The organism is Pedobacter suwonensis, assembly GCF_007833675.1.
Classification (GTDB): domain Bacteria; phylum Bacteroidota; class Bacteroidia; order Sphingobacteriales; family Sphingobacteriaceae; genus Pedobacter; species Pedobacter suwonensis.
On the sequence record NZ_CP031708.1, the window covers coordinates 3,114,026 to 3,171,237 of the forward strand.

General features: G+C 39.3%; 64 protein-coding genes (2 of these 64 running past the window's edge). 36 read left to right on the plus strand and 28 right to left on the minus strand.

The window, feature by feature from the left end:
• A protein-coding gene (locus DV942_RS12690) for a LemA family protein (protein ID WP_145857983.1) crosses the window boundary here: on the plus strand, positions 1-47 show its 3' end. It extends 511 nt beyond the left edge of the window; only the last 47 of its 558 coding nucleotides appear in the window; its start codon lies off the left edge, out of view; its stop codon occupies positions 45-47.
• Positions 47-1,003 (plus strand): DUF3137 domain-containing protein, encoded by a 957-nt coding sequence (locus DV942_RS12695; RefSeq protein ID WP_145857985.1) that lies wholly within the window; start codon positions 47-49, stop codon positions 1,001-1,003. Before DV942_RS12690 ends, DV942_RS12695 begins: the two co-directional genes overlap by 1 nt.
• Before the next feature lie 117 nt (positions 1,004-1,120).
• Here DV942_RS12695 and DV942_RS12700 read toward each other — a convergent pair whose 3' ends face one another.
• From DV942_RS12700 to gltX, 8 genes are all read right to left on the minus strand, one after another.
• Positions 1,121-1,486 (minus strand): response regulator, encoded by a 366-nt coding sequence (locus DV942_RS12700; RefSeq protein WP_186462305.1) that lies wholly within the window; start codon positions 1,484-1,486, stop codon positions 1,121-1,123.
• A gap of 18 nt (positions 1,487-1,504) precedes the next feature.
• Entirely contained in the window at positions 1,505-2,089 is a 585-nt protein-coding gene (locus DV942_RS12705; protein WP_145857987.1) for a chemotaxis protein CheB, read from the minus strand.
• Positions 2,074-2,889 (minus strand): CheR family methyltransferase, encoded by an 816-nt coding sequence (locus tag DV942_RS12710; protein ID WP_244278802.1) that lies wholly within the window; start codon positions 2,887-2,889, stop codon positions 2,074-2,076. Before DV942_RS12710 ends, DV942_RS12705 begins: the two co-directional genes overlap by 16 nt.
• A 6-nt stretch (positions 2,890-2,895) precedes the next feature.
• The gene (locus DV942_RS12715; RefSeq protein ID WP_090983492.1) at positions 2,896-3,267 is read right to left on the minus strand and encodes a response regulator; all 372 of its coding nucleotides are present in this window, start codon (positions 3,265-3,267) and stop codon (positions 2,896-2,898) included.
• A 12-nt stretch (positions 3,268-3,279) separates the two neighbouring features.
• Entirely contained in the window at positions 3,280-6,864 is a 3,585-nt protein-coding gene (locus DV942_RS12720; protein ID WP_145857989.1) for a response regulator, read from the minus strand.
• A gap of 19 nt (positions 6,865-6,883) precedes the next feature.
• A complete protein-coding gene (locus DV942_RS12725; protein WP_145857990.1) occupies positions 6,884-8,017 on the minus strand; it encodes a sensor histidine kinase in 1,134 nt (377 codons plus the stop codon).
• 103 nt (positions 8,018-8,120) lie between these two features.
• Positions 8,121-8,963 (minus strand): KPN_02809 family neutral zinc metallopeptidase, encoded by an 843-nt coding sequence (ypfJ, locus tag DV942_RS12730; RefSeq protein WP_145857992.1) that lies wholly within the window; start codon positions 8,961-8,963, stop codon positions 8,121-8,123.
• A 241-nt stretch (positions 8,964-9,204) separates the two neighbouring features.
• Entirely contained in the window at positions 9,205-10,713 is a 1,509-nt protein-coding gene (gltX, locus tag DV942_RS12735) for a glutamate--tRNA ligase (protein WP_145857995.1), read from the minus strand.
• 138 nt (positions 10,714-10,851) lie between these two features.
• On the opposite strand from gltX, the gene DV942_RS12740 reads away from it, so the two are divergent.
• Genes DV942_RS12740 through DV942_RS12750 form a run of 3 tightly spaced genes read left to right on the plus strand, consistent with a single transcriptional unit; the run spans position 10,852 to position 12,962 of the window.
• Entirely contained in the window at positions 10,852-12,060 is a 1,209-nt protein-coding gene (locus DV942_RS12740; RefSeq protein ID WP_090983482.1) for a sensor histidine kinase, read from the plus strand.
• A complete protein-coding gene (locus DV942_RS12745; RefSeq protein ID WP_145857997.1) occupies positions 12,041-12,550 on the plus strand; it encodes a DinB family protein in 510 nt (169 codons plus the stop codon). Before DV942_RS12740 ends, DV942_RS12745 begins: the two co-directional genes overlap by 20 nt.
• Positions 12,540-12,962 carry a hotdog fold thioesterase gene (locus tag DV942_RS12750; protein ID WP_145857999.1) on the plus strand — a complete coding sequence of 141 codons (423 nt, stop codon included), beginning with the start codon at positions 12,540-12,542 and terminating at the stop codon, positions 12,960-12,962. Before DV942_RS12745 ends, DV942_RS12750 begins: the two co-directional genes overlap by 11 nt.
• A 44-nt stretch (positions 12,963-13,006) precedes the next feature.
• Here the strand turns inward: DV942_RS12750 and DV942_RS12755 are convergent, their stop codons facing one another.
• Both DV942_RS12755 and DV942_RS12760 read right to left on the minus strand, forming a co-directional pair.
• On the minus strand, positions 13,007-14,104 hold the full coding sequence (locus DV942_RS12755) for a serine hydrolase domain-containing protein (protein ID WP_244950684.1): 1,098 nt from the start codon (positions 14,102-14,104) through the stop codon (positions 13,007-13,009).
• Positions 14,105-14,116: 12 nt separating this feature from the next.
• Positions 14,117-14,431, minus strand: coding sequence for a DUF6249 domain-containing protein (locus DV942_RS12760; protein ID WP_145858001.1), 315 nt, complete (start codon positions 14,429-14,431; stop codon positions 14,117-14,119).
• Between the two features lie 235 nt (positions 14,432-14,666).
• Between DV942_RS12760 and DV942_RS12765 the strand changes: the two genes are divergently transcribed.
• The 5 genes from DV942_RS12765 (at position 14,667) to DV942_RS12785 (ending at position 17,112) form a co-directional block, all read left to right on the plus strand.
• Positions 14,667-15,233, plus strand: coding sequence for a Crp/Fnr family transcriptional regulator (locus DV942_RS12765; RefSeq protein ID WP_145858003.1), 567 nt, complete (start codon positions 14,667-14,669; stop codon positions 15,231-15,233).
• Positions 15,234-15,297: 64 nt separating this feature from the next.
• On the plus strand, positions 15,298-15,618 hold the full coding sequence (locus tag DV942_RS12770; RefSeq protein ID WP_145858005.1) for a DMT family transporter: 321 nt from the start codon (positions 15,298-15,300) through the stop codon (positions 15,616-15,618).
• Between the two features lie 64 nt (positions 15,619-15,682).
• Complete coding sequence (locus DV942_RS12775) at positions 15,683-15,886, plus strand: hypothetical protein (protein WP_145858007.1); 204 nt, start codon at positions 15,683-15,685, stop codon at positions 15,884-15,886.
• Positions 15,887-16,051: 165 nt separating this feature from the next.
• The gene (locus tag DV942_RS12780) at positions 16,052-16,633 is read left to right on the plus strand and encodes an RNA polymerase sigma factor (RefSeq protein WP_145858009.1); all 582 of its coding nucleotides are present in this window, start codon (positions 16,052-16,054) and stop codon (positions 16,631-16,633) included.
• A complete protein-coding gene (locus DV942_RS12785; protein WP_145858011.1) occupies positions 16,630-17,112 on the plus strand; it encodes an anti-sigma factor family protein in 483 nt (160 codons plus the stop codon). The genes DV942_RS12780 and DV942_RS12785 overlap by 4 nt, the downstream gene beginning before the upstream one ends.
• Positions 17,113-17,210: 98 nt before the next feature.
• On the opposite strand, the gene DV942_RS12790 is transcribed toward DV942_RS12785, so the two are convergent.
• The 6 genes from DV942_RS12790 to DV942_RS12815 form a co-directional block, all read right to left on the minus strand.
• Positions 17,211-17,738 (minus strand): RBBP9/YdeN family alpha/beta hydrolase, encoded by a 528-nt coding sequence (locus DV942_RS12790; protein ID WP_145858013.1) that lies wholly within the window; start codon positions 17,736-17,738, stop codon positions 17,211-17,213.
• 87 nt (positions 17,739-17,825) lie between these two features.
• Entirely contained in the window at positions 17,826-18,017 is a 192-nt protein-coding gene (locus tag DV942_RS12795) for a cold-shock protein (protein WP_010599196.1), read from the minus strand.
• A gap of 115 nt (positions 18,018-18,132) precedes the next feature.
• Complete coding sequence (locus DV942_RS12800; RefSeq protein WP_145858015.1) at positions 18,133-19,050, minus strand: hypothetical protein; 918 nt, start codon at positions 19,048-19,050, stop codon at positions 18,133-18,135.
• Between the two features lie 70 nt (positions 19,051-19,120).
• Complete coding sequence (locus tag DV942_RS12805; protein WP_244950685.1) at positions 19,121-19,873, minus strand: phosphodiester glycosidase family protein; 753 nt, start codon at positions 19,871-19,873, stop codon at positions 19,121-19,123.
• A gap of 247 nt (positions 19,874-20,120) precedes the next feature.
• Positions 20,121-22,637 carry a zinc-dependent metalloprotease gene (locus DV942_RS12810; RefSeq protein WP_145858019.1) on the minus strand — a complete coding sequence of 839 codons (2,517 nt, stop codon included), beginning with the start codon at positions 22,635-22,637 and terminating at the stop codon, positions 20,121-20,123.
• A 91-nt stretch (positions 22,638-22,728) separates the two neighbouring features.
• Entirely contained in the window at positions 22,729-23,976 is a 1,248-nt protein-coding gene (locus DV942_RS12815; RefSeq protein WP_145858021.1) for an aspartyl protease family protein, read from the minus strand.
• 51 nt (positions 23,977-24,027) lie between these two features.
• Here DV942_RS12815 and DV942_RS12820 point away from each other — a divergent pair, with 51 nt between their 5' ends.
• From DV942_RS12820 to DV942_RS12835, 4 genes are read left to right on the plus strand one after another with little or no spacing between them, the layout of a single operon-like run.
• A complete protein-coding gene (locus DV942_RS12820; protein WP_145858023.1) occupies positions 24,028-25,356 on the plus strand; it encodes a D-alanyl-D-alanine carboxypeptidase in 1,329 nt (442 codons plus the stop codon).
• Positions 25,357-25,384: 28 nt separating this feature from the next.
• Complete coding sequence (locus DV942_RS12825; protein ID WP_145858025.1) at positions 25,385-26,410, plus strand: glycosyl hydrolase family 18 protein; 1,026 nt, start codon at positions 25,385-25,387, stop codon at positions 26,408-26,410.
• Entirely contained in the window at positions 26,382-27,458 is a 1,077-nt protein-coding gene (locus DV942_RS12830) for an aminotransferase class I/II-fold pyridoxal phosphate-dependent enzyme (RefSeq protein WP_244950686.1), read from the plus strand. The genes DV942_RS12825 and DV942_RS12830 overlap by 29 nt, the downstream gene beginning before the upstream one ends.
• 37 nt (positions 27,459-27,495) lie before the next feature.
• The gene (locus tag DV942_RS12835; protein WP_145858027.1) at positions 27,496-27,996 is read left to right on the plus strand and encodes a phosphoglycerate mutase family protein; all 501 of its coding nucleotides are present in this window, start codon (positions 27,496-27,498) and stop codon (positions 27,994-27,996) included.
• A gap of 223 nt (positions 27,997-28,219) precedes the next feature.
• Here the strand turns inward: DV942_RS12835 and DV942_RS12840 are convergent, their stop codons facing one another.
• From DV942_RS12840 to porX, 4 genes are all read right to left on the minus strand, one after another.
• The gene (locus DV942_RS12840; protein WP_145858028.1) at positions 28,220-28,903 is read right to left on the minus strand and encodes a M15 family metallopeptidase; all 684 of its coding nucleotides are present in this window, start codon (positions 28,901-28,903) and stop codon (positions 28,220-28,222) included.
• Positions 28,904-28,977: 74 nt separating this feature from the next.
• Positions 28,978-30,204: an alanine dehydrogenase gene (locus DV942_RS12845; RefSeq protein ID WP_090983443.1), complete on the minus strand. Its 1,227-nt coding sequence runs from the start codon at positions 30,202-30,204 to the stop codon at positions 28,978-28,980.
• A gap of 73 nt (positions 30,205-30,277) precedes the next feature.
• Positions 30,278-30,694, minus strand: coding sequence for a tRNA (adenosine(37)-N6)-threonylcarbamoyltransferase complex ATPase subunit type 1 TsaE (gene tsaE, locus DV942_RS12850; RefSeq protein WP_145858030.1), 417 nt, complete (start codon positions 30,692-30,694; stop codon positions 30,278-30,280).
• A gap of 154 nt (positions 30,695-30,848) precedes the next feature.
• Complete coding sequence (gene porX / locus DV942_RS12855) at positions 30,849-32,402, minus strand: T9SS response regulator signal transducer PorX (protein ID WP_145858032.1); 1,554 nt, start codon at positions 32,400-32,402, stop codon at positions 30,849-30,851.
• Between the two features lie 111 nt (positions 32,403-32,513).
• Here porX and DV942_RS12860 point away from each other — a divergent pair, with 111 nt between their 5' ends.
• From DV942_RS12860 to DV942_RS23490, 10 genes are all read left to right on the plus strand, one after another.
• Positions 32,514-33,737, plus strand: coding sequence for an HD domain-containing protein (locus DV942_RS12860; RefSeq protein WP_186462306.1), 1,224 nt, complete (start codon positions 32,514-32,516; stop codon positions 33,735-33,737).
• A gap of 122 nt (positions 33,738-33,859) precedes the next feature.
• On the plus strand, positions 33,860-34,936 hold the full coding sequence (gene lpxD / locus DV942_RS12865; RefSeq protein ID WP_145858034.1) for a UDP-3-O-(3-hydroxymyristoyl)glucosamine N-acyltransferase: 1,077 nt from the start codon (positions 33,860-33,862) through the stop codon (positions 34,934-34,936).
• Positions 34,926-36,338, plus strand: a complete 1,413-nt coding sequence (locus tag DV942_RS12870; RefSeq protein WP_090983432.1) for a bifunctional UDP-3-O-[3-hydroxymyristoyl] N-acetylglucosamine deacetylase/3-hydroxyacyl-ACP dehydratase — start codon at positions 34,926-34,928, stop codon at positions 36,336-36,338. Before lpxD ends, DV942_RS12870 begins: the two co-directional genes overlap by 11 nt.
• The gene (gene lpxA / locus DV942_RS12875; protein ID WP_090983430.1) at positions 36,338-37,123 is read left to right on the plus strand and encodes an acyl-ACP--UDP-N-acetylglucosamine O-acyltransferase; all 786 of its coding nucleotides are present in this window, start codon (positions 36,338-36,340) and stop codon (positions 37,121-37,123) included. Before DV942_RS12870 ends, lpxA begins: the two co-directional genes overlap by 1 nt.
• Positions 37,124-37,245: 122 nt before the next feature.
• Positions 37,246-37,659 carry a GNAT family N-acetyltransferase gene (locus tag DV942_RS12880; protein WP_450091354.1) on the plus strand — a complete coding sequence of 138 codons (414 nt, stop codon included), beginning with the start codon at positions 37,246-37,248 and terminating at the stop codon, positions 37,657-37,659.
• Positions 37,660-37,672: 13 nt separating this feature from the next.
• Entirely contained in the window at positions 37,673-38,290 is a 618-nt protein-coding gene (locus DV942_RS12885) for an ABC transporter ATP-binding protein (protein WP_145858041.1), read from the plus strand.
• A 502-nt stretch (positions 38,291-38,792) separates the two neighbouring features.
• On the plus strand, positions 38,793-39,353 hold the full coding sequence (gene efp, locus DV942_RS12890; protein WP_145858043.1) for an elongation factor P: 561 nt from the start codon (positions 38,793-38,795) through the stop codon (positions 39,351-39,353).
• Positions 39,354-39,483: 130 nt separating this feature from the next.
• On the plus strand, positions 39,484-40,044 hold the full coding sequence (efp, locus tag DV942_RS12895; RefSeq protein WP_090983422.1) for an elongation factor P: 561 nt from the start codon (positions 39,484-39,486) through the stop codon (positions 40,042-40,044).
• Between the two features lie 116 nt (positions 40,045-40,160).
• On the plus strand, positions 40,161-40,721 hold the full coding sequence (locus DV942_RS12900) for a 5-formyltetrahydrofolate cyclo-ligase (protein WP_145858045.1): 561 nt from the start codon (positions 40,161-40,163) through the stop codon (positions 40,719-40,721).
• Between the two features lie 10 nt (positions 40,722-40,731).
• Entirely contained in the window at positions 40,732-40,890 is a 159-nt protein-coding gene (locus DV942_RS23490; protein WP_167354761.1) for a hypothetical protein, read from the plus strand.
• A gap of 205 nt (positions 40,891-41,095) precedes the next feature.
• On the opposite strand, the gene DV942_RS12905 is transcribed toward DV942_RS23490, so the two are convergent.
• The 3 genes from DV942_RS12905 to DV942_RS12915 all read right to left on the minus strand — a co-directional run bounded on the left by DV942_RS12905 (position 41,096) and on the right by DV942_RS12915 (position 44,156).
• A complete protein-coding gene (locus DV942_RS12905; RefSeq protein ID WP_145858047.1) occupies positions 41,096-42,061 on the minus strand; it encodes a formimidoylglutamase in 966 nt (321 codons plus the stop codon).
• Entirely contained in the window at positions 42,054-43,295 is a 1,242-nt protein-coding gene (gene hutI / locus DV942_RS12910) for an imidazolonepropionase (protein WP_145858049.1), read from the minus strand. Before hutI ends, DV942_RS12905 begins: the two co-directional genes overlap by 8 nt.
• A gap of 93 nt (positions 43,296-43,388) precedes the next feature.
• Positions 43,389-44,156, minus strand: coding sequence for an exodeoxyribonuclease III (locus DV942_RS12915; RefSeq protein WP_145858051.1), 768 nt, complete (start codon positions 44,154-44,156; stop codon positions 43,389-43,391).
• A gap of 90 nt (positions 44,157-44,246) precedes the next feature.
• On the opposite strand from DV942_RS12915, the gene DV942_RS12920 reads away from it, so the two are divergent.
• Both DV942_RS12920 and DV942_RS24145 read left to right on the plus strand, forming a co-directional pair.
• Positions 44,247-44,474 carry a hypothetical protein gene (locus DV942_RS12920; protein WP_145858053.1) on the plus strand — a complete coding sequence of 76 codons (228 nt, stop codon included), beginning with the start codon at positions 44,247-44,249 and terminating at the stop codon, positions 44,472-44,474.
• On the plus strand, positions 44,471-44,758 hold the full coding sequence (locus DV942_RS24145) for a type II toxin-antitoxin system RelE/ParE family toxin (RefSeq protein ID WP_145858055.1): 288 nt from the start codon (positions 44,471-44,473) through the stop codon (positions 44,756-44,758). The genes DV942_RS12920 and DV942_RS24145 overlap by 4 nt, the downstream gene beginning before the upstream one ends.
• Here DV942_RS24145 and DV942_RS12930 read toward each other — a convergent pair.
• Positions 44,751-45,473: a peptidylprolyl isomerase gene (locus DV942_RS12930; protein ID WP_145858058.1), complete on the minus strand. Its 723-nt coding sequence runs from the start codon at positions 45,471-45,473 to the stop codon at positions 44,751-44,753. The genes DV942_RS24145 and DV942_RS12930 overlap by 8 nt on opposite strands.
• Before the next feature lie 94 nt (positions 45,474-45,567).
• Here DV942_RS12930 and DV942_RS12935 point away from each other — a divergent pair, with 94 nt between their 5' ends.
• The 8 genes from DV942_RS12935 (at position 45,568) to DV942_RS12970 (ending at position 51,227) form a co-directional block, all read left to right on the plus strand.
• Entirely contained in the window at positions 45,568-45,969 is a 402-nt protein-coding gene (locus DV942_RS12935) for an HYC_CC_PP family protein (RefSeq protein ID WP_145858059.1), read from the plus strand.
• 120 nt (positions 45,970-46,089) lie between these two features.
• On the plus strand, positions 46,090-46,626 hold the full coding sequence (locus tag DV942_RS12940) for a heavy-metal-associated domain-containing protein (RefSeq protein WP_145858062.1): 537 nt from the start codon (positions 46,090-46,092) through the stop codon (positions 46,624-46,626).
• A gap of 1 nt (position 46,627) precedes the next feature.
• Complete coding sequence (locus DV942_RS12945) at positions 46,628-47,440, plus strand: hypothetical protein (RefSeq protein ID WP_145858064.1); 813 nt, start codon at positions 46,628-46,630, stop codon at positions 47,438-47,440.
• 6 nt (positions 47,441-47,446) lie between these two features.
• The gene (locus tag DV942_RS12950) at positions 47,447-47,950 is read left to right on the plus strand and encodes a DUF3347 domain-containing protein (RefSeq protein WP_145858066.1); all 504 of its coding nucleotides are present in this window, start codon (positions 47,447-47,449) and stop codon (positions 47,948-47,950) included.
• Positions 47,950-48,510 (plus strand): helix-turn-helix domain-containing protein, encoded by a 561-nt coding sequence (locus tag DV942_RS12955; protein ID WP_145858068.1) that lies wholly within the window; start codon positions 47,950-47,952, stop codon positions 48,508-48,510. Before DV942_RS12950 ends, DV942_RS12955 begins: the two co-directional genes overlap by 1 nt.
• Before the next feature lie 223 nt (positions 48,511-48,733).
• The gene (locus tag DV942_RS12960; RefSeq protein ID WP_145858070.1) at positions 48,734-49,306 is read left to right on the plus strand and encodes a YceI family protein; all 573 of its coding nucleotides are present in this window, start codon (positions 48,734-48,736) and stop codon (positions 49,304-49,306) included.
• A 94-nt stretch (positions 49,307-49,400) separates the two neighbouring features.
• Complete coding sequence (gene ygiD, locus DV942_RS12965) at positions 49,401-50,225, plus strand: 4,5-DOPA-extradiol-dioxygenase (RefSeq protein WP_145858072.1); 825 nt, start codon at positions 49,401-49,403, stop codon at positions 50,223-50,225.
• A gap of 282 nt (positions 50,226-50,507) precedes the next feature.
• Positions 50,508-51,227 carry a heavy-metal-associated domain-containing protein gene (locus DV942_RS12970; RefSeq protein WP_145858074.1) on the plus strand — a complete coding sequence of 240 codons (720 nt, stop codon included), beginning with the start codon at positions 50,508-50,510 and terminating at the stop codon, positions 51,225-51,227.
• On the opposite strand, the gene DV942_RS24150 is transcribed toward DV942_RS12970, so the two are convergent.
• The 4 genes from DV942_RS24150 to DV942_RS12985 all read right to left on the minus strand — a co-directional run bounded on the left by DV942_RS24150 (position 51,228) and on the right by DV942_RS12985 (position 54,101).
• Positions 51,228-51,398 (minus strand): hypothetical protein, encoded by a 171-nt coding sequence (locus DV942_RS24150; protein ID WP_403000365.1) that lies wholly within the window; start codon positions 51,396-51,398, stop codon positions 51,228-51,230.
• Positions 51,399-51,573: 175 nt separating this feature from the next.
• Positions 51,574-52,050, minus strand: coding sequence for a DUF6265 family protein (locus tag DV942_RS12975; protein WP_145858077.1), 477 nt, complete (start codon positions 52,048-52,050; stop codon positions 51,574-51,576).
• Positions 52,047-52,571, minus strand: coding sequence for a YfiT family bacillithiol transferase (locus DV942_RS12980; protein ID WP_145858079.1), 525 nt, complete (start codon positions 52,569-52,571; stop codon positions 52,047-52,049). Before DV942_RS12980 ends, DV942_RS12975 begins: the two co-directional genes overlap by 4 nt.
• A gap of 132 nt (positions 52,572-52,703) precedes the next feature.
• A complete protein-coding gene (locus tag DV942_RS12985) occupies positions 52,704-54,101 on the minus strand; it encodes an aldehyde dehydrogenase family protein (RefSeq protein WP_145858081.1) in 1,398 nt (465 codons plus the stop codon).
• A 130-nt stretch (positions 54,102-54,231) separates the two neighbouring features.
• Between DV942_RS12985 and DV942_RS12990 the strand changes: the two genes are divergently transcribed.
• Both DV942_RS12990 and DV942_RS12995 read left to right on the plus strand, forming a co-directional pair.
• Complete coding sequence (locus DV942_RS12990) at positions 54,232-55,407, plus strand: hypothetical protein (RefSeq protein WP_145858083.1); 1,176 nt, start codon at positions 54,232-54,234, stop codon at positions 55,405-55,407.
• Between the two features lie 154 nt (positions 55,408-55,561).
• Positions 55,562-57,212 carry the 5' portion of a S9 family peptidase gene (locus DV942_RS12995; RefSeq protein ID WP_186462307.1) on the plus strand. Its footprint extends 734 nt past the window's final position, so only the first 1,651 of its 2,385 coding nucleotides appear in the window; its start codon is at positions 55,562-55,564; the stop codon falls past the right edge of the window.

Genomic DNA, 57,212 nt, shown 5'->3' on the forward strand with positions numbered 1-57,212 from the left:
CTGAAGAGCGCAAAAACATTAGTGCAAAAGAACTCTTTAATCAGTAATGTTGTTCGATATAGCAAATAATGTAGCTTTACAACAAGTGTTGGCTACTATGGAGGTAACACGCAAAAGAATTGCTGCTACCCAAACCAGAGGCTATATTTTTATCGCAGCAGGTATTTTAATTTGTTTTTTAGGTTTTGTGCTGGGCTTTCCTGTTCCTGGTGTAATTATTGGTTTAATCCCTTTAATATATGGCAGCGTTCTGTTGTTTAAAATCAACGATTCTTTAACAGCTTACCGAAATGAATATAAAACCAATGTAATTGGCGCTGCACTTAAATTTTTAGACGAAAGCTTGTCAATTAGTCCTTACCAGGGAATAGCGGCTTCGGAGTTTATGTACACTCAATTATTTACCCAAGAGCCTGATCGTTATAAAACGGAGGATCTCGTAACCGGATGTGCGGATAGAACCCGGTTTTACTTTGCCGAGGTACATGCTGAATATAAAACGGTCACCCAAACCAAAAACGGAACGCGAACAGAGTGGCACGACATTTTTAGAGGAATTCTATTTGCTGCTGATTTTAACAAAAACTTCAACGGCGTAACCATAGTACGTCCCAAGGGCTTTGCCAATGCACTAGGGGCCTGGTTTTCAAAAAATGTGTTCTCTTTCGGTGGAAACGATGTGGTAAAGCTGGAAAATTCTGATTTTGACAAAACTTTCATCACTTATGGTTCTGACCAGGTAGAGGCGCGTTATATATTAACACCGGCGCTGATGGAACGTATCTTAAACCTCAATCATCAAACCAAATATGATATTAGTTTATCATTCATCGAATCGAGGATGTATATCGCTTTCCCTTTGAACCGTAATTATTTTGAAGCCCCGGTTTTTAAATCTTTAATTAATGCCGAAGCCTTAAACAATGATATTACTACCATAAAATTTATGTATGATATTGTTAAGGAACTGGATCTGAATACCAGGATTTGGGGGAAGGCTTAAATATGTTTTAACCGCAAAGAACGCGTAGTTTTTACGCAGCGAACGCTAAGCATTATAAAAACAGATTACTTAGCGTCCTTTGCGATTTTCTTTTGCAGCCCTTGCGGTTAACAAGGCTTAACTCAAATGCTTTTTCACAATTTCTTCTAATGCAGCAATATCAAATGGTTTTGAAAGGTAACTATCTGCACCAGCTTCATCGGCTAAGGAAGATATATCATTATTGGCCGAAAAATAAATTACCGGAATATGTTTTAAATCAGGATGACTTTTTAAAGCCCTGGTAGCCTGTATTCCTCCCAGATCAGGTAACCAGTTATCCATGAAAATTAAATCAGGCATATAAGCCGCTACCTGTTCTTCTATATTATTGGCGCTTTCGGATGTTTTTATTTCATACCCGGCATCTTCCAAAATAAATGTACAGAGATCAAGGATATCCCTATTATCATCAAAAACAAATACTTTTTTTGCAACTATCATTTTAACCTCCGAAAGTTATTAATCATTTAATTTATTTATATAATCAGCCATATCACGGCTATCCAATATTACATTTGGAACCACATTCAGCGCCGCCTGCTGTGGCATATATGGCATGATAGCCGTATCAGGATTCTGTATAACCGCTTTACCGCCAAAGCTATTTACGCATTTTAATCCTTCTACCCCATCTGAATTAGATCCTGAAAGCAATATACAGACTAATTTTTCTTTAAAAACCTCAGCTGCAGACTGAAAGGTGACATCAATAGATGGCCTGGAATAATTAATCTTTTCAGAATAATCCAAAGATATACTCCGATCCTCCTCTATCAGCATATGATAATCCGCCGGCGCGATAAAAACCTTGCCTTGTGCTAAAAACTCCTTTTCTTCCGCTTCGCCTACGGCCAACGTAGTACGCGATTTCAATAAATCGGTTAAAAGAGATTCGTTACTCGCTTTACGGTGAACAACCAATACAATAGGAAAACGGATATCTTTCCGTAATGCCGGAAAGATTTCGAGCAAAACATCTAAACTACCGGCTGAGCCACCAATAATCAATGCCTCACAAGATGCAGAACCTATAGTTTGCGCCATATTTTCTCCATTTTAACCCTTTTATATTCTCTTGCTTTTGGCCAAAATTCCAAACTTTCTTTACTTCCAAGAGCAAGATAACCCAATTTCTCGATACTGCTGTCGAATAGGTTGAAAACTTTATGTTGTAACCCCTTATCAAAATAGATTAATACATTTCTACATAAAATGAGCTGAAACTCATTAAAAGAATGATCTGATACCAGGTTATGTGTAGAAAAGATCATCTTACTGCTTAAACTTTCATCAAATTTTGCCAACGAGTAGTTAGCCGTATAATAAGCCGAGAAATCTTTTAAGCCTCCTGACTGCAGGTAATTTTCAGAATACTGTTTCAGATAACTTAAAGGAAACATGCCTTTTTTTGCCTTTTCTAAAACAGATGGATTGATATCTGTAGCGTAAATAAGCGATTTATGCAGTAAATTAAGTTCTTTTAGAACAATAGCCAGCGAATAAGCTTCCTCACCGGTAGAACAACCAGCAACCCAGATCCGGATAAATGGATAGGTGCCCAGCACCGGCAATACATCATTGCGTAATGATTTGTAAAAAGATGGATCGCGGAACATTTCGGTAACATTAACCGTTATTTCTTCCAAAAAACGCTTAAAGTATTGTTTATCCGTTTTAACTGTATAACGAAATTCGGCGAAACTCACGAAATTATCCAGACCGTAAAGGCGTATAATCCTTCTTTTTATTGATGCAGGAGAGTATTCCAGAAAATCGTAACCATGATTTTCCAAAACATCATTCAACAGGATTTCTACCTGTTCGTTATCTATCACATCACTTATCACCTGCTATTTCGTAAAATTTTCTATTTGCTTTAATAATTCGTCAACGTTTATCGGTTTGGAAACATAACCTGATGCACCCGCACTCAGGCAGCGTTCTTTATCGCCAACCATGGCCTGGGCAGTTACTGCCAATACAGGTATGTCCTTCATTTTAGCTGATTTTTTCATGACTGCAATTGCCTGATAACCATCCATATCCGGCATCATCATATCCATTAACACAATGTCCACATGATCATGCTTCTCTAAAACGGAAAAGCCATCCTGCGCACTTATTGCAGATAAACATTCAAAACCTTTGGCCTTTAAAACAGCTTTTAAAGCAAAAATGTTTCGGTTATCATCATCAATGATGAGAATTAATTTTTGAGGCATATTTACAATGGTTTATGATGTATGATGATTTTCGTATAGCCAAACCCTTAATAACGATATCAACTGATCCATATCTACCGGTTTGCTGATGTAATCGGATGCACCGGCAGCAATGCATTTTTCACGATCACCCATCATCGCCTTTGCGGTAACGGCTAAAATTGGCAGGTTGCGGTATTTGATATTCTGCCTGATGGCTGTCGTGGTTTCGTAACCATCCATTTCCGGCATCATCATATCCATTAGAACTACATCAATTTCAGGATTTTCATTTAAAAGTTTAAGGGCTTCTTTTCCATCGATGGCCGCTACCACTTTCATCTGGTGCTGTTCTAACATTTTGGTTAAGGAAAATATATTACGCACATCATCATCCGCGATCAGAACGGTTTTACCAACCAGTACATCCTGCAGTTCAGAAAACTTTTTAGGGGCTTTATTTTTATCTTTACTTTTTTCTTCTACCAAATGAAGAAACAGGCCAGCCTCATCCAAAATACGCTGATAGGAATGCGCCGTTTTTACCACGATTGAATCAGCATATTGTTTGATCCGATTTTCCTCACCTTTTGACAGGTTTTTGCCGGTAAAAATGATAATAGGCAAATTTTCCAGGCCAGGCGTTTGCTTCACCACTTCAAGTGTTTCGTAAGCATGTTTATCTGGAATGCCCATATCCAGAATCACACAGTTGACCTCTGGCTTATGCAAAGCAGAAACGCCTTCGTTTACCTGGTTAACTATCTCCGTTTGGATATTGAAATTGCTTAGAAAATAACTTAGTGCCTTGGCATGCTGTTCATTTTCTTCTACAATAAGTACTTTTTTAGGATAACGGGTTAAAGCGTGCTCAAGTTTTGAAAATATCTCTTGCATGTGTTCAAACGCAAAAGGTTTATTGATAAAATCTACCGCACCTTTTAATAAACTTTCTTTCTTTACCTGCAAAGAAGACATGATATGTACCGGAATCGGGCGTGTATCAGGATCCGATTTAAGCTCCTCCATTACCTGCCAGCCATCTTTAACAGGCAGTTGAATATCAAGTAAAATGGCCAGCGGTTTAAATGTTTTTGCCATTTCAATACCCTGGTCGCCACGCACGGCAACCAGCCCCTTATAGTTTCGTTTCCTTGTGAAATCTAAAAGTGTTTTGGCAAAAGGAGTGTCGTCTTCCACAATTAAAATCACTTTATCATCCGGCCCTATATCATTACGGTCATCCTCAATCTCTTGCGGAATATTTCCAACCGTTAAATGGGTTACTTTTTTTACCGGAGTTTCGAAAGCCGTTACCGGTTTCTCGGTTTGGGGTACTACTCCTTCAAAGCCTTTATTTTTATCAATTGGCAACGTAAGCGTAAAAACACTTCCTTCGCCTTCTGCACTCTTCAAATCGATGTATCCGCCCAACAGCTTAGCCAGCTCTCTGCTGATGGAAAGCCCAAGGCCTGTACCACCAAACTTACGGCGCGTGGAACCATCGGCCTGTTGAAAAGCTTCGAATATCATACCCTGCTTTTCGGGTGCAATGCCTACACCGGTATCAGTAACTTTAAATACCAGTGCGCCTAATTTTTCATTTGTACTAATATTTAAGGTTACCGAACCTGCTGTAGTGAATTTGATGGCATTTGAAAGCAGGTTTTTAATGATCTGCTCTAAGCGCATTCTATCGGTATGGAAAAATTCAGGAACCGCGGCCGATTTTTCAATAATGAAGTTCAGGTTTTTATCCCTGGCCACGGGATTAAACAATGAACGCATACCGGAAACGATATCATCAACCTTAACATTGGTACGATCGAGTTCCATTTTGCCTGCCTCAATTTTAGAAAGGTCTAAAATTTCGTCTATTAAACTCAACAGCCCTTGACCGGAGCTTTGAATAACCGATGCATATTCCTGATGTTCAGGATCCATAGCCTCATTTTCGGCCATTAGTCTTGACAACAGCAATATTGAGTTGAGCGGTGTTCTTAACTCGTGCGACATGTTGGCCAGGAACTCTGATTTATACCTTGTACTTAGCTCTAAAGCTTCTGCTTTTTGCTGGATCTCAATATTCCGTTCTTCAATCAGTTCGTTTTTTTCCTCTAGTAAGCTACTTCTCTCTTCAAGCTCCTGGTTACTCTGCAACAGCTCTTCCTGCTGTACACGTAATTCTTCCTCGCTGGCCTGAAGTTTCTGTGCCTGCGCTTCGAGTTCTGCATTTAAACCTTCCAGCTCGTTATGCTGCACCTGCAACTCTTCTGATTGCGCCTGCGTTTCCTCTAACAATTGCTGCAACTTAAACCTGTTCTGTGCACCCAGTAAAGCGGTACCTATATCAGATAAAATCAAATTCAGGAAATGCAATTGCAGCTCACTGTATTGAGCAATGGTACCTAGTTCTAACCCACCTATCGAAATTTCATTTCTAATGATAGGCAATACGATTAACTGCGCAGGTTTAATCTTTCCGGTAGCATGTGTAATGGCTAGCTCGTTTTGAGGAACATCATTCAGCAATATAGGCTTGCCAGATTTAACCACCTGGCCAATTAAACCCTGGCCTAACTCTATGGTTTGGGCTAAATTCTGCCCCTGTAGCGCATATTGTCCTTTTAAATGCAGGTATCCATCATCCTTAAATAAATAAATGGCACCAATCTGGCTATTGGTATAATTGGCCAGAAATTCCACAATGTCTTCTGCCAGATGAAAAACGTCTTTTTCGCCAACCATTTTCACGTTTAGGTTAGCTACCCCGGTTTGCAACCACTCATTCTCTTCTAATGCATCAAAAGATTTTTTTAACGACAATGACATGGTATTCAACGATTCGGAAAGTTCGCCAATATCATCCTGGCTTTGATTATCGAGCTTTACGCCATAATTACCGTTAGAGATCTGAACCGCAATTTCCTTAATGGCGGCTATGCGTTTTTCCATCTCATATTTTTTATCTTCAATTTCCTGCTGAAGTTTAACACGTTCATCAAAGTCAATTGATACCCTCCGGTAAAAAAACAAGGTAATCAAAATGGCAAGAAGCGCCGCAATTAAAATTAGGATGGGCGTATATGAGGTAAGTTTATTCAGTTCATTGGTTCTTTCTTCCAGTAATCTTTTCTCTTCGGCAACCATTTTGCTTACAATGGCCCTGGCATCATCCATATAAAATTTGCCCTGAAACAAAACTGTTGGATCAATAGCACCGCCTAAAGTTTTAATTTCTATAGTGGATTTAATGATCCCCATTCGCTTGAAAAGGATATTTTTTAGTGCGGCTATATTCTTTTGCTGAACTCGATTGTCTCTGGTGATGAATTCAACTTTTTTTAATAGTGATGCAGCCGAATCACTTGCGCCATAGTATGGCGTTAAAAAAACCTTATTTCCAGTTAATAAAAAGCCTCGCTGGCCAGTTTCGGCATCTTTTAAATACGATATAATACTTTCAGCATTCAAAATTACCTCATCACTGCGTTTAACCAGTTCAGTGCTTTTAATCAGGTTGCCAATGCTTATGTAAGAAGCCAGGGAACTGATAAATAGAATAATGAGCGATAAGCCGAGACCTAAACGCAAATTACTTTTAAGAGTTGTTTTCATTAATGTGGATTAAGGATAATTAGATTTGATTTTTGAGGATTTCTTCTTCTGTAGTCGGAATGATGAAATAAAATTCAGAACCTTCATCCGGCACACTGTTTACACCTATAGCGCCGCCATGGCGGTTTATGATTTCTGAACAGATGTATAAGCCAATCCCCAGACCGTTAAACCGGTTGCTGTTTTCTTCTACCCGATAAAATTTATCAAAAATCTTTTGCTGCTGTTCTTTTGAAATACCGATCCCAAAATCTTTTACAGCCACGTAAAGTTTCTCATCTTTAATATTCACGGTTACATTAACCTGGTCGGTTCCGGGAGCATATTTTATGGCATTGGTAATAAAATTGATCACCACCTGTTCCAGCCGCATTTCATCACCAAAAATCATTTCATCGGTTTGGCCCAGTTTGCTGATTTTAAAGTCGGGATTAGACTGCTGCAACATCTCAATGGCATTATTTACCATATTATCTGCACAAAAAGGTTTCATATTAAACTTCATCTTTCCGCTTTCGATTTTCGAGATATCGAGCAGATCGACAATTAATTCGTTCAACTTTTCGAGCTGGATACTGGCTTTTTCGAGATGGTTTTGCGCAACAGCTTTATCATCCCTCTTAAGGCTCCTTTGCAGGAGCTGGATATAGCCCTTTACACTGGTTAAAGGTGTTTTTAGTTCGTGGCTGGCAATACTAATGAATTCGTCTTTTTTATGTTCGGCCTGCTTTCTGAATTCAATTTCTTCAAGCAGCTTTTCCTGCACCTCATTAAGCTTTCTATTCTGTTCGTAAATACGGTAAAACGTTTTTATTTTCAGGAGCAGGACATTAATATCAACCGGCTTGGTAATATAATCCAATCCGCCGCTAAGATATCCCTTTGTAATGAATTTTAACTCTGTATTTACGGCCGAGAGAAATATGATGGCCGTATCTTTTGCCTTGCTAAAACCCGAAATAGCTTCAGCTACCTCGAAGCCGTCCATATCTGGCATCTGCACATCTAAAATAATCAGGACATAGTTGTTTTTTAAAACTTTTTTAAGCGCCTCCTCACCAGATGATGCGGTATCAACCTCAAAATTGTGTGCCTGGAGTACTTTCTGTAAGGAGATCAGGTTTTCTGGCCTGTCATCAACTATAAGGATCATCTTGATTAAAAAAAATAAGAAGCCGGGATAATTATGTTTGGTTTAAAGATAAAATCTGTATAACTGTAAACAAACAGCCAGGTTTTAAAAAAGTTTTAATTTTTTACAAATTATTTGAATTAAAGGTATCGCCCTGTTTTATATCTCCTGTTTCGAAACCCTTTTTAAACCAATACACCCGCTGGGCAGAGGTACCGTGGGTAAAAGAATCAGGCTTCACTTCGCCGGTAGCCTGTTTTTGCAATTTATCATCGCCAATGGCATTGGCGGCAGTTAGTGCTTCTTCTATATCGCCCTCTTCCAATTTAAAATCTTTAAGGTTTTGAGCATGATGTGCCCAAAGTCCGGCAAAGAAATCGGCCTGCAATTCTAATTTTACCGATAAGCGGTTATACTCCTTTTCGCTAACCTGGCCACGCGCCTGGTCTAGTTTCTCCGAAATCCCCAATAAATTCTGAACGTGATGGCCAACCTCATGCGCAATTACATAAGCTTGTGCAAAATCTCCGGCAGCGCCAAAACGGTTCTTTAAATCATCGTAAAATGATAAATCGATATACACTTTATGGTCGCCCGGGCAATAAAATGGTCCAACATTAGCGCTGGCATTTCCGCAGGCTGTTTGCACTGCATCTCTAAACAACCTAAGCTTAGGATATTCATATTGCCTGCCCATTGTCTGAAATTCTTTATCCCACACCTGCTCTGTTGATTCTAACACACCTGCTACAAACTGTGCCTGTGGATCGTTTGCAGGCACACCCTGCTTAACTTCTTCAGTACCTGTGGTAGCGGGAATCTGGCCCACCAAGCCGGTTAGATCTTTACCAAAAATCAGGCCTAGCACCACAATTATGATACCTACACCACCGCCGAGGATGGTTTTTCCTCCTCCGCCACTCCTGCCGTCTTCTACATTATTACTGCCTTTACCAAACCATTGCATAGTCTATCTTTTAGTTTTCTGAATAAACCTTAATTGTGGGCGAATTGTTATGCTAAAGTATAAATTATTTTTTTGATTATCCTTTGGGGTTGTGGCGATAACAGAAGTCCGCTTTCTAGATTGGGACAAAGTAACTGGTTTTATCTAATAGACATCGCCAGGTTGCTGTAGAATAAAAAAAAAAAAGAAGTCAAGTTTCAAAAAACTCGACTTCTCTGGATACACCTAAAAATATTATGCGTTATGCGTTAAAAACTGCTATCGCTTTAGCTATTCTTGCCTGAGTTTCGGCCACGCCCAACAATACTGCAATATCAAAAACGCCCGGACCAAATTTACCGCCCACCAACATAATACGGAATGGAAGCATCAATTCTCCCGGTTTAAAGCCTTTTTCTTCAGCAAGGGCTTTAAAGGCTGCTTCTGCAGAGCCGGCATCTGTTAAGGTTAAACCTGCAGCGAAACTATTAAAGAACTCAGCCTTTTCAGCTGTCCATTTAGGTTTAACTGAATTCACATCATATTCTGCAGGTGAAACAAAGAAGTAACCGCTCTGCGCTAAAAAATCAGGCAATAAAGTACAGCGATCTTTAATCAGGTCGATAATAGTATGTAAAAAAGCATCATCTTTAATTTCAATACCTGCATTTTTGAGCTCCGTTTTTACGCTTGGCGCTAAGCGTTCAGCGTTCTCCGCTTTAATCCACTCATGGTTATACCATTTCGCTTTTTCAAAATCGAATTTAGCGCCTGCTTTACTAATTCTTTCTATCGAGAATTTTTCTTCCAGTTCTTTTAACGAAAATAGTTCCTGATCCGTACCATCATTCCAGCCTAAAAGGGCCAGCATATTAATGAAAGCTTCGGGCATAAAACCCATTTCTTTAAATCCCCTGGTTACATCACCGGTTTTAGGATCGGTCCAGTTCATGGCATAAACCGGGAAACCCAAGCGGTCCCCATCGCGTTTGCTTAATTTTCCATGTCCATCTGGCTTTAAGATCAAAGGCAAGTGTGCCCATTGCGGCATATCGGTTTCCCAACCTAAATATTTCCAAAGCAGGATATGTACCGGTGCAGAAGGTAACCATTCTTCTCCCCTAAAAGCATGACTGATTTCCATTGCCTTATCATCAACCACAACGGCCAGGTGATAGGTTGGCATTCCATCAGCTTTTAACAAAACTTTATCATCAACCAAAGCCGTTTCGAAACTTACGTCACCACGGATCAAATCATTAAAATGTACTATTTCATCACCTGGCACCTTAATGCGGATAACATGCGGTGTTTTAGCAGCCAATAACTCTTCAACTTCACTTACGGTAAGGGTTAAAGAATTACGCATCTGCATGCGTGTGGCCTGCCCATACTGGAAATTTGGAATCTCTTTGCGTTTGGCATCCAAATCTTCAGGGGTATCAAAAGCGTAGTAGGCATAACCATCACTGATCAACTGTTCTGCAAATTTGCGGTAGCTGGCTTTGCGTTCGCTTTGGCGGTACGGTCCATAAACCCCTGGATGATCTGGGCTTTCGTCTGGTGTAATGCCGCACCAATTCAAACAGTTTACAATATATTGTTCTGCGCCTTCCACAAAGCGGTTTTGATCGGTATCTTCTACTCTCAGTACAAAAGTTCCATTATTTTTTTTGGCAAACAAATAATTAAACAGGGCAGTGCGCACACCGCCTAAATGCAAACCTCCGGTTGGGCTTGGGGCAAATCTTACTCTAACTTTCTTATCCATGATTAAGCAAAGAGCAGGGAGTTATTAGCTTAGAGCCATGGTGCAATCCATGCTCAAAGCGCAACGCACTATGCTCAGTACAAAGATATGTTTTTTCTGTTTTTTTCGTTTTGTTATTGTAATTTGGCTAGCTAAAGCATGAATCCTTATCAAAAGAAACGCCGCTGGAAGTTTTTCCTTCTCATTTTTGCCATCTTAATTGGCATTGCTTCAGTGTTTTATACTGATTCTTTTGTAAAAAAAATGGAACGTGAAGAGGCAAACCAGTTTCACCTTTGGGTAAGGATCCAGGAACGGGCCATGTTTCTTTATGATAATGATGATTACCGCGATGTGGTAGAAACCGTTAGAAAAAACACAAAAACCCCTGTAATCATGATTGATTCTGCCGGAATGATTACTTCTTTTTTTGGTTTAGACAGTACTAAAACCAATTACCCTGTTGCAGATACCAAACTTACTTACGATAGTTTATATTTCGTCCGCCAGTTAAGGCAAATGAAAGCCCAGCATCCGCCTGACGAAATGAATATTTTTGGCCGGAAATTCAAGGCTTACTACCGCGACTCGTTCATTCTAACTCAGCTGAGGTATTTTCCATACATCCAGATGGGTGTTATCTTTCTTTTTCTTTTAACTGCTTATGCTGCATTCAGTTCTGCACGGAAAGACGAACAGGATCATGTTTGGGTAGGTTTGGCCAAGGAAACGGCACACCAGTTGGGTACACCGATATCATCGCTTATGGCCTGGACCGAACTGATGAAATCTAAATTTGATGCAGAAGATGATCCGCTGATTGCTGAAATGGAAAACGACATTAAGCGATTGGAAATCATAACCGATCGTTTCTCCAAAATCGGCTCAAAACCTATACTTGAAGACCATACCGTTTACATCGTAGTGAGTGATTTTATCCGTTATTTCAAAGTACGTACATCAGATAAGGTTAAATTTAGCATTACCGGCGATGAACAGGTACGGGCCATGTTGAACGTTCCATTGTTTGATTGGGTAATTGAGAATCTGCTTAAAAATGCTGCGAACGCCATTGAAAATGAAGGTTCAATTTCCATCAACATTGTAGAAAATTTAGCCAAAGAGCAGGTTTTTATCGATGTAAGCGATACCGGAAAAGGTATACCAAGGTCTAAGTTCGATGCGGTTTTTCAACCTGGTTATACCACCCGAAAACGTGGCTGGGGCCTGGGTTTATCGCTCACCAAACGGATTGTGGAAAATTACCACAGTGGCGAAATTTTTGTAAAAGAATCTGAACTGGGCAAAGGCACCACTTTTAGAATAATATTAAAAAGCAGCTTAAGATATGAACCGACCACAGCCTAATGAATATCCCGCCTGGGGCGAAACCTACATCAGTAAAGTTAATGGTGATATTTTCGAGATTTTAAGCGATCAGACCAAAAGCCTTCCGGCTTTGTTTAGGGCAAACTCCGATAAAGCTGATTATGCTTACGCCGAAGGTAAGTGGACGCTCAAAGAAATGTTAGGCCATATTATTGATACTGAACGCGTTTTTGCTTACCGCATTACCTGTTTTGCACGGAAAGAACAGCAGCCTTTACCAGGTTTCGAAGAAGATGACTATGTGCTGAATGCCCGCTTTGCCCAACGTGATCTGGAAGACCTGATCGAAGAGTTTATCACACTGCGTAAAGCTAACTTATATCTTTTTAAATCTTTGAACGAAGAAGAACTGAACAGAAAAGGTATTGCCTCAGGCAGGGAAATTAATGTAAAATCGATTTTGTTTATTGCCGGTGGCCACATTATCCACCATATTTCTATTTTAAAAGAACGTTACCATGTGGTTTAAAAACTTTACAGTTGATGAGCTGAACAGCCGTCCGAAAAATCATTTAGGCGGACTGCTCGATATCCGCTTTACCGAAATCGGCGAAGACTTTATTACCGGAACCATGCCCGTTGATGAACGTACACACCAGCCTGCCGGCATTTTACATGGTGGCGCCTCGGTGGTTTTGGCAGAAACGCTGGGCAGTATTGCGTCGTATATGTGCATTAACCCTGATAAATACGTTGCTGTTGGCTTAGAAGTAAATGCCAACCATTTACGGCCGGTAAAAAACGGTTTGGTTAAAGGCATTTGCAAACCCCTGCATATAGGAGCCAAAACCCACGTTTGGGAGATAAAAATTTACGATGAGCGTGGTAAAATGAACTGCATTAGCAGGCTAACCGTAGCGATTATTAATAAACCGCAATAGGAAAGCAGCTAACTGCCGGCGGTTTCCCTTTGATATGGATTTAGTTACCTTTCAATTAAATGCATGATCGCCAGGCGCGCTATATTTTCGGTAAGTAAGGTTGGCGAATTACAATCACAGTTGGTAAGCCCAACCACATAAATATCTTCACCAGGCACATAAACACCCATGCTTTTGAACCCAAATATACTTCCGCCATGTGCGGCTACCGGCAAACCTTCCAACTCCTTTAGGTGCCAGCCATAACCATAATTAAATAATGTACCGTTATTTAATTTATAGGGCGAAAAGGCCTTATTTGTTTCTGCTGTATTTAACAGTTTATTTTGACTCAGTGCATTTTGCCATTTCAACAGATCGGCCAGCGTAGACATTAAAGACCCCGATGCGAAGGGTACGCTAAAATTAATCACCGTTTTGTTTACATAAGCATTTTCTTTCTTCTGGTATCCATAAGCGCGGTTTTTGATAATCTGCCTATCGCTGGCGTAATAGGAATGGCTCATACCAAGCTGATCAAAAATGTGATGCTGAACAAAATCTGCATATCGTTCACCAGAAATGAGTTCAATTAGGTAGCCTAGCAATACATAGCCCGAATTATTGTACTCAAAACGCTCGCCTGGAGCAAAGTCAACAGGCTCATCCTTAAAAAAATCGACCATCATTTTAGGTGTCATTTCCCTTTGGGCAATACTGACAAGCGACTTCATTTTGGTAAAATCTTTAATTCCCGAAGTATGGGTAAGTAAATGGTGTATCGTAATTTTATTTCCAGCTGGATAATCAGGTATGTATTTTGAAATGGAATCGCTTACCTTTAATTTACCCTGTTGCTCCAAAAGCAGCACCGATATTGCCGTAAACTGTTTGGTCATAGAGCCCAATTGGAAAACATCTTCAGGAGCCAGGTCTACCCCAAGTTCAATATTGGCTTTGCCAAAAGCTTTTTGATAAAGAACTTTTCCTTTCTGAGCAACCATAAATACACCTCCGGGTCCCTGCTGATCGGTTATTACCCTCTTGATCAGACTATCAATCTGACCATTCAGCTTTTGGGCATTTGTCGCTACAGGCCAGAACATGCAGGAGGTTAGTATGGATAAAAGGCCACACAGTACCCTGATATTTTTTCTTTTCACGATTAAAATTGACTAGAATTTATCTTTTTCAATCGCTTTCTTCTCCACCACAAAAGAAATAATCAAACCTAAGCCGCCAAAAACACCCAGGCAGCCAAAATAAACCGCTACAGCCTGCGAGGTTTCTGCATCTGTCATCTCGCCGCTAAACATATTTCTTACTAGTGTAAGGGCCACGAGCAGGCCAATACCTAAGCCTACAAGCAACAAACCGAACTTTAAACTCAAATAAGGTTTAGGTGCCGATTTACCGACCCCAGGATTGATTCCACGCTCAATCATGGCCATTTTCTCCTTGTTTGATAAATAACGGATTCCAAATACCATGGCAAATCCGCCTAAAAAAGTGAGATGGGAACTAATATACCGCTCATAATGATAATTTTTAATATGTTAATAGGATATTATTTAAACCGAACCGTGTTCTGTGTATTATGACTACATGATTTTTAATCAGGTTACACTATAGGTTAAAAAAAGTCAATCAGCAGATCTTTATTATTACCAAACCTAAGGCAGCAAACTTAGAAACATTTCTATTTTTGTAATAAATCTTCTTATTTTGATTGAACAACTCAGAGATATACCACTTTTTAGCGCTTTAAGTAATGATGCTTGGGTCGAGCTCAGCCATCACATGGCGTGCGTCCAATATCCTAAAGGTACCACAATCATTTATGCTGATAAAGTAGAACCATATTTTTATATACTTCAAAATGGCATTGCCCGGGCCTATAGTGATGGCGAAAACCAACAGATTACCTTTTGGTTTGGCGAAAGCGGTTCGGTTCTTTTTTCGTTCAACAGTTATATCAACAATAGTCCCGGTTATGAGAATATCGAACTTTTAACCAATAGCACACTAATCAGGATTAAACTTGCCGATCTCTTTATGCTCTACAGGCAAAACATCGAGATAGCCAATTGGGGCCGAAAAATTGCCGAACAGGAACTCATTGCAACGGAAAGGAGACTCATAGACCGGGCTTTTAAAGGCGCTGCTGCACGTTACCATGAATTTGCAGCACAATCTCCAGAACTGATTAAAAGAGTGGCCTTAAAACATATTGCTTCCTATCTGGGTGTAACGCAGGTGACATTGAGCCGAATAAGGGCGGCACATCAATGATTTTTTAACATTTGTAAAATGTTGCCTGCTCAACGCGATTTAAATTTGCAGAAACACATTTATCATGAACTGGATAATTCTCATTATTGCCGGCCTTTTTGAGGTTGGCTTTACTACCTGCCTTAAATTATCGAACAATTTTTCGAGTATAAAATGGAGCGCAGCTTTTTTTATCTGTATAACCTTAAGTTTTTTATTGCTCAATAAAGCAAGCCAAACTTTACCCATGGGAACAGCCTATGCCGTTTGGACCGGTATTGGTGCTGTAGGAACGGTCATCATCGGGATTTTATACTTCAATGAACCCGCAACCTTTTGGCGGATATTTTTTATCTGCACCCTTATTGGATCCATTGCCGGGTTAAAATTTTTCGCCTCGCATTAGCAGACAGCTCAACTTCCGGAGTTTATCTGGCAAGCGCACAAACAAATTTCCCAAGTTTCACCGTATGATTATCTTTTTGGAGCGCATTGATTGTGCAATAAATAACGTAATTCCCGTGTTCCGCTTGTACGCTTCGGCTTCGTACCTCAGCCTGCAGGGTACCGCTGCACCCAGGGCTAATTGGCAAAGACAGGATTTCATTTTTGAGGTTTCGAGGTGCAGAAACACTGTTCCTAAACCTGATGGCAGCGGCAGCCCCGAAGAATGAGGGCTACAGCGAACAGCAGGGCTGCAATCCCCAATAAAATACTGCCCTTTCGTTTCCATAAAAAAAAGACTATTTTGATTATTTGTCTCAACCCAAAGATATAAATCTCTTTAATCATGTTTCACGTGTAACCTGATCATCCTTTGTGTAGTCTCACTACTAAACATGGAGCAAAACACTACAGATTTAGCGCTGATCCAAAAAGTATTGAACGGTGAAACCGATCAATATGCTTTATTGGTGAAACGCCATCAGCGGTTTGTGTTTACGCTTGCTTTAAGGTTTTTAAAAAACAGGGAAGATGCTGAAGAGGTTGCACAGGATTGCTTTGTAAAAGCCTATAAAGCTCTGGGTACTTTTAAACAAACGGCTAAATTTAGCACCTGGCTGTACACCATTACTTACACCACGGCCATGACTTTCTTAAGGAAAAACCGGTTAGATACCACTTCAATAGATGATGAAAGCGCCGTTTTGCAACTCGAAAATCAGATCTCTGCCTTTAGTGCAAATGGGTACGAGAAGCAAGACAGCCATGCTTTTTTAAATATGGCCATTACACAGCTCTTACCGGATGATGTCGCCATTATTACCCTATTTTATAAGGGCGAGCAGAGTTTGGAAGAAATTGGCGAAACGTTACACATGGAACCTAATACCATAAAGGTAAAATTGCATAGGGCCAGGCAGCGACTTAAAGAAAAATTACAATATTTGTTAAAAGATGAAGTAAAGGAGTTACTATGAATACGATAGAACAACAGCTTTGGGATTATATTGATGGGAGGCTCAACGAATCTTCAAAAAAAGCCATTGAAGAGAAAATTGAATCCAATGCCGGGATTAAGGCGCAGTATGAGGGGCTGCTAAAACTTAATTCGGCTTTTAATGCACTCGATCTTGATGAGCCTTCCATGTCTTTTACCAGAAATGTGATGGAAAGTATTGCCCTGGCGCCGGCACCCGTGGCCATGAAAACCAAGGTGGATAAAAAGATAATTTACGGTATTGGCGGCTTTTTCATCCTATCTTTGCTATCCCTATTGGGTTATGTAATTTACAACTCTACGCTAAGTATGCCTAAATTTGGATTTAACCCTAATTTAAACTTTAGGGTAGATCAATATATTACGCCAACTGTACTGTATAGCTTTCTATTTTTTGATCTGGTGGTAGGACTGGTATTTCTTGACCTGTTTTTAAGGAAAAAAGTTGCTCATAAGTAAGATAGCTTTACAGCGTTCCCGCAGGTCAGAATGATTTACGCAGACTTATGTTCATCTGCACCTTTCGCGGAATATGAGGGAACTCATCAAGTTAAATGTTAACCCAAAGTTTTCAAAATCTCCAACCCCATTGGCCAATCTCCAAATCCCGAGGCAGCATTAATATGTCCGGCATTACCAATATTGATAAATTCACTGCCCCAATTTTCGGCAAAAAACCCAGCTCTTTCTAATGTTACCCACTCATCATTTGAACTGGCTACAACAATACTTTTAAAATTGATTTTAGCTAAAGGTACATGGTCAAAACCGACTGTATCAAAAGTATAACGCGGCGCTTCCAAATCGCTGGGCGCAACCAATAAGGCACCTTTTATCTTCTTTTGGTATTCCTTCGCCCAATTTGCAATTGCTGTGCAACCTAAACTATGACCAATTAAAATTACATTGTCCAAATCATAGCCAACAAGTGCTTGTTCAATCGTTTCAATCCACTCTCTACTGGCCGGTTTATCCCATTCCAATTGATTAATACGGATAAAATGATCTCCGGATTTTTCAAAATGCGTCTGCCAATGATCGGGGCCTGAATTACCCAGGCCAGGAACAATAAAGTAATGGTTCATTGGGTACACTATGAATCCGCGTAAAAATGAAATAAAAAAGGCCGCCATCGCAAGAAAGCAGCCTCATGTGTAAATATGATAAATAAATTAAATTACTTTCACATTAACGGCATTTAAGCCTTTTTTACCGTTGGCAACTTCGTATTGTACTTTGTCGTTTTCACGGATTTCGTCGATAAGACCTGTTGAATGAACAAAAATTTCGCTATCGCCATTCGCAGGGATGATAAAGCCAAAACCTTTAGTTACATTGAAGAATTTTACTGTGCCTTCTTGCATTGTATTAAATATTAAAAATTAAGTATGCAAGGTAAGTTTTAATTTTTAAAATCAAAATAAAATCTTAACATTTTTTAACATTAATTTTTTGTAAACAACAGATTACTAAGGCCTTTTATTTCGCTTTCCCAATCATGGTCAAAGTAATTTCGCTATTATGCGGAATCTCCAATGTTGTTCCCGGAGCAACATTAAAAAGGTTTCTGACATAGATATCGGCTATCCCCTGCGCTACCTTTTTTTTAGCCTCAGCATTTTCAGGAAGCACGTTATAAACCGTTTTTACATGTATTCCTCCCTGAAAATCAACAATAGCCGAAACCTGGTAAGCAAAATCCTTATAAGCGCGATCTATCCTGATAATATATTGTGGAAACATGTAATCGTAAGCCTCGGTTCTGTTATTCGTCCGGTCTACCGTACTGATTTTTTCAACCCTCGCAATTTTGCTTTTAGGGATAAACTGAACCGGATCTGTAGCGGCAAAAGCCCTGTCACTACTGGCATTAACTTCGGCCGAACGTTTCTCTATAAAAGCGGTGTCGGCTTTGCTCGGTTTTTGCAGTTCTTCGGCTTTCGTTTTTAATTTATTTTTTATATAATCCTGAGCGTAAAAAGTCATGTTTACATCAGAACGGACATCCGTGGCAATCACCTTTCCATCTACCTGTATCCTTTGAAAAACCAAACTGTCTTTACTGATGTGCTTCACTTTAAAAAATTCTGCTGCGAAATTATATACATTGGCGTGGTCGTACTGCAGGTAAAAATTCTGCATCCTTTTTTTCTGTGGGCTCCATGCAGCCATCGTGTCTTCTTTTACCACTTCAATAATCCATGATGGCTTTTGCATAAAACCTTCCCGATTGAAAGAATATCCATCTTTAAAACGCCGCTTTACTTCAACATAACGAATGCCCTTTACAGGTTCGAAAGTAAAATCCCTTAAGGTTGGATTGCTGGTTTTAGCGCCATAATTACAGGCAGAAAGCATCAGTACAAAAAAGATAGGGTATATGGTATTTTTAAACATGTCGACGAAAATATTGAGCTAAAATAGGTTTTTTTAACCAGAGGCGAACAGCATTATCAGAAGGGCAACGTTATCTATTGCCTTGTTTTTTCACCAGGATGACATTGGCAACCTTACGTTGCCCTTCGTGATCCCATTTTTTATTATCGGTTGGGTAGTTAATCACTCCATGATCAGGCATTCCATTAACCCACAAGGTAGTTGAACCGCCACCATCAAAATTTAGGGCACTTGTACAGCCTAACCAACGCATCAGTTTGGTTAGCTCGAACAAATTCATGCCCGCAGCATGATCATTTCTTCCATCAACGGTCAACAAAATCACCCTCCCGTTTGCCTTTATCCCAAGGCAGCTACGCGGATGACGCAAACGACTGAAACTGGTCGTATCCAAGGTTTCATCAATATTATTTAAAGTTAGTAAAGGTCCGTTCAACATCATATCATTGGCGGTCAGCTTTGTTTCCCAGTCTGTTGTCCTATCCCACTTTTTAATCGAAATTTTTCCATTTTCAATTACAACTGCTGCTTCCTGATGCCTGGCCCTATTACCATTCTTATCTAAGTGGTTTGTGTTGATGGTTTTTCCGTTAACACGGACAAAATCTACAGCACCTCCGTTTTTTACATCAAAAAAATTGCCGTTTATCGCTGCTATTGCCTTATCCCTTAACCCAAAATTGCTGGTGGTAAGCAACTCTCTTTCTTCTGCCCCAATAGCAAAAACGGCCCTACGACCTGTATTTTTAATTTCTAAAAATGAAATATTCTGGTTTGCCGCAAAAAGATTTTTATGATCAAAGTGATGTCTGAATAAAACCACCTGCCGGGCGATTCTGCTTTTATGCCATTTGGTTTTAACAACGGTAATGGAATCGGCATTTTGGCCAAAGGATGAGAAACTTAAAGTAAATAATGCAACGAAAAAAATATCTTTTTAAACATAACCTTGTTTTAGGATAAAATTAAAAACTTGTCATTAAAAAACCTCGCAGGTTTTTGAAACCTGCGAGGTTTAGCTAACGCAAAATAATCATTGAATGCAGGGCTACATTCAACCATGCACTTATTTATTTCTTCGGATCTAAAATATCTTTAATTCTGATATTTAAATCTTCATAATGTGCTTTGGTAATGGCATCACCGGCAGCAGCCCTGGCTTTTGTGGTGGCCAATAGGGTTTTCAATTCCGCACGAACCAATGGCCTGATATCAGATAAGCCAACATTGATTGGCGTTAAACCATAACTTGCAGCATAATCTACAGGGAAGCCAACCGGAAGTTCATTTTCTTTAGTCATCAGATCCTGCAAACGGTCTACGTAGGCACGTTGTAAATTACGTTTAAATGCATCTGCTCTTCCAGCTACAAAAACGGATGACCTTAGGTCTGTAAATAATTCAGGCAAGGTATATGCTTTAGCTTTGCCATTTTTAGTCTCATTATCTAACAAGCGGGCAATACGGGATGCTGATAGTAAATTACCTAAAGTATTTGTTTGAACGCCTTTAATGCGGTTTAACAATACACCATTATCAAATTTACTTAACTGATCATTGCTGATTAACCAAAGCGGCGTATTAAATAATTGCTGGTTAAAAAAAGTAACAGCTTCTTTTTGTTTTGACTTCGGTAAATAGGCATAAACCGGCCCTTTTTGGTCGTAAGTTTTAAAGTTTTCGCTTAAACCACCAACATTGGTTGCTACATGCCCCATGTAACGGTTAAACTGGCCAACAATTTCGGTATATATCTCTTTTAAATCGCTGTAATCTTTTCCTTTTTGATAGGTCCACTTTTCAACATTTGGAAGAATGCGTTTTAGATTGGCAATGCCATAAGTACTGGCTTTCATGGCGTTGTCGCCCAAATCCTCGCTTTGCAAACGTGGATCTAATGAGGTGCCCTGGCGGCCGTAGAAATATAAAGGATTACCTGCATTTTTCAATGTCCACTGGTCTAAAACTTCCTTTTCCTGCTCTGCGGTTTTGTTGCCGGGAATCCAGGAATAACCCCATTTTATAGACCATTTATCGTATTCTCCTATTTGAGGGTGAAGTTTGGTTACACCATCACCAGGCTGAGCGATGTAGTTAAAACGTGCATAATCCATGATTGATGGCGCGGTACCATGCTTATCGGTAAATGTTTTTGAACGTAAGGAATCAACAGGATAAGCATAACTTGAGCCAAAATTATGTGGCAAGCCTAAAGTATGGCCAATTTCGTGTGATGACACAAAACGGATCAGCTCGCCCATCTGTGCATCGGTAAATTGTGCTTTACGCACTTCAGGATTAATGGCTGCTGTTTGTACAAAATACCAGTTACGCAACAGGTTCATTACGTTATGGTACCAACCAATATGCGTTTCTAAAATTTGTCCGGTACGGGGATCGCTAATGTGCGGGCCGTAAGCATTTGCAATATCTGAGGCAAAATAACGGACTACCGAGTACCTGGAGTCTTCTACACTAAACTGAGGGTCTTGTTGCGGTGTTGGCGCTTCTTTACCGATAATGGCATTTTTGAAACCAGCAGCTTCGAACGCTACCTGCCAATCGTTAATTCCCTGGATCAAAAACGGCACCCATTTTTTTGGCGTTGCAGGGTCGATATAAATGATGATCGGTTTTACCGGTTCTACCAATTCGCCCCGTTTATAGGCATTTGTATCCTTTGGAACTAAATTCCAGCGGTGAATGTAGGCTGTACGTTCTGCTTTTTGTGCATTGCTTCCGTAATCGATTTGAGATTGACCAAAATAACCAACCCTGCTATCCATTATCCTGGCTTTCACAGGCGTTTTTGGCAATAATAACATCGATGTATTAAACTCGAAAGTAACAGCTCCATTACTGCTATCAGTAGGAGATTCCGCAGCACGGTAGGTTTTAGCTGTTTTTACTTCCACATTGATAGGAAAAGTTTTTATCGTATCAATATAAGAGCGTGATCCATCGTACATCGTAACTTTGTATGCTTTACGGATTTGATCCGTAGCACCGATGGCCATAATATCACCGTTATAAAAATCGGTAACATCAATCACAACGCCTGTTGTGTCTTTGTTATAGGCTTTAATTTCAAAGCTTGCCAAAATCTGCGCAAGATTAGAATTTTGTACTGATTCGTACATATCACTGTTCTGATCAGCTTTGGTTGAATAGCTAGGTACCCGAATGTAAACCTGTTTACCTCTACGCTCCCATTTCCATACCTGCTCGTTTAATTCTTCCCCACCATATTGCTGGTTACCCACTTTTACTCCTGCAGGCGCTTTTGCCAAACGGGTAACTACGAGCATTTCGCGGTTAATCATTGAATCCGGTATCTCAAAATACCATTTATCATCAACTTTATGTGTTTTAAATAAACCGTTTGTTGTTCTCGCCTTTGCAGTAATTACTTCAGCAAATGGTTTAATGCCTTCTTTTTTTTGTGCTACCGCGGGAGCTGCCGTTGGAGTTGTTGGAGTGCTTCCTTTAGTTGTTTTGGATTTTTTCTGGGCATATACCGGACTGGTTCCGGCTATGCCAAGTGCTACGATACCTGCAAGGGCAAATACCTTAAGATTTTTATTCATGTGTATATAAAGTTAGTTTGCTTGGCAATAAGAGGTTAAAGTTAAAACCTTGTTACACGACAAACCATTTGTAACTGTAAAATTACGCTTATCAAATCCTCTTTTCGAGTTTAACTACTTTAAAATAGGTCTGATTATCCCTGAAAATTTCGAGAATGATGGCTCTGTCTGCTTTCGATTTAAACATTTCAGTAAGATCATTTAAAGAATAAGCATCCATGCTTTTAAAGTTTACGCCGATAATTTCATCATTAGGCCGTAAACCAGCCTTTTCTGCCGGGCTATTTTCGTCTATTTGGCCTATCAATACTCTTTTATATGTCTGCTGGTCTAGGTATAACACCATACCCACCATATCATGTTCGAAAGGTACTTTTCTGAATCCATTGGGTTTAACATAAATAAAGCCATCCTGATAATTAAACTGAATGTTAAATTTCCGGAGTAAATCGGCGCCTAAATTGCCATTCCGTTTCGATAGATCAATTTTATCTGCAATGCTCGCAAAATCAGGAAATCCCGAAACGACGTCTTTGAAAACATATCCTCCAATATTGAATCTCTTTACACGGCCAACATATCCCCTAATCAGCCCGCTTAAGCTCATTCCCAAATTAGCTTTGATTTTTTTCTCAGGCAGAGGGAATCCTGTTCCATTCAGCATTTCGAGCGATAAAGCGTGGCTGGCCCCGGTATCTATCAAAAACCTCGCTTCAACCGTTTTACCATTAGGCACATCAATGGTAGCGAATATATAAGGCTTCTGGTTCTCAATTTCGATCGGGATTTTTTTTCCCCGGTATTTAATTCTGGTGTCCCGATCGTAAATAATCAGCCTATTTTCACTGTATCTGATATCAACAATAAAACTGTTAAAAAAGCTATATCCCAGTAAGCCATAAATTTTCAGTCCTAAATGTCCTGACAGGTTAAACAAATCTTCTTTTAACACCGCCGCTGGTATATATTTGATGCTGGCGCTGCCTACTTTAACATTAAGACTTTGAGAAACATAAGCATCCACGCTTTCAATGCCAAGGCCAAGAACTTTAATTTTACGGAGTTTACCAAAATTCAACGAATCGATAATAGACGGATCGGTAATAATCATGGGACCAACGCCAGTATCGAGCACAAAATCGTAGGGCCCGTTTCCGTTTACAAACACTGGAATAACCATCAGGTTCTTAATGCACTTAAAAGAAATTGACTGTTTTTGCCTTTTTCTATTGAAGAGGAACTCCTGGCCATGCCCGGAAAATGTGAGCAATACAAGCAGCGTGCAAATGGTCAGTTTACGTAAACAGATTATTACACCAGGGTTATATTTGGCTAACATTAAACTAAATTTAATAAATTAGTTAATCTTTATGTATCCTAAATTTAGCACATGTTTCCTTTAAAAAATTATAATTTTATTTTTATTATCCTTATTCTATTGCTTTGTTTGTCAACAGGATGCTCAACCGATAAGATCATTTCTAAAAAAGTAGCCAGAGAATTTAAAAATTCGCAGGTGATAAAACAATATCAGGTTGGCTTCGCACTTTATAATCCAACAGATAAAAAAATGATTTTTCAGAAAGATGCAGACCGGTATTTTACCCCTGCATCCAACACCAAACTGTATACTTTTTTTGCAAGCCTAAAAATGTTGCCCGATTTAATGCCGGCTTTAAAATATACCGAGCAGCATGATTCGTTGATTTTTTGGGGAACCGGCGACCCTGCTTTTTTACAGTTTGCAATAAAAGACAAATCCGCATATAATTTTCTCCTGGCATCAGATAAAAAGCTATTCTTTTCTCCCGGTCGATATTCAGGTAATTTCTTCGGCGAAGGCTGGGCCTGGGATGATTACGACTATTATTACCAGCCGGAAATTACCGAAATGCCCATCATGGACAACATGGTTACTTCTACCTATGCCTCACCCAATAAGATTAATATTAAACCAAAGGTTTTTGCCCCTTGTTTTGAAATAGATTCTACCCAGAAAACAGGCAACTTTCAGGTTAGAAGAGACTTCTTAACCAACCGCTTTCAATACCCTGCAGTTGCGGTAAAACCTGGTTATAATCAACAAAATCCCTATAAAACGACAACGCAATTAACCGTTGAGATCCTGGCTGATACCTTACACAAACCCATTGGAATCGTAAAGCAAAAAATACCTAAGGATGCTAAAACCGTGCCTGGCGCTAAGCGGGATTCGGTTCTAAAGTACATGATGTTACCCAGCGATAATTTTATTGCAGAACACCTTTTATTGGTTTGTGCCAACCAGATTGGCGATACATTAAGTACGGCGAAAGCCATTGAATACATTACAAAAAATTACCTTTCTTTTCTGCCTGATCAAGTAAAATGGGTTGACGGATCTGGATTGTCCCGCCAAAATTTATTTACACCCCGAGACAATGTATACCTTCTTGATTCCATTTACAGGCTGGTAAATAATCCCGAAAAGCTTTTTGATCTATTTCCTGCAGGCGGTAAAAGCGGCACTTTAAAGAGTGCTTATCCTAAAACCAGTGAACCTTTTGTTTTTGGTAAAACGGGTTCACTCGGGGGTGTTCATAACCAAAGCGGATACGTACTCACCCAAAAGGGGAAAACCTATATTTTTTCTTTCATGAACAACAACTTCGTAAAACCAACTGCCGAGGTACGTGCGGAAATGGTGAGAATCATGACCTATATACACGATCATTTTTAAGCATACGCAACATCAAAACACCTAACCTATGAAAAAAATATACCTGCTAACAGGGATTTGTGTACTGCTTATCGTATCATCCTGCAAAAAGAATGATTCCATAACAGCGCCTTTTGAGCCACCCCTTCCTGGCACGCCATACGTACCAGACAATAACTTTAAGGTTATAAGTTATTTCCCAAGTTACCGGGATCCGGCTGGTATTGCGGATTCGAAATTTAAAATGATTACACACCTCTTTTATGCCTTTCTAAATCCCAATCCGGACGGAAGTTTAGCGGCATTAGCACAACCTGGCCGATTTACAGCCGTAATCCAAAAAGCAAAGTCAAATGGTGTGAAAACAGGTATTTCTATTTCTGGCACAAAAAGTATTTTTGTAACCATGGCTGCATCTGCAGCTACCAGAAATCTGTTTGTAAAGAATGTGCTCACTTTTTCCAAAACAAATAACCTGGATGGCATAGATGTGGACTGGGAGTATCCTAGTACCAGCGATGGGTCGGCAGACAATTATGTGCTGCTAATGAAAGAACTTTCAGATTCACTTCATAAATACCATAAATTTTTAAGCGCGGCCATAACCCCGGGCGTATACGCCGGCAGTATCCGTGACGGATTAAAATCTGAGGTTTTCCCTGTTGTGGATTTTTTTAATATTATGGTTTATGACGGAATTGGCTGGGATAAAAATGAGCCTATTCAACATGCATCCTATAATATGGCTGTTGCCAGTTTAAATTATTGGTTAAATACACGAGGTATGCCAAGGGAAAAAGCCGTTTTAGGCATCCCTGCTTATGGTAAGAATGCCAATAATTCAGCTAAGGCCTATCGTGATTTTGTAGCCGCTGGTGTCGATGTGAGTTTAGATAATGCTTTAGTTGATGGCATTCAATTTTATTTTAATGGAACAATAACCACCAGAAAAAAAGCTAAACTTGCCAAAGATATTGCAAATGGAATCATGTTCTGGGAATTCTACCATGATGACAATGGTGATAAGTCCATTATCCGTGCTGCAAATGACGAGCTTGGCAGAAACTACAATTGATATGATGCTTGACTTTAAATCGATAAAACAACCTTTTTCAAACACCATCAACATTGGAAATACCTCTTATTTATACTTTGGCGGAACGGCTTATCTGGGCATTCCACAAAATCAGGATTTCATCGACTTATATATTGAAGGGATTAAAAAATTTGGTTTAAATAACGGAACAAGTCGCACCAACAACATCCAGTTGGGTATTTACAGCAAGGCGGAGAAAGTAGCTGCGGCACGCTTTGGAGCTGAAGCCGCCTTGATTACTTCAAGCGGATATTTAGCAGCGCAGCTTACCATTAAAGCTTTATCGAAACTCGGAAAGGTAATTTATGCCCCATCCACACACCCTGCACTTTGGTTAGCAGAAAATCAAACCAGAAATTTAATGTCTTTTGAAGCATGGAAACAGGAAACCATCGCCAAAATAAATGCATCTGAAGAAAAAAGTTGGATTTTGATCAGCAATTCGATGAACAACCTGATGCCCGAAATTTACGATTTCGAATTTGTTAAAGAAATCCGTAATGATAGAAACATCATGCTAATTGTTGACGATTCGCACGGAATTGGTGTAAACAACAACGGTATGGGTACTATCGTAAATCTTCCCAAACAAGGCAACATTGAAAATGTAGTAGTTGCCTCAATGGCCAAAGCGTTGGGGATAGATGCGGGCATTGTTTTAGCTTCCAATAAAGTAATTGATCAACTTAAACATTCAAATACATTTATAGGCGCTTCGCCGCCTGGCCAGGCCGGACTTTATGCATTTGTACACGCAAGTGAAATATACAGCAAGGCGTTAAACAAACTTAAAAATAATATGCTGCTGTTTGGAACAGCATTAAACCATACCTGGAAACACGCATCCGGCTTTCCGGTGTATTTGTCCAGTGAAATTAATTCTTCAGAAAAGCTCCTGCAAAAGCAGATCTTAATTTCATCTTTCCCTTATCCAAACCCTGGCGATACTCCTTTAGATCGCATAGTGCTTTCTTCCTGGCATGAGAAAGAAGATATCGAAAAACTGGTAGCAGCCATAAATTTTTAGCCTTTCCTGATCCAATTAATTTTTCAATATTTATGGTATGAAAAAACTTTTCGTATTACTGGCCTTAACACTGCTCTTCATTAATATCGTTTCTGCGCAAACCACTACGGTTTGGGTTGTCAGGCACGCCGAGAAAGACAAATCCAATCCAAAGGATAATAACCCAAGCCTCTCTGACGAAGGAAGAATCCGGGCGGGAGATTTAGCTACATACCTTAAAAAGGTAAAGTTTGATGTTGCTTTTGCCACACCCACAAAAAGAACACACCAAACATTAGATTCACTGGTGATTCCGAAAGTGGTTGATTATAAAGACATCAAATCGCTTGTGGACAGCATTAAAACCAATTATGTTGGCAAAAACGTGATTATTGCCGGCCATTCTAACACCGTGCTGGAGATTATTGAAGCCTTTGGCGGTAAAAAACCTAAAGAAGAATTAACGGACGATGATTATGACTATATTTTTGAATTATCTGTTAAAGGAGATAAAGCGCGGGTAAAAATGGACCAATACGGCAGGCCACACCATTTGTAGTTTTTAATTCAGGTTATTGTGTTGTCAGATATTACCACCAGACAGTTGAAAGTTAAATATTAAGTAATGTAGTATAAGATGGTAATATCTTACACCACGAATAATAATTTAGTTTAGAACGGTTATTATACTACGAACAGATTTCTCCGTTTCGCTGCGCTTCAGTCGAAATGACGTAACTAATTGTTATGCTCCCAACACCAATGGCAATTGAACTAATAAACTACAGTTTCCCGAATGGAATATCCATTAAATCATAGTTTCTCCATTCCGAGAAATCATAATGCCACCATTCATTTTCCAGCACATTCATGCGGTATTTAGCCATGATGGCAATAAGAAAATCACGGTTTTTCTTTACTTCCGGAGATACATTCTCATACTTGGCTGCTGCTGCAGCCGAAAAACTATCGTAAGGTGTTGGCATCGGAAGTTCTTTGCCAGTCTTCAAATTAATCAACGTCAAATCTACTGCACAGCCCCTATTGTGTTTCGATCCCTTTGCCGGATTGGCTACAAAATTTTTATCACTTGCTTTTTTATAAAACTCAACGGTAATGGCATACGGACGATAGCCATCAAATATTTTTAAGCCGTAACCATTTTTATTTAATTCCCTCTGGATCTTTTTTAAAGATTCTACCACTGGCTTTCGCGCAAAAGCCCTCGCCTGCTTATACATGATCTGCCGCATAAAATTATTTTTAGTGGCGTAGCGGATATCCAGTTTAATATTGGGAATGGCTTTCTTAATTTCAACCAATTCGTTGTTCGGGTCTGTTTTTATGGATGCCAGGTACTGATTATAGGAACTGACCACCACAAGCTTGTTTGTGGTGGACGGTTTATTTTGCGCGCAAACGCTAACCGAGAGGAAAAGAAATAATGTAAAGAGTTTGATTTTCATACTTTAGTATCAAGATGTTTGACTATGGCTTCAGGATACATCCGTCTTACAGCATACATTTTACATCCAACCTTTTATTGATTCGAAACCACTAATAATTCGAGATCCTTAAATGGCAAATTAAACATATCAGCCAGATCCTTATTGGTGCAGTTACCTTGATAAATGTAAAGTGCTTCGCGGATTCCCGGGTTATTCCAAACCATATTCATCAGGCCTCCCAGTTCGCCTATATCCAATAAAATCGGTGCAAAGATATTGGTCAGCGCATACGACGCCGTTCTTGGAACGCGCGAGGCTATATTAGGCACACAATAGTGAATTACATCATACTTTCTGAAAACCGGATTGGCATGGTTGGTTACTTCAGAAGTTTCGAAACAACCACCCTGGTCAATACTAACATCAATCACCACCGAATGTGGTTTCATCCGGGCAACCGTTTCTTCCATCACTATACACGGACTACGCCCATGAGTTGCCCTAATGGCTCCAATTACCACATCGCAGGTTGTGATAGCCTTATTTAAAACGATAGGCTGCATAACCGAGGTAAATACCCTGCTGCCCAGATTATTTTGCAAACGGCGTAAGCGGTAAATAGAACTGTCAAAAACTTTTACTTCTGCACCTAATGACAAGGCAGTCCTGGCAGCATATTCACCCACCGTTCCGGCGCCTAAAATCACAATTTCTGTTGGAGGAACCCCTGTGAAGCCACCCAACATCAAGCCTTTTCCTCCGGTTACATTACTCAGATATTCTGCTGCGATTAAAATAGAGGTCGAACCTACAATTTCGCTCATCGCACGCACTACACTCAGTGTATTGCCCTCGTCGCGAAGATTCTCAAAACATAACGCATTAATTTTTTTATGCATCAAAGCTTTCAGGTAATCTTGCTTAAGCGTTCCGGTCTGCAACGAGGAGATAAGCGTTTGCCCCTTATGCATCATTTCAATCTCTTCCAGCATTGGAGGTGCAATCTTCACCAGGATATCAGCATCAAAAACTTCCTTTTTGTTATAGGCAATTTTTGCGCCCTGCTCTGCATATTCCGTATCAGAAAAATTAGCGGCAATGCCTGCTCCGCTTTCTAAAACAACCCGATGCCCGTTATTTACCAGCAAAGCAACAGATAAAGGGGTTAATGCAATTCTATTTTCCTGAAAAGAAATTTCTTTGGGTATTCCTATGTATAGATTATTTTTTTTATTTCTGGTTTCTAACGTTGCTTCTTGCGTTTGTAATAAACCCTGACGAGCTATATCGGCCATTCCTTCGCGTAATCCTGTAGCCATGTTGAATTAAAATTATGATAGTTTTAGGTTGTTCAAGGTACGCAAAATCTGTTAATTTATTGATAACGAATTGTTATACCTTCGAAAAACGGAATAGCCTGCGGTTTTCATCCAGCACATTGATCACAACCTTAATAAGATTTTCGGGCAATAATCCTTCTACCCGCTCCGGCCACTCAATTAAACAAATACCACCACCATAAAAATACTCCTCATACCCCAAATCGTAGGCTTCGCGGATATCTTTTATCCGGTAAAAATCGAAATGGAATACCGGTCCGTTAGGGCTATCATATTCATTAACGATAGAGTAAGTTGGGCTCGAAACTACATCGGCTATGCCTAAAGCTGCACAAAAAGTTTTGATGAAGGTTGTTTTTCCAGCGCCCATATCGCCTTCAAATATGAAAACTTTCTCACTGCCTGCAAAATCTGAAAGCTGCTGAGCGACAGCAGGTAAATCGGCTAAACTATTTACTTCGATATCCATTTTGTAAAATAAAGGCAAAAGTAATACATAATTGGATTGCTTTTGCCTTGCTATTAAAATTTGAATGAAACAGATCCTGAAACAAGTTCAGGATGACGATTCTATTGAATGAGACAGTCTCATATCTCCAATCTAGTATCTAAAATCTCTGAAACTACCTTGGCGAATACGTGACTATCGGAATGATCATTTCCTCAAGCGAAATACCGCCATGCTGGAAAGTTTCGTTATAATAATTTACAAACTGGTTGTAATTGTTCGGATAAACGAAATAACTATCTTCTCTCGCAAAAATATAACTGCTGCTGATGTTGATCTTCGGCAACAACGCATCGTGAGGGTTTTTGATCAAAAACACTTCTTTTGCATTAAAATTAAGGTTCCTGCCCTGCTTATACCTCAAATTGGTATTTGTGCTTCTATCACCGATTACTTTAACCGGTTTTTTAACCCGTATGGTCCCGTGGTCGGTAGTGATGATTACCCTTACTTTTTTCTGCGAAATTTTCTTTAATAAATCCCATAGCGGAGAATGCTCAAACCATGATAAGGTTAATGAACGGTACGCCGCATCATCATTGGCCAGCTCCCGTATCATCTGCATATCGGTACGCGCATGGCTCAACATATCAACAAAGTTGAACACAATGGCATTAAAATCGTTATGCAATAAATTATTTGTTTGCTCAACCAGGTCTTTCCCCTGCTCAAAAGTCAGGATTTTATGATAACTGAATTTACAGTCCTTTCTTAAGTTACGCTTTATATTATCAGCCAGGAAAGCTTCTTCATGCATGTTCTTCCCACCTTCATCATCATCGTTTTGCCAAAGCTGCGGAAAACGTTTTTCCATATCCAAAGGCATCATACCAGAGAAAATTGCATTACGGGCATATTGTGTCGCCGTTGGCAAAATGCTTGTATACATATCTTCCTCATCTATCCTAAAATATTCTGATATTAATGGATTGATGATTTTCCATTGATCATATCTCAAATTATCTATCAGGATGAAAAATACCGGTGTGTTATCATTAATAAGCGGAAAGGCCTTTTTCTTCAATAATTCGTTCGAAAGCAAAGGCGCTTTATCCCTGTTCTTTATCCAATCCAGATAATTTTCCTCAATAAATTTTGTAAACTGTGTATTCGCCTCCTGTTTTTGCATGGTCAAAATTTCATGCATTTGCGGATCGTCCAGTTTTTCCAACTCAAGCTCCCAAAAAACGATTTTTTTGTAAACATCAATCCACTCTTCATAATTAAGCCTGTCGCCTAATGTCATACCCAAACGGCGGAAATCCTGTTGATAGGCCATAGAGGTTTTTTCACTCACCAAACGTTTGTTGTCGATCAGCTTTTTAATCGTCAGCAAAACCTGCTTAGGATTTACAGGTTTAATCAGATAATCATCAATTTTGCTGCCTATCGCATCTTCCATCAGGTTTTCTTCTTCACTTTTTGTGATCAGCACTACCGGAACATCCGGGTTTAAATTCTTAATGGCCGATAAGGTTTCGATACCACTCATTCCAGGCATATTCTCATCCAGAAAAACCAGGTCAAAATGGGATTTCCCAAATGCCTCTAAAGCATCATTTCCATTGGTAAAAGTAGTTACGTGGTAACCCTTATCATTTAATAATAATATATGTGGTTTCAACAGGTCGATTTCATCATCGGCCCATAATATTTTAGTTTCTTGCATGTTTTTGTAAAAATAGAACAGTATTGCCGTTTAATTACGGCAGGTCATTCAAACTATAAATAAAAATAGCAATTTTTGTACCGTATCTACCTATTTAACTATTTTTAACGATTGAACAAGAAGAAAATAATAAATGATCCTGTTTACGGGTTCATCAGTATCCCGTCCGAATTCGTTTACGACGTAATATCCCATCCTTATTTCCAGCGTTTACGCTACATTAAGCAGCTCGGGATGACCCATTTGGTTTATCCAGGGGCTTTACACACGCGTTTTCACCATGCCTTAGGCGCCATGCACTTAATGAGTTTGGCCATCAATCTTTTAAAAAGTAAAGGACACACCATAACCGATGGCGAAGAGGAAGCCGCCATTTTGGCCATTTTATTACACGATATCGGTCATGGCCCTTTCTCGCATGCACTTGAACATTCTTTGGTAACCGGAATCAGGCATGAAGATATATCAGCCAAACTGATGCAGGACCTGAATACACATTTCGAAGGACGTTTAACCCATGCCATTGAAATTTTTAATGGTACTTACCCTAAAAAATTTCTCCATCAATTGATTTCCGGGCAGTTAGATCTGGACAGAATGGATTATTTAAACCGCGACAGCTTTTTTACGGGCGTGAGTGAAGGCGTAATCAGTTTCGATCGGATCATTAAAATGTTTAATGTTTACGATGATAATCTGGTGATTGAAGAAAAAGGCATCTATTCTATAGAAAAATTTTTAATTGCCCGCAGGCTGATGTATTGGCAGGTTTATCTGCACAAAACAGTAATATCTGGCGAGATGATTCTGGTAAAATTACTGGAACGTGCTAAGGAGTTAGCTGCTGCCGGCGAGAATTTGTTTGCTTCGCCATCCTTAAATTATTTTTTAAAAAACGATATCAACGAGGCTAATTTTTTTGAACAGCATGAAAATCTTGAGCATTTTACCAACCTTGATGATCAGGATATTTATGCTGCAGTTAAGGTTTGGACCAAACATGATGATAAAATTTTGTCTACGTTATGTAAAATGCTTACTGCCCGGAACCTCTATAAAGTTGAAATGGGTAACGAGAGGGCGGATACAGATCGCGTAAACTTTTTGCAGGATGCAGCAATTAATTTATTGGGAATTAAACCAGAAGAGGCCCGTTATTTTGTTTTTACCGATTCTATCCAAAACCGTGCTTATCACGCAGGCCTCGGAAATATTAAGATTTTAATGAAAAATAACGACATTGTTGATATTGCCAAGGCTTCTGATTTGTCCAATTTAGAGTCGCTACAAAAAACTGTAGAGAAATATATCCTCTGTTACCCAAGAGGTATTTAAGTTTTTTTAACAAAATATTTGACTTTTGGTGCCGTTTTAACTCTTATTATTGTGCAAATAATACACCGTTTAACCCATGCAGGTTTTTTTGTTCATATCAATTTAACATATACCTTTGTACGATGCAATTTACTGCCACGCAGATAAGTCAGTTTCTAAACGGTTCCATTGATGGTAACCCCGATGTAGCCGTTACCGAACTTTCTAAAATAGAAGACGGGAAAGAAGGCTCCCTATCTTTTCTTTCTAACCCTAAGTATGAAAACTTTTTGTATTCTACGAAGGCTTCAGTTGTTATCGTATCTAAAGATTTTGCGCCTACCCAGTCTTATACCAGCACACTAATCCGTGTTGAAAATCCATATAGTGCGTTTACGATTTTACTGGATAAATATAATGAAGCGATCAATGCACAAACCATAAAATCCGGGATTGATCAACTGGCATTCGTTCATCCTACCGCAAAAATCGGCAATAACGTATTTATTGATGCATTTGCTTACGTTGCCGAAAATGTAGAGATTGCTGATGGTTGTAAAATAAATGCACAAACCTTTATTGGTGCTAATTCAAAAATTGGCAAAAACAGCACCTTTTTTCCTGGTGTAAAAATATACCACAATTCTATAATCGGCAGCAGTGTGGTTATCCATGCCAATACCGTTATCGGAAGTGATGGCTTTGGTTTTGCACCACAAAAAGACGGAACCTATAATAAAATTCCACAGATCGGAAACGTGATTATTGAAGATGACGTGGAAATTGGCGCAAATACCACTGTAGATCGCGCAACAATGGGATCTACAATTGTGAAAAAAGGTGCGAAAATCGATAACCTGATCCAGATCGCCCACAATGTGGAAATTGGCGAAAACACCGTTTTAGCGGCACAGTCTGGCATATCCGGAAGCACAAAAATTGGCCCAAATAGCGTTATTGGCGGACAGGTAGGTATAGCAGGACACTTAACCTTAGCTAAGGGAACGCAAATTGGTGCACAGGCCGGCATAAATTTTAATATTACAGAAGAAAATAAACAATGGCATGGTAGTCCGGCGCAACCAATCCGTAACTGGATGCGGGCTTCAGTCATTTTCAAACATCTTCCCGATGTGGAAAAAAGAATAAATAAGCTCGAAGAGGAGTTGAAAAAGCTCACCGCCGAACTGGAAAAGAATACAATACACAATGAACGTTAGACAAAAAACGATTAAACAGGAAATATCAGCATCTGGTGTTGGTTTACACACTGGTGCTAATGTTACTTTAACATTTTGCCCCGCCCCCGAAAATCATGGCTTCAAATTTCAGCGTATTGATTTAGAAGGCCAGCCTATTATCGATGCTGATGCAGATAATGTTACGGATACCTCACGAGGTACTACGATAACCCAAAATGGTGCTAGCGTAAGCACCGTAGAGCATGTTATGGCATCGCTGGTGGGTATGGACCTTGATAACATACTGATTAAATTAGATGGTCCAGAAACACCGATTATGGACGGGAGTTCTATCCAGTTTATTGATTTACTGGAAGAGGTGGGTACAGTTGAGCAAAATGCAGATCGTGAGTACTTTACTATTCCACATAACATTACCTATACAGAGGAAGATAGAAAAGTAGAAATTGTGGCCATGCCGTTAGACGATTATCGTTTTACCTGCATGATTGACTATAACTCTCCTGTTTTGGGCAGCCAGCACGCTGGTATTAACACTATTGCAGAGTTTAAGAAAGAAATTGCTTCATGCCGTACTTTCTGCTTTTTACATGAACTGGAATACCAGCTATCGCACAATTTAATTAAAGGCGGCGATTTAAATAACGCCATTGTGATTGTAGATAAAGAAGTTACCAAGGATGAACTGAGTCACCTGGCTAAATTATTTAACCGTAAAGATATCGATGTTGCCCCACAAGGGATTTTGAACAACATGGAACTGCGTTACCAGAATGAGCCGGCACGACATAAACTTTTGGATATGATCGGCGATTTGGCCCTGGTTGGCATGCATTTAAAAGGCCATATCATGGCCGCCCGTCCAGGCCACGCCGCAAACGTTGCTTTTGCCAAAAAGATTAAAGCAGCGATTAAAAAAGAGAAAAACAAAAAAGTACAGAAGGTATACGATCCGAGTGCAAAACCATTGTTCGATGTAGTGAAGATCATGGAAATTTTACCTCACCGCCAGCCATTTCTCTTCGTTGATAAAATATTAGAACTTTCTAAAAACCACGTGGTTGGGGTTAAAAACGTAACCATGAACGAAGAGTTTTTCAAAGGTCATTTTCCAGGTGCTCCCGTATTTCCAGGTGTACTGCAAATAGAAGCTATGGCACAGGTTGGCGGGATTCTTGTTCTTTGTACTGTACCAGACCCTGAGAATTACCTTACCTATTTCCTGAAAATAGATAATGTGCGCTTTAGGGCACAGGTACTTCCTGGCGATACCATTGTTTTCCGCTGCGATTTACTTGAACCCATCAGAAGAGGCATTGCCCAGATGAAAGGTGTAGGTATGGTAGGCGAAAAAATCGTGGTAGAAGCCGAAATGATGGCTCAAATTTCAAAAGTTAAACAAGCAGAACCCGCTCAATAATGATACAACCTTTAGCATATATACACCCTCAGGCAAAAATCGCAGAAAACGTGGTAATTGAACCTTTTGTAGTGATACATAAAGACGTTGTAATTGGCGAGGGAACCTGGATCGGATCAAATGTGACCATTATGGATGGCGCCCGGATCGGTAAAAACTGCAGAATTTTTCCTGGTGCGGTTATTTCAGGAGAGCCGCAGGACTTAAAATTTGCCGGTGAGATTACCACCGCAGAAATTGGCGATAATACCACGATACGGGAGTGTGTTACCGTTAACCGTGGCACAAAAGATAAATGGAAAACCACTATAGGCAGCAACTGTTTAATCCAGGCCTATTCGCACATCGCACACGATTGTGAGGTTGGAAATAACTGCATATTTTCCAATAGTACCACCTTGGCGGGCCACATCACCATTGGAAACAATGTGGTTTTAGCTGGTTTGGTTGCCATACACCAATTTGTTAAAGTTGGTTCTTATGCTTTTGTAACCGGCGGTTCATTGGTACGTAAAGACGTGCCACCATATGTCAAAGCAGCTCGCGAGCCACTTTCTTATGCAGGCATCAACTCTGTGGGGTTGCGTAGAAGGGGGTTTACAAACGAGCAGATTGATGAAATTCAGGAAATCTACCGTGTACTTTTTGTAAAGCACAATAACGTAACGAAAGCTTTAGACATGATCGAAGCCGAATTTAAACCTACTGAAATACGTGATGAAATCGTAGATTTTATCCGCAATTCTAATCGTGGGGTAATGAAGGGCTTTGGCATGGGAAGCTAATTAAGGTAGAATGCCAAAGGGTTTAAGGTAGAGGGTTAAACATACTGCTTAACCAGATTCAAATAAATGTTCACGAGTGATTTAAGATGGTCCGGATAGATTCAGAACATGTGGATTTTAGGATGTTAACTGCTTTATTAGATCTGGATCTGGTTATTCGAGATGGTGATGATCATGCCTTTTATTCACAATTTAATCAGATTGAGAGCATTAAGGAGCTTGTTATCGCCTATCAGAGGAGACTGCCGGTTTGCGGTGTGATAAAATCTTTCACCGCCATAGCAGCCGAAGTAAAAAGGATGTTTGTACGTCCAGATTACAAGAAGCAAGGCATAGCTGCTAAAGCTTTAAGCGAATTAGAAAACTGGGCTATTGAGCTCGGTTTTTCCTTATGCGTTTTAGAAACAGGCAAAAAACAGCCAGAAGCCATTGCACTTTATCAAAAGGCAGGTTATCGCATCAAGGCCAATTATGAGCAATATATCGGCATTGATAATGGCGTTTGTATGAATAAACCGCTCATCGTTAAACCCTAAACGCTTGGTACAAATGAATATTACTTTACAAAATGTTGGCAGAAGGTTTAACAAAGAGTGGATTTTCAGAAATTTAAGCGCAGAATTTACCTCAGGAAACAGTTACGCAATACTTGGACCTAATGGTTCTGGTAAATCAACACTGCTTAGCGTTTTAAACGGTAGCTTATCCCCTTCTGAGGGCAAAATTTCATTTTTTATAGATAAGACCGAGATCCCAGTCGAAAATATTTATAAATACACCAGCCTTGCTGCCCCCTATCTGGAACTGGTTGAAACTTTTACGCTAAAAGAGATCATTGACTTCCATTTTAAGTTTAAAGATTTTGCTATTGGTTTAGACGCAAAAAAGCTGATCAGTATTTTAGGATTAGAGAAAGCAGCAAATAAACAAATCAAGTACTTTTCTTCGGGAATGAAGCAAAGAACCAAACTGGCTTTGGCCTGTTGTGCAGATACACCCATTTTATTTTTAGATGAGCCAACAAGTAATTTAGACGTTCAGGGCATAAGTTGGTACCGCGAACTCATTGAAAATTTTGGGAAAGAACGGCTTACCATAATCGGTTCAAATCAGATACAAGAATACGATTTCTGCTCTAAGCACATACAAATAGCTGATTATAAGTAGCTTAAGCTACATTACAGCGATTATAGCAAAGTCTGATTTGTCATACATTTGTATTATAAATATTTTTTTGAAAAAATATTTTGAGATTCGTAGATTATACTTACCTTTGCACCACCAAAAAGAGAAACAATTATTTAATTTATCTCTCTAAGTAAAGATTATATTTTTCCATTTTTGGAATCAATTATATAGCCCCTAAAGGCAAAGAATTTTTCATAGTTTAGTTTGAGGTTTAGGTTGATTATGCCTTTGGAGTGGTTCCCAAAGGCATTTCTTTTATAAGGACTTTTTTCCATCACACGGCTCACCATTTATAAACCAGATCGCAATACAATACTTTGGATTCATGCCATCTCCGTTTTACAACTTAGAAACTGGAAGAAGATTAAAACGAAAGTATGCCTTTCTGGTTACGATTAATGAAGGTTTTGCTTTTCAAATCTGTCTGCATTTTTTAACTTTGATTTTTAATTCTTAACAAAACAATATTCACGATTACAAAATGGCAAAGGCATCAGAAGTAAAAAGCGGAAATGTACTTCGTTTTAACGGAGAGTTGGTAAGTGTAGAAGAGTACATCCACCGTACTCCGGGGAATTTAAGGGCTTTTTATCAGGCGCGTATGCGCAATGTAAAAACTGGTAAAATTGTAGAATACCGCTTCCGTACAGATGAAGAAGTGACCATTTGCCGGGTAGAAACCAGCGATTATCAATACCTGTATGAGGATGGCGATTACCTGGTGGTGATGGATAATAACACTTATGAGCAGTACAACATCCCCAAATTACTTTTTGGCAGCTCGATTAAATTCTTAAAAGAAGGCATGAATGTTACCATTGCTTTTGAAAGTGATGAGCCGATTGTTGCCCAACTGCCTAATAGTGTAGAACTGGAAATCACCTATTCTGAACCTGCCGTTAAAGGCGACACCTCCACCAGTGCGCTAAAATATGCCACTTTAGAAACCGGCGCTGAAATCAGGGTTCCTTTATTTATCAATCAGGGAGAAAAGGTGAAGATTGATACCAAAACAGGCGAATACCTGGAGCGGGTAAAATAGTTTAACGATGGTTTAAATTTTCTTAAACCATAAGCCTTATGCCTTAAACCTTTATCGTTTTTTATCAAAATAATTTTACCTTTGCCGTCACGAAAAACTGAAATACAAATCCATTTTAGGATCATACAATATGGCAAAAGCATCAGAAATTAAAACAGGTAACATTCTTCGTGTAAACAATGAGCTGGTTACTGTTGACGAATGGAATCACCGCACACCAGGAAAAGGTGGCGCATTTTATACCGGTAAATTCCGCAACATTAAAACAGGCAGAATTGTTGAAGCCCGCATGAATACCGATGAGGCAGTAGAAATCTGCCGCGTAGAAACCAACGATTACCAATACTTATATGAGGAAGGTGATTCTTTGATCGTAATGGATAACAATACCTACGAACAGTTCAATGTTGAAAAATCCTTGTTCGGTTCGGCAATTAAATTCTTAAAAGAAGGCATGAGCATCATTGTATCAATGGAAAGCGATGAAGCCATTATGGCCCAGTTACCAAACTTCGCCGAATTTGAAATTACTTACTCAGAGCCTGCGGTGAAAGGCGATACTTCAACAAATGCGCTAAAAGCAGCAACATTAGAAAATGGTGTTGAAGTTAAAGTTCCTATGTTTGTGAACCAGGGCGATAAAATTAAAATTGATACCCGTACCGGTGAGTACGTTGAGCGTGTAAAATAATTTTAATCAGCACATATAGAGGCCTCTGAAGTTAATGCTTCAGAGGCTTTTTAGCTTATTATGACCGGGAAGGCTTCAAAAACCTCCGGAGTCTGTAAAATATTTCATTTGTCATTATGTTGAAATCTCAAATCAGAAAGCAAGCACTGAAGGATCGATCATCACTATCCGACTCCGCATATAATGAGTTAAACACAGCGCTCTTAAAACAGTTTAAAACGCTGAATTTTAGCTCAATTAAAACGGCCCATATCTTTTTGCCGATTAAGGAACGAAAAGAACCTGATACTTTCATGCTAATCGGATGGCTCAACAAAACCCTGCCGGATATTAAAATTATTGTACCCAGGGCAGATTTTGAAACGGCATTAATGACCAGTCACGAATACTTAGGGGTAGGCGATTTAAAACAGAACGTTTATAACATCCTTGAACCTCAAAAAGGAAGCCTGCATGAGGGCGAAGTAGATCTTGTAATTATTCCGCTTTTAGCGTTCGATAAACAGGGTTATAGGGTAGGTTACGGCAAGGGTTTTTATGATCGTTTTCTTAAAGGTTTAAATGCTCAAAAAATAGGTTTATCTTTGTTTCCTGCAATAGAAAAAATCGACGACGTACATGAACATGATATCAAACTCGATTTTTGCATTACACCAACAGAAATTATAAAGTTTTAAGCTCACCGGCATGCCACAGGAAATTGTTATCAAAACCGAAAAACAGTACGAAGACAATATGATTGCCGTATTTGAACTTCAGGAAAAAGAAGATTTAACGGCCGAAGACCTAAAACAAATAGAATTAATGTTAAAGGCTGGGGAGAAATATGAAGCAGAGCACCTGTAAGGGTTCATTAGTCAATGACCATTGGTTTATTGGTCCGGGTGCTTAATAAACAGTCTGTATCTCGCGTTATCTCGACTGGAACGCAGTGGAATGGAGAGATCTACCTGGAGTTAAATTTCTTATTTGCGTTTCATCCCGTTTGATATTATGGATTTTGCGGGATAAATCAATTCGGGAACAATCCGTGTTCTCAATGCATATGTGCTTAAACCCAAGAGCGATGTGCTTTCACAAAATCGCTCACCAGATACGCGATCAGCTTAGCGGTTAACCGGTTTACCCTACCATCCAGCATCCGAGTAGCTCCTTCACAAATATGTAGATAAGAAAACTTATTGGCTTTACTCAAGATTAGCTTTCTGATATCATTAACCGCAAATCCAGATGGCGTTTCTGCACTCGAAAGCACGTTCTGAATACAATCCAAGTCAATTTCCAAACCTGCTGTTGGCCCTAATTCTTCAATTAAACGGTTATAATCCGCTCCGGTTAAAATATCCTCAAAAAATACGGCGTTTAATTTAGGATTGTTATCGATCTGGCTTAAAATAGCCTCATTGTTATAATTCTGATGCAGTCCATACATCAAATAATTACCGAGATAATTTTCATTTAAAGCATAAGAAAAACCATTTCCGCTATGCCGGCCTTCTAGTTCCCTTAAATCAGCATGCGCGTCAATATTTAGCACATCAATTGGGCCTCTACAGGCTAAGGAAGCACCTTTAATCATGCCATAAGCATTGTTATGCCCGCCACCAATTACAATCGGGATTTTTCCTGCCGCCACAATTTTTTCGGTGACAGGATAAACCAATTCGTCAATTTCAGCCACTTTATACCGCAGGCCTTTTATGGAAGAGTCGCCCGGCTCGTCAACCTCGAAATGGCCCAAAACCATGATTTCCTTACCATCCAAAAAATGGTTACTCTGGATATTTAAAAAAGCCGTCAAAGCCGGGCGCCATGCCGATGCGGCTCCTGCAACTCCGGCGTTTGCACGTACACCAATATCTTCAGGGATGCCCAGCAACACAAATTTCGCATTGATGTTTTGCAATTCTTCCCATGATGACCAAACAGCAACTTTCTCGCCCAATTTAGTTTCACCATCACGGCGGATAATTAACCGATCGATGTCGTGCCGTGCATAGATTTTAAGGTTATCCATTATAAATTTTACCATTTAAAATCACCTGATCTACCAGACTTTCGCCAAAACTATAGGGCAGATAAGCAATTGATGGCATCGGTTTAGTAATCATTAAATTTGCCTTTTTTCCAACTGTAATACTTCCATAATCCCCGCTCAACTCCATTGCCGCAGCACCGTTTAATGTTGCAGCATTGATAGCCTGTTCCGGAAACATTTTCATTTTAATGCAGGCTAATGACACTACAAAATTCATATTTCCCGAAGGTGTCGAACCCGGATTGTAATCGGTAGCCAAAGCTAACGGCAAACCAGCTTTAATAAAGCCCTTGGCATCGGCGAATGGAATCCCTAAGTAAAACGAACAGGAAGGCAGCAACGTTACAATGGTATTCGCATTTCTTAACGTTTCAATGGTCTCTTCATTACTTTCCTCTAAATGATCGACTGAAATGGCCCCATTTTTAACAGCAACCTCTATTGCTCCTGAAACTGAGAGTTGGTTGGCATGTATTTTAGGTTTTAAACCATATTTTGCCCCTGCTTTAAGTATCTGGTCGGTTTCTTCAACAGAGAAAAAACCTTTTTCACAGAAAACATCAATATAATCGGCCAGTTTTTCTTCCGCGATCTGAGGTAGCATTTCATTAATAATCAAATCAATGTAACCCTGATGATTGTTTTTAAACCCGGCAGGAAAAGCATGGGCGGCCAAAAAAGTGGCTTTAACCGGAATCGGGAATTGATCTTTCAGCCTGCGGATTACCCGCAACATCTTGATTTCACTTTCAGTCGTCAATCCATATCCGCTTTTGATTTCAACTGCCCCTGTTCCCTGAAGAATCATCTGTTTTAACCTAAGCGCAGCACTTTGAAACAATTCCTCTTCTGTTGCCTTTTGAAGTTTATTGGCCGAGTTTAAAATCCCCCCACCCGCAGCCGCAATTTCTTCGTAGCTTTTGCCCTGTATTTTCATGGCAAACTCTTCCTCACGTGAGGCTGCGAAAACAATATGCGTGTGGCTATCGCACCAGGATGGGAAAACGTAACGGCCTTTAGCCGAGACTTGAGATGGGAGATTTGAGATTTGAGAAGGAATTGAGCTCATTTCGCCGAAATCTTTAATAAGACCATCTTCTATCAAAAGCCATGCATTTTCGAGAACAGGTAAATAATCCAGTTCACTGCCACGAAGCACTAACTTCTCTTTAGGATGCAGGCCAACAAGGCCTTTTATGTTTGTGATCAGCATATATGGGCTGGTTAATTGTTGAAACTGTATAAACTGGCTAATAAAAAGGGCTCAGTTAACCGGTTTAAACAATTAACCGATTAACCCAAAAACCTATTCGATCTCTAAAAGCACCGGACAATGATCAGAATGTATGGCATCAGGTAAAATCCTTACATTTTTCAGGCGGCTTTCCATGGGCCTTGTTGCAAGATGATAATCGATCCGCCAGCCCAGGTTCTTCCCTCTTGATCCTGCACGGTAACTCCACCAGGTATAATGATGTGGGTCTTTATTAAAATGGCGGAAGGTATCAATAAAACCGTTATCTAAGAATAACTGCATCCACTCCCTTTCTTCTGGTAAAAAACCAGATGAATTGGCATTGGATTTTGGGTTATGGATATCAATAGCGGTATGGCAGATGTTATAATCGCCACTAACAATCAAATTTGGAATCTCTTTACGTAATTCCCCAACGTAGGCATCAAAAAACCGCATAAATTCATATTTCTTTACCTGCCGGTCATCTCCACTAGAGCCCGAGGGCATATAAAGGCTCATTAAAGAAAAATCATCAAAATCAGCTCGTAAAATGCGTCCTTCTTTATCAATCCACTCTTCACCGCAGCCAAATTCTACATGATTAGGTTTGATTTTAGCTAAAATGGCTACGCCACTATATCCTTTTTTCTCTGCAGGGAACCAATAATGGTGGTAACCCAACTGCTCAATCAGTGCAATAATTTCGGGGATTTGCGAAGGTAACGCCTTTACTTCCTGTAAACAGACCATGTCGGCATTGGTAGCTTGTAACCAACCAAAAAAGTTTTTGGTACTCGCAGCCCTAATCCCATTAACGTTATAAGAGATAATCTTCATTCAATAAATTTCAATTGTTGTGAGCGGTAAATTTAGAGATTAATTGAATAAATGCTTAGTAATTCAGATTTGCTTTCGTTAAATTTGTTTATGAGCATCGAAGAATTAAAAATAGAGATTGCAAAAAAGGTTTTCGAAACAGATGACGAGAATCTTTTGTCGGAGCTGGACATGCTTTTAAGCCATAGTGAACCAGTTGTTTTAGAAGAACTTCCTCAACACGTCCAAGATGGAATTAAAAAAGGGCTTAAACAGGCTGAAGAAGGTAAATTAACTCCTCATGATGAAGTAATGAAACGGTATGCGAAATATTTATGAGTTTACAGATATTATGGACCGATGAAGCAAAAGAAACTTTTGATGCAATTTTTTTCTTCATTCTGGAGAAATTTAGTGAGCAATCAGCAAAAAAGTTTTTAAAACAAGCAAATAAAATCCTTCAAATAATAAAACTACAACCTGAAATTTTTGAGGCATCAATTTTCAATCAATGTAGGAAAGGAAGAATTACGAATCATACATCCGTGTTCTATGAAATTCAAAATGATCAAATTCGGCTTCTATTTTTTTTCGACAACAGACAGGATCCTTTAATTACATAACCATTTTATCTTTCAACCCTCCCTGAAGCAACTGTTTCTCCAATCTTTTCGCTTCTCTCCTTTTCAAAACGGTTACTTCCATTTTCACGTCTTGCTTTGGCCGGTCGTTTTTATTCGTTGGCAAAGCGGCAATTTTATCCACCATATCCAAGCCCATCACAATTTCACCGTAAACAGTATAATTACGGTCTAAATGTGGCGTACCGCCAATCGTTTTATATATTTCCCGCTGCCATTGGGGAATTTTGAACTTCAGCCGTTTTTCTTCTAAATTATCCAATTGCTGGTCGGTAAAAACCTTACCCTGAACAAGGTAAAACTGACTACCACTCGATGCCTTGGCCGGATTAACATCATCACCCTCCCTGGCCGCGCCTAAAACGCCTTTTTTGTGGAATAAGCTATCATTAAACTCTCCCGGGATGGTATATTTTGGCCCACCTTCGCCCAAAAGCGAATCTGGCTTTGCATTTTTAGAATCCGGATCGCCACCCTGAATCATGAAATTATTAATTACCCGGTGAAACAACACCCCGTTATAATATCCGGATTTGACTAGTTTTAGAAAATTATCACGATGCAGAGGGGTTTGATTATATAGTTTAATAATGCATTCTCCAAATTCAATTTTAATCCTAACATATTGATTTTTTGGCTTTGCAGCAAAGGCTGAAAGTATAGAAAAGGTACAGAGGAATAATAATATTTTCTTCATTTGAATGGTGTTTAAGGCTAAAGTAAGCTAAAAAATGAAATTGAGTAAATAATTATTGGCTTTATTCGATTTTTTTTCCCTTACCTTTGTATTGATGAAGTTAAAACAAAAAATAGCACTTTCTTTGGCTGTATTCTATGCAGTTAGTGTTATGGGTTTGGCTTTAAGTCTCCATTTCTGTGGAGGCAAACTTGAAAATGTTAAACTTTTCAGCAATGAGGTTTCCTGTAAGTTCTGTAAGGATATCCCTGCAGAAAAGAAAGATGATGATTGCTGCAAAAACACCCGGGTAACAGTTAAGGTTAAAGATAGTCACCAGGCAGAGGCACAAGTAAAAATGCCTAAGCTATTTTCTATCCAGCTTTTTCTTCACCCGCCAGTTTTAGCATTTTTAACAGATATTACCCCGAAATTTTTTAGTAAAATTTCAAATAAAGCGCCACCACTTTCCTCGCGGATTGCGCTGCATATTTTCAATTGTATTTTTAGGAATTAGGATTCTATTATTCCCGTTATGCTGATCCGATGGCTTATCGGATTCGTTTAGCATCTATTTGCTATGTAAGCGCTGATAACGCGGCCTGACAATAGCTTCATTTATTCTAATTTAAAAATCATGAAAGCAGTAAAAATATTCAGCATCATTATGCTATTCTTTGCCGTTAATGTTTCGGCACAAAAAATATCCTCAGCAGATTTACAGGTAACCGGTTTAACCTGTTCTATGTGTTCAAATGCTACACAAAAGTCATTAGAAACCTTAAACTTTATCAGCAGTATAAAACCTGATTTAAATAAAAACATCTTTGTGCTTACCTTTAAGCAAGACACGAAAGTCAACCTTGATCTGGTACGCAAAAAAGTTCAGGATGCTGGTTTTTCAGTTGGTGGCTTAACAGCAAGCTTCAATTTTAACGATGTAAAGATTGATGATAAAGGCCAGGCCATTATTGATGGAAATGTATACCGTTTTGTAAACGCAAAAAGCAAAACACTTAACGGAACTATAAAAGCCAGTATTGTAGATAAAGATTTCATTTCAGGCAGTGCATTTAAAAAGCAAGCCACAAACGCTAACTCTGATGCTTATGCCAGCGGAACTGGTGTGGTTAATGGGAAAAAAACACGCATCTATCATTTAATTCTTTCTTAAGATGAGGCGAATATTAGTATTGGCGCTGATGGTGATTGGCGCCTATACAAATGGTTTTACACAAGAATTATATGTATTTACCGAGCCGGCCAGTAACATGCCAACCAAATCGATCGGCGTGAGGCTTACCAACGAGGGCATGTTTAATAATCCGGGGTTTGTAAGCAGGACCATTCCTGAGGTAATGATTGGTTTTAATAAAAACCTGATGATGCATCTGCAGGGTTTTATGTCGGATATGGATGGTAAATACCGCTTAGAGGGTGGTAGTTTATATGCCAAATACCGGTTTTTATCTCTGGATGAGGCACAAAGCCATTTTAGGGCATCGGCTTTTGGTCGGGTGAGTACCAGCAAACGACCAACATATACAAGAGACATTAACCTGGAGGGCGACAATAGCGGCCTACAGGGCGGATTGGTTTTTACCCAGCTGCTGCACAAACTGGCATTATCATCAACACTGGGTTATGCCCATGCTTTCGAAAATAGCGAAAGGCAAATTACCGGAATGCCGCAACCCAAGAATATGTTGTCCTATAGTTTATCCTCAGGTTATTTGGTTCTGCCGGTTGTTTACAAAGATTATAAGCAGCCTAACTTTAATGTCTATCTAGAGCTATTAGGTAAAACTGATCCAGGCAGCGGCCAGTCTTATTTAGACATTGCCCCCGCTATACAAGTAATTTTAAACAGTACGACCCGTATCGATTTTGGCTACCGTTTCCAGGCAGCTGGAAATATGGATAACCGATACACCAAAAACATGTACCTGCTTCGTGCAGAATTTAATTTCTTTAACGTTTTAAAATAAAAAAAGATGAAAAAAATATTAGGATTGGTTGCCATCATGACGATCGCGACAACAGCATTCACTTACGCGCAAAGCAAAACAGACGTAGCATTAAACCAGGTATTAACGGCTTACTACGATGTAAAAAATGCATTGGCCGCAGATAAAAAAGATGTTGCCATAGAAAAAGCAAAAGTTTTATCAGCAAAGGTAAATGCAGTTAATCATAAAGACCTGCCGGCAGAGCAGCATAAAATATTTATGGAACAGGCTGCAGTTATCAAAAGTAAATCTGCTCAACTTGCTGGCTCAAACGACATCAAAACCCAAAGAAAGGCTTTTGAAGGAATTTCTTATGCCATGATCAAAACATTGAAAAGCTTGAAATTTAACAGCCAAACCGTGTATGTTCAACATTGCCCAATGGCAAAAGCGAGCTGGTTAAATGAAAAAGAAAACATCGAAAACCCCTATTACGGAAGCATGATGTTTGATTGTGGTGATGTTTCTGAGACCATAAAATCGAAATAATGCAGTTGCATATCAAAAATATGGTATGCAACCGTTGTAAAATGGTGGTTAAGGCCGAGCTGGAAAAGCTTGGCTTTAAACCCCTATTGGTTGAGCTTGGCGAGGTTACCCTTTCCGAAAACATAACAGCTGATGATAAAATTAAAATTGCGGAGCAACTAAGCCATTTTGGTTTCGGGCTGCTAGAAGATAAAAAGACCCAAATTGCAGAACAGATTAAAACTGCCATCATTAACCTGGTTCATTACACCGTAAAACCTCTGAAAATCAATCTTTCCGCTTACCTCAGCGAGCAGTTGAAACAGGAATACACAGGCCTAAGCAGCATTTTTTCTGAGGTCGAAAACCAAACGATTGAAAAGTATTTCATTGCTCAAAAAATAGAGAAAGCAAAAGAAATGCTTACCTATGGCGAACTTACTTTGAGCGAAATTGCCGCACAGCTTAACTATAGTAGCGTGGCGCACCTGTCAGCACAGTTTAAAAAAGTTACCGGAATTACACCTTCGGTTTATAAATCCGGGTCAACAGATAGCCGGAAAACGCTGGATGAGGTTTGAGGATGTAAAATGGAAAAGGTAAGATGGAGGATGTGCATAAAGCTTATGGTCAATAGTTAGATAGATCATGGTTAATGGCCCAAAAGCAAGTGTCTATGAACCAAAAAGAATTAATCCATTCAAACAGTTAACCGATTAACCCCCGCCAAGCAATTTCTTACCATAAGTCAATACTGTTGGCTCAGTTATCAACTACATTTGCATCTAAATAAAATCACTAAATATGAAAAAATTATTCTTATTTCTGATCGCTACCTCAATCAGCGTGGCATCATTTGCGCAAACAAGTTGGAAAATCGATCCGATGCACTCATTTGTTAACTTTTCAGTTAAACATATGGGTATTTCTTTTGTTGATGGTTCATTTAAAAAATTCGATGGAACGGTTACGGCTTCAAAACCAGATTTAACCGACGCCAAAATCAGTTTTACGGTTGACGTAAATAGCATTACTACTGGTGTGGATATGAGAGATGGCCACTTAAAAACGGATGATTTTTTTAATGCTGAGAAATTTCCAACAATGAAATTCGAAAGCACTTCTTTCAAAAAATTAAGCGGTAAAAATTATGAGTTAAGTGGTAAATTAACCATCCGCGATGTAACCAAAGATGTAAAATTTGCGGTTGTTTATGGCGGTACGGCTAAAGATCAACAAGGCAATACCAAAGCTGGATTTGGCGCTACAACAACCATTAACCGTTTAGATTATAATATTAAATATGACCCAACTGGTGCAGGTGTTGCAAAAGATGTTGCCATCAAATTAAACCTGGAGTTTGTTCAGGGAAAATAGTTGATAAATCGTCATTCCGGGCTTGTCCCGGAATCTTTGGTTTTAAATAGATCCTGAAACAAGTTCAGGATGACGGTTACTTAAGTAAAATAACATGTCTGCACTATCCCAATTCAGAAACTTTACTCAACGCTTGCCCCAAACGGATTTAATGCCAACGCTTTTTATTGGCCATGGCTCACCAATGAACGGCATCGAAAATAATGAGTTTAGTGAGAGTTGGGCAGATTTGGCCAGGAATATCCCTGTTCCAAAAGCAGTTTTGGCAGTATCGGCACACTGGTACACGCATGGCACTTTTGTAACAGCAATGGATTTCCCTGGTACCATTCACGATTTTGGCGGTTTCCCGCAGAAACTGTTCGACGTGCAATATCCCGCTCCGGGAGATCCGAAACTGGCGGCAGAAATCCCAAAATTAATTCATTCCACACCTGTTGGTCTTGACCACGATTGGGGTTTGGATCATGGTACCTGGACAGTTGTAAGGCACATGTACCCTAATGCTGATATCCCAGTTCTACAATTAAGCATTGATTATACCAAATCGCCAGCCCATCACTACGAAATTGCCAAAGAAATTTATGCCCTCCGCAAAAAAGGCATACTGGTTATCGGCAGCGGTAACATGGTCCATAACCTGCGCATGCTCAGTTGGGAAATGATTAACGGCGGCGGTTACGATTGGGCAATAGAAATGAACGATAAGTTTAAAAACCTAATCGCGAACGGCGATCATCAACCTTTAATCAATTACCGTAACCTCGGCACAGATGCGATGTTGGCCATTCCTACCCCAGAACACTATCTGCCACTTATTTACACTCTCGGTATGAAAAACAACAAGGAAGAGGTTTCGTTTTTTAATGATAAAGCGGTTGGCGGTTCGTTAACAATGACTTCAGTTTTGGTGGGGTAATTTTAGGGTTTAGGGAGAAACTGATCACTGAAAAAATTGTTTTAGCTGTTGTAATGAAGTTTAAGCCTTAATTTTTTATCTCCTTAATGGTTAAAATAATTATGATAATCTATTCTCAGCATTCAGTTCATTATAGGGACTAAAGATACTTTGAGATTTCTCGACTGCGCTCGAAACGATCTATCTCATAATGACTAAAGGCTAAAATTTTATAAAACTTTATGATTATTCTGTAACGCTTTTGGCCTTAAGAAGCGGTAAATTTGCATAAAGAATTTCATCATGACACATACCTATCAACTCACAGGAATGACCTGTAGCAGTTGCGAAAATAAAGTTAAAAGTAATCTGCTTGTTTTACCAGAAATAACTGCTGTAGAAGTTTCAAAAGATAACCATTCTGCTACCATTAGCATGGATAAGCATATCGGCTTAGATACGCTTCAACAGGCTTTAGGTGGTAGCGAAAGCAAATACCAGATCTCGCCAGTTTCACATAACGAAATGGTTGAGGAAGCCAGATCATGGGCTGAAACCTATAAGCCCATTTTATTGATTTTTGGATATGTTACCGCGATTTCATTAGCGGTTTCGTGGCACGACAATACGATCAATTTTATGTTGTTTATGCGCATTTTTATGGCGGGTTTCTTCCTGACCTTTTCTTTCTTTAAAATGCTGAACTTAAAAGCCTTTGCAGAAAGTTATGCCATGTACGATATCGTGGCTAAAAAATTTAGTGCATGGGGATATATTTATGCTTTTATTGAACTCGGATTAGGGCTTTCTTTTGCTTTAAACCTTTCACCCGTTGTGATTAATTGGGTTACGCTGATCGTCATGACGGTAAGTATTCTTGGGGTTCTGGAAAGCGTTTTAAATAAAAAGAAAATTCAATGTGCTTGTTTAGGGGCAGTGTTTAACTTACCCATGAGTACCGTAACCATTGTTGAAGACGCCATTATGATTGCCATGAGCGCAGCCATGTTGATTTTGATGTAGTTAAATTTTAGTCAAAAGCTCATCAGGAGGAAAAGCCGGGATTTCTGAATCTTTGAAATCCTTAATGTTTCTGGTAACAATATAATCTAACTCTTCCACTTTACAAGCACAGCGTATCTGCCAGGCATCTTCAAAATTAAGCGTAATGGTTTCTAAATACTTTTTAACCAATTCAGATAAGCTACGCCCAGTTTGCTTTGCATAAGATTTTGCTTTTTCAATGTCGATTTGTCTACAGTCAATGTTAACTTAGTTGTCATAACACGTGTGATTTATTCAAACATGCGTACAACTGATTAACCGGACAAATAGCAGCTTTCCTATAAATCCTATTTAATAAATTAGATTATTGCCGCTTATACCTAAACTCTGATTTTCGGCTTTTGCCATTCAACTCGCCTTCAATCCAGGCGAGCATTTCATTTCTGCCTACGTTTTGGTAAACAATTCTCTGCGGAAAATCATGAGCCGCATTTTCGAAAATATAAATCTGATCCTTTGCGGAAATAAGCTTAAAACAAACTTCTTTACCTTCGTTCTGGTTAACAACAGTTGAACAATATAAAACATCTTTTCCTGTTTTTCTGATCTGTAAAGTTTCGGTAAGAACACTATCTCCTTTCGCATTGACGCGATAACTCTTGCCTTTCAGTATTTTACCGGCACCCTGCTCCCATTGTTCCACAACTTTACCTTTGGACGTTTGCATTTCCCATGAGCCCAATACAAATGAAAAGGTTTTTGATGGATTTTTTTGTGCTTTAACATTACTATAAAAACCGGCAAGAATTAAAATCAGGGCGTATAAATAGATTCTTTTCATTTGTTTATGGTATTGGTGAGGTGTGCAAGGTGATGTTTTCCGTGCCAGGCGTACATGCCCAGCATATTGGCCAAGGTAAGCTCTTTATTTTGAGCCGGATGAATATATTTCCTTTGGTAATCTTCAATTTTCAATGTTTTTAAAAAAGCAACCCAACGCTGGTGTAAACCCGTTAACAGCTCAATAGACAATTTAATATCACCACTTCTGGCCTCCTCGGTTTCTGCCCAGCGTTCCTCAAAATACGGCCTGATTACCGGCACATCCTCCGTAATAGCCTGTTTAAACCGGATATAAGCATTAATATGGCTATCCGGAACATGATGAACAACCTGCCTCAATGTCCAGCCTCCGGGACGATAGGTCTGATCCAGTTCTTCATCAGTTAGATTCTCTGTAGCCTTTTTAATTTGGCCTGGTAATGCCTCTATATCAGAAATCCAGGCATCAATCTGTTTTTGATCGAAGATATCAGGCATAACGAACTGACCGATAGGGTATTTAAGCTGTTCTAAATCCATAGAACCAAAATAAGGAGAATTTTCGAATTTTTAACCGCAAAGATCACAGAGAGGAAGGCACAAAGGACACGAAGTTGGGAGCATATTAAACAATAAATCCACATCCGTCTTCTCAGATCCGGGATATAAAATCTACATCAATTTCTTCAGCCATTTCAACAAACCCATTTTTTTGCCATAAGGAGGATAAACCATCTTGGTTACACCAAATTTTGATTGAAAAACCACTGCCCTTTCGTGCGAAAAGGTTTTAAACCCGAAAATACCATGACAACTTCCCATCCCACTGCTATTAACACCCCCAAAAGGCAAATTCGGATTGCTGATATGCACCAACACATCATTTACGCAGGTTCCGCCGGCACTGGTCTCCTTAATAATCTTATCCTGATTTTGTTTTTTATGCGAAAAGATATAAAGCGCCAGTGGTTTGTTTTTCCCATTGACTAAATCAATAGCCTCCTGCAAATTTTTAAAAGTGATCACAGGCAAAACAGGTCCGAATATCTCTTCCTGCATAATGGTACTTTTTGCGTTTACCGAAGTTAACAGCGTGGGCAGCATAGTCTGGCTCTTTTCGTCTATTTCTCCACCAAAAGCCAATCGTGCTCCATCAGCAATTGCCTGTTCTTTTAAATTATTCAACCGGCTAAAATGCTTGCCATTGATGATTTTGGCATAATCTCTTTTATTGATTCTTCCATCTTCAAAAAACAAATTCTGAACGGTATTTTTATAATGTTCTACAAAGTCATTTAGCCTGTTTTCTTCAATCACCACATAATCCGGGGCAATACACGTCTGCCCGGCATTGACCAGTTTGCCCCAGGCGATTTTTTCTGCAGCCTTTTTAATATCAGCGGTTCCGTCTACGATAGCTGGCGATTTCCCCCCAAGTTCCAAGGTAACCGAAGTCAGGTTTTTCGCTGCAGCTTCCATCACTACTTTGCCAATGGCCGTACTTCCGGTAAAAAAGATGTGGTCAAACGGAAGTTTCAACAGCGCGGTAGAAACATCAGCATCGCCTTCAAAACAGGCGATTTCTCTTGGTTCAAAGGTTGCTGCAATTAATTTACTGATTACACCTGCCGTTGCTTCGCTTAATTCAGACGGTTTCAGTATGGCACAATTTCCCGCTGCTATTGCCGAAACCAACGGACTCATGATTAACTGCAAAGGGTAATTCCACGGGGCAATAATCAAACAAACACCCTTGGGTTCGTAATATATTTTATTGCCGGCAAACAGGTTACTCATGGTCCTGCCAGCAGATTTAGGCCTCATCCAAGCCTTTATTTGTTTGATGGCATGATCTATTTCTGCATAGGTAAAATAAAGTTCAGTTACTGCAGTTTCGAAACGGTTTTTACGCAGGTCCTTTTCCAACGCGTTAAATATGGCCTCTTCAGCGTTTACTAAGGCTTGTTTTAATAATTTTAACTTGCCGATCCGGGCTTTTGCGTCTGTTTTACGTAAACTGAATTTATGCTTTTGCTGTAAATCGAAAACTGATTTGATCTCTTGTTCCATAATTCTGAAAGTTGCTGTCTTTTACCTCAAATCGGTTTACAGAAATTTCCATTTAAATTTAGTTAAAATGCTTCCATTTCATTAAAATATCATTCATTTAAAGCATATTGCAGCAAATTTTAATAATAAGATGAAAAGATTGTTTTTTGTTTTCGCATTCATCATTCCCCTGGTTATTCATGCCCAAACCTTAAAAACAGATGTGCTGGTGATCGGCAGCGGTGATGCTGCTTATACCGCATCATTTCAATCCTTTAAATCTGGCGTAAAAACCATCCTGCTCACCCAAAAAGAACAGCTGGATGTAGATAAAATAACCGCTACCCACAAAGCTTTTTATCAGGACTTTTTAAAGCGCGAAACCGAAAATGCAAACAGCTTAAACATTGCCAAACCAAAACCAGATAGAAAAAAGCCATTAAAAGTAACGGTTGATAGCACCCTGCTATTGAATGTGATCAATAATACCCCTTATATCGAAATTAAACGTTCAGGAAATGGCTGGGAGATAAAACTGGCCAAAGATAAAACTATTAAAGCCAGGATCCTGGTATTGGCAGACAATCCGGACAAATTGATGGCCGCATTGAAAATTGCTTCGTTAAATCCGGCTTCTCCAAGTACTTTAAATTATACCGAAAATATTTACCGCACGACGGTAACAAGCGTCGCCTCAGCAGGAGCAAGTTTCCTGTCATTGTACAGTTTATTGATCCCAAATCAGGAAAATTTGCTTTACATTGATAAAGATCAGTTTGAAATTGGACGAGCAGCCGGGGCGACTGCTGCTTATGCCGCATTTTTTAACACCAAAACCAGCCTTTCAAACTTAAAAAGCATACAGGGTGAATTATTGGCCTACAAACATGCATTAATGCCCTTTGAAGATATAAAACCCGTAGATTCTAATTGGTTGGCCATTCAAAAAGTTGGTGTAACAGGCATCATTAAGGCCGAAATAAAACAGAAAAAAGCCTATTTTAATCCTGAAGAACAGGTGACGTATGATGAGATTAAGCAACCGATCAAAGATTATTATTATAAAGCTCAGATCTGGTTCGACGATCATCAACATATCCCCATCAATTTAGAAAATACCATTTCACTGGTTTGTTATGTGGGCAATAAATCAGTTGAAGCTACCAAAGCGGAATTACAAAAAAGGTGGAATAAAAATTATAAGTTTAGTTCTAAATACGACCTAAAAAAGGTGTTAACCAGACGGGAATTTGCAGTAATCATAAACGAATACTTAAAGCCTTTCGATGTTGTGAATATAGATAAAACCGGTAGGGTAATCCGTTAATGATTATCAACAGATTAAGGATTTAATTTCAGATTTCATCTGTGCTTATCTTTTTTATCTTTGGTTAACTGATAAGACTGAGGCGTTGTAACATTTCCATTTCCTTCTAAAATTAGTTTGTGCTTTACCTAAATTGCATCCAAACCTAAAATTCATGAAGAAATATTTACTTTTCCTTTTGCTTTGCACAGGAGAATATGCTTTTGCGCAACAACTGGCACCCTTAACTGTCGAAAAAATTATGCGCGACCCCAAATGGATGGGTATTTCGCCAACTAATTTTCGCTGGACTGCAGACAGCAAAACCCTTTATTTTAACTGGAACCCTGAAAATAAAGCCAAAGAAGAATTATTTAAGGTGTCAGCAACAGCTGCCAAACCCGTTAAAGCCGTAGAAAAAGAAGATGAAAAATTATTGAGTTTAAATTACACTTATAATACCAATCGTTCTCTTGGTTTGGTCGAAAAAAGTGGGGACATCTATTTACAAAACTTTAAAACGAATAAGGAAACCCGATTAACCAGCACGCAGGAAAGGGAAAGCAGTCCGGTTTTTTTAACCAACGGCAACATCGTTTATCAACTGGGTGACAATCTATTCATGCTAGATTTAAAATCAGCAGAGACTAAACAGCTCACTAATTTTGTTAAAGGCAAAAAAGCCGGAAGAGCAGAAAGTAAAGCAACTACCGAACAGGATAAGTGGCTAAAAGCACAACAGACAGAACTTTTTGATATTATAAAAAAACGAAATGCCGAAACCAAAAATGGTTCCCGTGGAGGAAGAGGCCGCTTTGGAGGTACTGCTTCAGATACAAAACCGTTAAAGGAACTTTATACCGAAGATAAGTTTTTAAATGGTGTGGTGATTAGTCCGGATGGGCATTTTATCACTTATAAATTAACCACACCTGCACAGAACAACCACAATACCGTTGTTCCAAATTATATCACTTCCTCAGGCTATACTGAAGATATTCCGGGAAGAACCAAAGTTGGAGAAAACGAAAATATCTCACAGGGGTTTATTTATGATACGCAGCGGGATACGGTATATGCCATCCAAACTTCAACCATTCCGGGAATAAAAGATTTACCTGATTACCTGAAAGATTATCCGAAAGAACTGGATACCTTAAAAAAGAAAAATGCTGATCGTCCTGTAAATTTCTTTGGGCCGTTTTGGAACGACAACGGAACTACGGCGATGGTAGTGGCCACTTCAACCGACAACAAAGACCGCTGGATTTTAAAACTGGATGCCCTAACCGGGGTTTTTTCCTTAATAGACCGTCAACGAGACGAAGCCTGGATTGGTGGACCAGGCATTAGTGGCTTTTATCAGGGCAATACCGGATGGATAGATAACAACCGTTTTTATTATCAGAGCGAAGCAACAGGATATTCGCACCTTTACGTAGCCAATGTAAATACCGGAGATAAAAAACAGCTTACTTCTGGCAAATGGGAAGTACAATCGGTACAGTTATCAAAAGATAGAAATACGTTTTATATTAAGGCGAATAAAGAGCACCCTGGTATTACCAATTTCTTTAAAATCGGCGTAAATGGCGGTGAACTTGTACAGATTACCACGATGAAGGGCTTAAACGACATTACCCTTTCTCCTGATGAAAAGTACCTCGCCATTAATTATTCTTTTATCGATAAACCCGGAGAATTATACCTTCAGCCTAATAAAGTTGGTGCTAAAGCCGTAAAAATTACCCAGTCTACTTCTGCTGAATTTAATTCCTACAAGTGGCGCCAGCCAGATATGGTTTCTTTTAAAAACCGTTATGGCG

Coding starts and splice junctions, on each gene's coding strand:
- DV942_RS12695 (WP_145857985.1), top strand. CDS start 47: ATGTTGTTCGATATAGCAAATAATGTAGCTTTACAACAAGTGTTGGCT.
- DV942_RS12700 (WP_186462305.1), bottom strand. CDS start 1,486: ATGATAGTTGCAAAAAAAGTATTTGTTTTTGATGATAATAGGGATATC.
- DV942_RS12705 (WP_145857987.1), bottom strand. CDS start 2,089: ATGGCGCAAACTATAGGTTCTGCATCTTGTGAGGCATTGATTATTGGT.
- DV942_RS12715 (WP_090983492.1), bottom strand. CDS start 3,267: ATGCCTCAAAAATTAATTCTCATCATTGATGATGATAACCGAAACATT.
- DV942_RS12720 (WP_145857989.1), bottom strand. CDS start 6,864: ATGAAAACAACTCTTAAAAGTAATTTGCGTTTAGGTCTCGGCTTATCG.
- DV942_RS12725 (WP_145857990.1), bottom strand. CDS start 8,017: ATGATCCTTATAGTTGATGACAGGCCAGAAAACCTGATCTCCTTACAG.
- ypfJ (WP_145857992.1), bottom strand. CDS start 8,963: ATGCAATGGTTTGGTAAAGGCAGTAATAATGTAGAAGACGGCAGGAGT.
- gltX (WP_145857995.1), bottom strand. CDS start 10,713: ATGGATAAGAAAGTTAGAGTAAGATTTGCCCCAAGCCCAACCGGAGGT.
- DV942_RS12740 (WP_090983482.1), top strand. CDS start 10,852: ATGAATCCTTATCAAAAGAAACGCCGCTGGAAGTTTTTCCTTCTCATT.
- DV942_RS12745 (WP_145857997.1), top strand. CDS start 12,041: ATGAACCGACCACAGCCTAATGAATATCCCGCCTGGGGCGAAACCTAC.
- DV942_RS12750 (WP_145857999.1), top strand. CDS start 12,540: ATGTGGTTTAAAAACTTTACAGTTGATGAGCTGAACAGCCGTCCGAAA.
- DV942_RS12760 (WP_145858001.1), bottom strand. CDS start 14,431: ATGGTATTTGGAATCCGTTATTTATCAAACAAGGAGAAAATGGCCATG.
- DV942_RS12770 (WP_145858005.1), top strand. CDS start 15,298: ATGAACTGGATAATTCTCATTATTGCCGGCCTTTTTGAGGTTGGCTTT.
- DV942_RS12775 (WP_145858007.1), top strand. CDS start 15,683: ATGATTATCTTTTTGGAGCGCATTGATTGTGCAATAAATAACGTAATT.
- DV942_RS12780 (WP_145858009.1), top strand. CDS start 16,052: ATGGAGCAAAACACTACAGATTTAGCGCTGATCCAAAAAGTATTGAAC.
- DV942_RS12785 (WP_145858011.1), top strand. CDS start 16,630: ATGAATACGATAGAACAACAGCTTTGGGATTATATTGATGGGAGGCTC.
- DV942_RS12790 (WP_145858013.1), bottom strand. CDS start 17,738: ATGAACCATTACTTTATTGTTCCTGGCCTGGGTAATTCAGGCCCCGAT.
- DV942_RS12795 (WP_010599196.1), bottom strand. CDS start 18,017: ATGCAAGAAGGCACAGTAAAATTCTTCAATGTAACTAAAGGTTTTGGC.
- DV942_RS12800 (WP_145858015.1), bottom strand. CDS start 19,050: ATGTTTAAAAATACCATATACCCTATCTTTTTTGTACTGATGCTTTCT.
- DV942_RS12810 (WP_145858019.1), bottom strand. CDS start 22,637: ATGAATAAAAATCTTAAGGTATTTGCCCTTGCAGGTATCGTAGCACTT.
- DV942_RS12815 (WP_145858021.1), bottom strand. CDS start 23,976: ATGTTAGCCAAATATAACCCTGGTGTAATAATCTGTTTACGTAAACTG.
- DV942_RS12820 (WP_145858023.1), top strand. CDS start 24,028: ATGTTTCCTTTAAAAAATTATAATTTTATTTTTATTATCCTTATTCTA.
- DV942_RS12825 (WP_145858025.1), top strand. CDS start 25,385: ATGAAAAAAATATACCTGCTAACAGGGATTTGTGTACTGCTTATCGTA.
- DV942_RS12830 (WP_244950686.1), top strand. CDS start 26,382: ATGACGAGCTTGGCAGAAACTACAATTGATATGATGCTTGACTTTAAA.
- DV942_RS12835 (WP_145858027.1), top strand. CDS start 27,496: ATGAAAAAACTTTTCGTATTACTGGCCTTAACACTGCTCTTCATTAAT.
- DV942_RS12840 (WP_145858028.1), bottom strand. CDS start 28,903: ATGAAAATCAAACTCTTTACATTATTTCTTTTCCTCTCGGTTAGCGTT.
- DV942_RS12845 (WP_090983443.1), bottom strand. CDS start 30,204: ATGGCTACAGGATTACGCGAAGGAATGGCCGATATAGCTCGTCAGGGT.
- tsaE (WP_145858030.1), bottom strand. CDS start 30,694: ATGGATATCGAAGTAAATAGTTTAGCCGATTTACCTGCTGTCGCTCAG.
- porX (WP_145858032.1), bottom strand. CDS start 32,402: ATGCAAGAAACTAAAATATTATGGGCCGATGATGAAATCGACCTGTTG.
- lpxD (WP_145858034.1), top strand. CDS start 33,860: ATGCAATTTACTGCCACGCAGATAAGTCAGTTTCTAAACGGTTCCATT.
- DV942_RS12870 (WP_090983432.1), top strand. CDS start 34,926: ATGAACGTTAGACAAAAAACGATTAAACAGGAAATATCAGCATCTGGT.
- lpxA (WP_090983430.1), top strand. CDS start 36,338: ATGATACAACCTTTAGCATATATACACCCTCAGGCAAAAATCGCAGAA.
- DV942_RS12880 (WP_450091354.1), top strand. CDS start 37,246: ATGTTAACTGCTTTATTAGATCTGGATCTGGTTATTCGAGATGGTGAT.
- DV942_RS12885 (WP_145858041.1), top strand. CDS start 37,673: ATGAATATTACTTTACAAAATGTTGGCAGAAGGTTTAACAAAGAGTGG.
- efp (WP_145858043.1), top strand. CDS start 38,793: ATGGCAAAGGCATCAGAAGTAAAAAGCGGAAATGTACTTCGTTTTAAC.
- efp (WP_090983422.1), top strand. CDS start 39,484: ATGGCAAAAGCATCAGAAATTAAAACAGGTAACATTCTTCGTGTAAAC.
- DV942_RS12900 (WP_145858045.1), top strand. CDS start 40,161: ATGTTGAAATCTCAAATCAGAAAGCAAGCACTGAAGGATCGATCATCA.
- DV942_RS23490 (WP_167354761.1), top strand. CDS start 40,732: ATGCCACAGGAAATTGTTATCAAAACCGAAAAACAGTACGAAGACAAT.
- DV942_RS12905 (WP_145858047.1), bottom strand. CDS start 42,061: ATGGATAACCTTAAAATCTATGCACGGCACGACATCGATCGGTTAATT.
- hutI (WP_145858049.1), bottom strand. CDS start 43,295: ATGCTGATCACAAACATAAAAGGCCTTGTTGGCCTGCATCCTAAAGAG.
- DV942_RS12915 (WP_145858051.1), bottom strand. CDS start 44,156: ATGAAGATTATCTCTTATAACGTTAATGGGATTAGGGCTGCGAGTACC.
- DV942_RS12920 (WP_145858053.1), top strand. CDS start 44,247: ATGAGCATCGAAGAATTAAAAATAGAGATTGCAAAAAAGGTTTTCGAA.
- DV942_RS24145 (WP_145858055.1), top strand. CDS start 44,471: ATGAGTTTACAGATATTATGGACCGATGAAGCAAAAGAAACTTTTGAT.
- DV942_RS12930 (WP_145858058.1), bottom strand. CDS start 45,473: ATGAAGAAAATATTATTATTCCTCTGTACCTTTTCTATACTTTCAGCC.
- DV942_RS12935 (WP_145858059.1), top strand. CDS start 45,568: ATGAAGTTAAAACAAAAAATAGCACTTTCTTTGGCTGTATTCTATGCA.
- DV942_RS12940 (WP_145858062.1), top strand. CDS start 46,090: ATGAAAGCAGTAAAAATATTCAGCATCATTATGCTATTCTTTGCCGTT.
- DV942_RS12945 (WP_145858064.1), top strand. CDS start 46,628: ATGAGGCGAATATTAGTATTGGCGCTGATGGTGATTGGCGCCTATACA.
- DV942_RS12950 (WP_145858066.1), top strand. CDS start 47,447: ATGAAAAAAATATTAGGATTGGTTGCCATCATGACGATCGCGACAACA.
- DV942_RS12955 (WP_145858068.1), top strand. CDS start 47,950: ATGCAGTTGCATATCAAAAATATGGTATGCAACCGTTGTAAAATGGTG.
- DV942_RS12960 (WP_145858070.1), top strand. CDS start 48,734: ATGAAAAAATTATTCTTATTTCTGATCGCTACCTCAATCAGCGTGGCA.
- ygiD (WP_145858072.1), top strand. CDS start 49,401: ATGTCTGCACTATCCCAATTCAGAAACTTTACTCAACGCTTGCCCCAA.
- DV942_RS12970 (WP_145858074.1), top strand. CDS start 50,508: ATGACACATACCTATCAACTCACAGGAATGACCTGTAGCAGTTGCGAA.
- DV942_RS12975 (WP_145858077.1), bottom strand. CDS start 52,050: ATGAAAAGAATCTATTTATACGCCCTGATTTTAATTCTTGCCGGTTTT.
- DV942_RS12980 (WP_145858079.1), bottom strand. CDS start 52,571: ATGGATTTAGAACAGCTTAAATACCCTATCGGTCAGTTCGTTATGCCT.
- DV942_RS12985 (WP_145858081.1), bottom strand. CDS start 54,101: ATGGAACAAGAGATCAAATCAGTTTTCGATTTACAGCAAAAGCATAAA.
- DV942_RS12990 (WP_145858083.1), top strand. CDS start 54,232: ATGAAAAGATTGTTTTTTGTTTTCGCATTCATCATTCCCCTGGTTATT.